Genomic DNA, 56,543 nt, shown 5'->3' on the forward strand with positions numbered 1-56,543 from the left:
GCTATGGCCGCATGAATGTGGGATACGCCGAGCCGGCTGGCGTCCTGAAATAAAGCATCTGGCCGGGAGGTATCCTCTATCTCCTGATGTCCCGGTCGTTCCGGGCGGGGTTCGTCCTGGGGGGCGCCGTCCGTCGAGCGTTTCGCCGGTGAGAGGCCCTTCCGGCCCGGGGTATCGCTGGTCTGAAGGCCCGGCCGGCGGGCACGTTCGGGACCGGCGAGCTTATCGTGGGAACGACTGGCTCTTCTTCGACTGGGAACTCTGAATGTCACAGCATGACGTGATCATTATCGGCAGCGGTGTCGGCGGCGGCACCGTCGCGCGACGCCTGGCCGAGCACGGAGTGCGGGTGCTGCTTCTCGAGCGCGGCAGTTTCGTCCCGCGCGAGGATCAGAATTGGAGCGTGCAGACAGTCTTCTTCGACAAGAAATACAAGGCGAAGGAGACGTGGCTGGACCGCAGAGGCGCCCCGTTCGACCCCGGGCTCTATTACAACGTCGGTGGGTCGACGAAATTCTACGGCGCCGCGATGTTCCGGCTCCGCGAGCGCGACTTCGAAGCCCTGGAGCATGCCGATGGCGTGTCGCCGGCGTGGCCGATCCGCTACACCGACCTCGAGCGGTACTACGACGAAGCCGAGGCCATCTTCGGCGTGCATGGTGACGACAGCGGGGATCGAACGGCTCCCGCGGGCCGCAAGCCGTATCCCTTTCCCGCGATCCGCTCCGAGCCGGTCGTCGCGGCGTTCGCCGATCGCCTGCGGGAGCAGGGAATTTCCGCATCGGCCTTGCCCCTGGCGGTCAATTCGGGACCGGACGGCAACTGCATCCTGTGCCAGACCTGCGACGGCTTCCCCTGCAAGCTCGGCGCCAAGAACGACGCCGAAACCCGCCTGGTCGAACCCGCCCTCACCACGGGGCGTGTCGAGCTGCTGACGGGAGCTGTCGCCCGGCGGCTTCTGCTGAGTCCCGACGGGCGCAGCGTCATCGGTGTCGAGGTCGACCACGCCGGCGAAAGGAAGGTCCTCGGCACCGGGCTGGTGGTCGTATCCTGCAATGCGGTGAACAGCGCGGCCCTGCTGCTGCGATCGGAGAGCACCGCAGCGCCGAACGGGGCGGCCAACAGCTCGGGCGTCGTCGGCCGGCATTACATGACCCACAATCAGTCGGCATTGATGGGTCTTTCCCACCACTACAACAGATCCGCCTTCCAGAAGACCCTGGCGATCAACGATTTCTATTTCGGCGACACCTCGTACCCCTATCCCATGGGCCAGGTGCAGATGCTCGGAAAGCTCCAGGGCGGCATGCTGTCGGCCGACATTCCTTACCTGCCGCGCTTCGTCGGATCGGAAATGGCCCGACACAGCATCGATTGGCTGGTCCTGTCGGAAGACCTGCCGGATCCCGAGAACCGCGTCACCCTCAGCGCCGGAACCATCAAGCTCGCGGTGACCCCGAACAATATGCAGGGGCACGATCGCCTGGTCGCGAAGATGAAGCGCGCCCTGCAGCGCGGCGGCTTCCCGATCGTGCTGACCAAGTCTCTTTCGGCTCACGCGACGGCCCATCAATGCGGGACCGTTCGCTTCGGCGACGATCCAGCAACCGCCGCTCTCGACCCCCACTGCCGCTCCTACGACCACCGCAATCTGTTTGTCGTCGATGCTTCGTTCTTTCCGTCTTCGGCCGCCGTCAACCCGGCCCTGACCATTGCGGCGCAGGCCTTGAGGACGGCGGACCACATGCTGGCCGAGGATTTCGGTCTGAAGCGAGCCAGTCCTCCTTCGGAGGCTTCAGGACAGACAATGCACGATGGAAGCGCATGAACACCTCGGCGACAGCTCGCGCCGCGGGCCGCGTCCTCGGAGCGGTGCACTACCTTGCGGCAGGGGTGCTAGGTTATAGGACGCCTGCAAGTTCGGCTTCGCGTCATGCGTCTGTCGTCCTTCCTGCAAAAAGGGGAACTGCCAATGGACAGGCGGGACGGCACGCCGGACAAGTCGGAACCGGATCAGCCCGGAACGCAACCCATGGCCCGGACCCCGCCGACGCAGCGTGATGTTGCAAAGCTGGCGAAGGTATCGCAGGCAGCCGTATCGCGCGTTCTGACCGGCGGCCATGCTTCTCGGGAGATCCGCGAGCAGGTGATGAAGGCCAGTGAGGAACTCGGCTATGTCGTGGACATGGGCGCGAGGACGCTCGTCAGCGGATCCTCGAACATGGTGGCCCTCGTTGTCGCCAACATCATGAATCCATTTTATCCCTATATTCTCGATCGACTGACGCTGAAGATCCAGGCGCTCGGTTACGAAGTCCTGCTCTTGAACGCATCGGGCGGGCGCGACATCGACGAACTGCTTCCCGCCGTTCTGCAATACAAGGTGCGTTCGGTGATCATGCTGACGGCATCGCTTTCGTCCAAGATGGCGAGACGTCTGGTCGAGCACAAAATTCCGACCGTCATGCTCAACCGATATTCGACGATCTATTCCGCGAATTCGGTCGCGTGCGACAACGTTGATGGTGGACGGGCGGTAGCCGAGGCTTTCCTGCGGGCAGGCTTCACGTCCCTGGCCTATATCGGCGGCGAGGCGAGCTCATCGACGAACCTCGATCGCCGCAACGGGTTTCTGCAACGGCTGGCGGAAGCGGGTCGCCAGCCCGTGGTCGCCCTGGACGGGGCCTACAACCACGACTGGGGCTACGACGCGGGCGGGATGCTGCTGCGGTTTCCGAAGGTCCAGGCGGTGTTCTGCGCGGACGACGTGATCGCCATGGGCGTCATGGACCGGGTCAAGGAAGCCGGCATGGCGGTGCCTGACGACGTGTCCATCGTGGGCTTCGACGACATCCCGAGCGCCGGGTGGGCCGCCTACTCACTCTCCACGATGCGGCAACCGGTCGACCAGATGATCGAGGCGACGTTCGAGCTTCTCGAGAGGAAGCCGGACGCGCCGATTTCCGAGGTTCGCATTCCGGGCACGTTGGTGCTCCGGAATTCGTTCCCCGGCAAGCCGACGGACGACGGGCCGGCTCGCCGATCCTGAAGGCGGACGGCCCGCCACGGACGAATCCGTGCCCTACATGCGGGCACAATCCGCATGCATCCGGGCACGCGCGGATCCGATACGAGCCGCAGGGCAGTTTCTGGTCAGGGGAGCGTGAGGTGGCAGACTATATCGTTGTGGGGGGCGGGTCGGCCGGCTGCGTCGTCGCCTCGCGGTTGAGCGAAGATCCAGACGTGACCGTGACGCTGCTCGAGGAAGGCCCGAGCGACATCAGCCCGTACATTCACATGCCGGTCGCGTTCTACAAGACCGCCCAGGGCAACCTGCTCGAGCGCTACCCCTGGGAGCCGCTGCCAGGCCATACGGGAGCGGCGAACCCGACCATGGTGCAGCCCCGGGTCCTGGGCGGCGGCAGCTCGGTCAACGCCATGGTGTATGTGCGCGGTCAAAGGGCCGACTTCGACAGCTGGGAAGCCTCCGGCGGCGCGGGATGGGGCTATGACGCGGTGATGCGCCATTTTCGCAAATGCGAAAGCAATGATCGGTTCTGCAACCAGTTCCATGGCGTGGAAGGCCCTCTGGCGGTATCGGACCAGCGCTTCACGCATCCTCTTTCCAAGGTCTGGCTGCAGGCCTGCCAGCAGGCCGGCCTGCCCTGGAACCCGGACTTCAACGCCGGAGACCAGTTCGGCTGCGGGCTCTATCAGATCACGGCCCGGAGGGGCCGCCGCTCGAGCGCAGCGGTCGCCTACCTCAAACCGGCCCGGAAACGGCAAAACCTGCAGGTCAGGACGCGCTGCCGCGTTCTTCGCATCCTGTTCGAGGGCCGCCGTGCGGTCGGCGTCGAGTATCTGGATCGCCGCAGGCTCCGGTCGCTGCGGGCGGATCGCGAGGTTGTCGTATCAGCCGGTGCCATCAACAGCCCCAAGCTTCTGATGCTGTCCGGGATCGGACCTGCCGAAGACCTGCGCTCTCATGGCATTGCGGTCCTCCATGATCTGCCGGGCGTGGGCCGGAACCTGCAGGACCATGTCGAAGTATCGATGCTGAGCGAGCTCAACTCCGCCTTCAGCTACGACAGATACAAGAACTGGCACAGGCAACTTGCCGCCGGCCTGCAATACATCCTGTTCGGCAGCGGGCCCGTGACCGCCAATATCGTCGAGGGCGGCGCATTCTGGAAGACGCCGCTGTCCGAGGGGAGGCCGGACGTGCAGTATTGCTTCATGCCGGGAGCGGGCATTGACGAGGGCGTCGACGGCGTTCCCGGGGGCAACGGCTGCACCGTCAACGTCTGCCAGACACGTCCCAAGTCGGTCGGCCACCTGAAGCTGAGGAGCGGCGATCCAAGAGATTTTCCGGTCATCCGGCCCAACTACATGCAGGAACAGTCTGATGTCGACACCATGGCGGAAGCCATACGCTTCGGCCGCGAGATCATGCACCAGCCGGTGATCGCCAGGCACATCAGGCGTGAGTACGTGCCGGCCGCCCCCTTGAACAGCCTCGACGAATACCGCGCCTTCGTGAGGAAGGAAGCGCATGCCGCCCTCCATCCTGTCGGCACCTGCAGGATCGGCACGGACGAGATCTCGGTCGTCGACGCCAAACTCAGGGTTCGCGGCGTCGATGGCCTTCGCGTTGCCGACAATTCGGTCGCTCCGAACCTGATCTCCGGCAACACGAACTCCATCGCCATCATGATCGGCGAAAAGGCGGCCGACCTCATTCGCGGCGAAGGTTGATTTTCCCTGCCAGCGAAGCCCCGGTTTCGGGACCGGCTGCGCCGACGCGGATGTCCGGTCCGGAGGAGTCCGCGACGCGGATCAGCAGCCGATTCCACCGGTTGCTGCGCTACTTGGCGTCTTTTGCGACCGAGCCGCGGATTTCCGGCAGTTTCCTGATTTGCGTGGCATCGAACTGTTGCGTTTCGATGGACCGGGCCGTGCGGCGGTAGTGGGCGGCGAGCAGTTCCTGGGCGTTCGCGGTATCACGGGCGAGTGCGGCCTCCATCAACTGGCGATGCTCTAGCGCCACGTCACGGAAGGCATCTGGTAGCCTACCCACCAGGGCCGGTAACCGATAGCGCTGCGTCTCGACGTACAGTTGATCAGCCAGACCCAGCAAGCGTCTCGACGCGCAGGAGTTGATCAGGCTGCGATGAAACTCCTGATGGCGGATTTCAAGGGCCGAGAGATCATCGGCCTCATGCCCCCCGGCAGTCGTCGCAAGGCGGCGCACCTGCAGATCGAGCGCGTGGAAGGCCGCGACGATCGCTGCTTCCCAATCGTCGTCGCCATCGCGGATCGAACGCGTCAGGGCCTCGCATTCGATCAGGATTCGCGTTTCGGTCACATCCCACATCTCCTCAACGGAAACGGGCGCGACGGAGAAGCCGCGCAGAGCGACCGTGACGACGAGGCGCTCCGTCTGGAGACGGTTGAGAGCCTCCCGGAGCGGCGAAAAGCTCAATCCATAGCGCTGCTTAAGATGTTCAAGGCGTAGGGGTTGCGAGGGCTCGAACACGCCGGAAACGATGTCAGCCCGCAGCTGGCGATATGCGACGTTGGCCAGTGTCTCTCCTGCCTCCGGAAGTTCCTGTGACTGATGGGCCGCCTGTGACCCGTTTCGCTTTGTCCGCACGCACTTTCCCCTTCGCATTTCTGATCGATTTTACACGAAACAGTGAAACATGTGCAAAAAGACTTTCTTTCGAAAATTATGCGTGTTATCTAAAATCATCCTGGCAAAGGAACTGGCCATCATGTCCGGATCGAGACAGAATCACCGTGAGAATGTCGCTGGGCGCGCGAACGTCGAGGACACGCCCGAGCTGTTGGCCTATTACGACGAGCTTGCGGAGCTTGAGGCGGGAGCGCTCTGGACGGTCGCCAACAAAATTGAGCCCTGGCAGCCGAAATCGTCGTCGGTCCCAGTCCTGTGGCGGTATGGCGATCTGCGGGAGCATGTGCTGCGCTCAGTCGAGCTGGTCACACCCGAGAAGGCCGGCCGCCGGGTGATCTATCTGAATAACCCCGGCCGTAGGGACGTGTCGGCCGCCGTCGGCTGGCTCTATTCCGGCCTGCAAGTCATGCATCCGGGCGAGGTGGCCTCAGCCCATGCCCATTCGGCCTCGGCCCTGCGCTTCATCATGGAAGGCTCCGGCGCCTACACCGTGGTTGACGGCCACAAAATGACCTTGGGCGCCAACGACTTCGTGCTGACGCCGAACGGCACTTGGCACGAGCATGGCGTCTCGGAAGACGGCAGCCCCTGCATTTGGCAGGACGGCCTGGATATCCCACTGGTCAATGCCCTCGAGGCGAACTTCTATACAGTGCATCCGGATTTGCGGCAGGTGGTCGGCCATCCGGTCGACGATATGACTGGAGCCTGGGGCAATCCCGGCCTGCGCCCGGCAGGGCATGACTGGGGGCACGCATACTCGCCGCTCCTGAAATATGAGTGGGATCAGACCTACGAGGCGCTGACGCGCTTCGCGAAGGTGACAGACGGCTCGGCCTTCGACGGCGTGCTGATGAACTACGTCAACCCTGTCACCGGCGGGCCGGTTATGCAGACGATCGGTGCGTCGATGCAGATGCTGCGTCCCGGAGAGAAGACCAGCGCGCATCGCCATACCGGCAGCTTCATCTATCAGGTGGCCAAGGGCAGCGGCTATTCCGTCATCGACGGCAAGCGTTTCGACTGGCGCGAACGCGACATCTTCTGCGTGCCGTCATGGGCCTGGCACGAGCATGCCAATGCGTCGGACCGCGAAGACGCCTGCCTGTTCTCCTTCAGCGACCTGCCGGTCATGCACTCGCTCGGCCTCTATCGCGAGGAAGCCTTCGTCGACAACGGCGGCAGCCAGCCGCTCGCGGATTAAGGATCGTCACACCATGAGGTTCGTTACCTATCGCGCGTCGATCGACGCAGCGGCGCGTCTCGGCGTCGTCGAGGACGATCTCGTCGTCGATGTCGCGATGATCGGCGGCAAGGCCGGATCCGACCTGCCATCTGCCATTCTGGACTTCATTGATCTCGGCCCGCCGGCGCTGGCGGCCCTCAAATCCGCTCTCGAGGTGCATCGCGATCGCTGGCCAGTCGGCTCCGCGGTCCCGCTTGTCAACGTCAAGCTGCTCGCACCGATCCCGCGTCCCCGCAAGAACATCTTCGGCATCGGCCTGAACTACGTCGAGCATGTCGCGGAATCGGCCCGCACACTCGATACGTCGAAGGACTTGCCGAAGCAGCCGGTGATCTTCTCGAAGCCTCCGACGACGGTCATTGGGCCGGGCGAGGCGATCGAGCACAATTCCCGTATCACGCAGCAGCTCGACTGGGAGGTCGAGCTTGCCGTCGTCATGGGCAGGACCGCGCGACGCGTGATGGAGGCCGACGCGCTGGGATTCGTCTTCGGCTACAGCGTCATGATCGATATCAGCGCCCGCGACAATCGCCGCGCCGGCCAGTGGATCTATTCCAAGGGGCAGGACACCTACGCACCGTTCGGGCCATGCATCGTCACGGCAGACGAGATCGCCGATCCCCACGACCTCGACCTCTGGCTGACCGTGAACGGCGAAACCAAGCAGCGCTCCAACACGCGCCACATGTTGTTCAAGGTCCCAGCGCTGATCGCCGATATCAGTGCGGCTATCACCCTGGAGCCTGGCGACATCATCGCGACCGGCACTCCCGATGGCGTGGGTGCCGGCCGGGCTCCGCAGGAGTGGCTCTGGCCGGGTGATGTCGTCGAGGCCGGCGTCGATAGCATCGGAACGCTTCGTCACCCCGTCGTCGCGGCTTGAGTTCCGGGCTTTGGTGAAAGACCGACCGTGACGGCCGGCCTGCAGAAAAAAAGCGGAGACTCTTCGATGAAACAGGGATCCAAACTGAAGCACCTATTGGCTGCCGCCGTGCTCACATCCGTGGCGAGCGGCCCCGCCGCGGCGCAGGCAAGCGCCCCGGTTCCAATCGGGTTCATCACCACGCTGTCCACGCCGGCCGGCTATATCGGCGAAGACATTCGTGCCGGCTTCGAACTCGCCATGACGGACGGCAAGCTCGGCGGCGTACCCGTCGAACTGCTCGTCGAGGATGATGCGCTGAAGCCGGCCAATGCCAAGCAGGCGGCGGACCGGATGGTCCAATCCGGCGTCAAGCTATTCACCGGCGTCAATTTCTCGAACGTGCTGGCCGCCGTGGTCCCCAGCGTTCTGGAATCCGGCGGCTTCTACGTCAGCGTCAATGCCGGTCCTTCGACCTTCGCGGGCGAGAAGTGCAACCCCAATTACTTCGTCGCCTCGTTCCAGAACGATGCCTTCCATGAGGCGGCCGGCATTTCGGCCAACGAACTCGGCTACAAGCGCATGGTTCTGCTCGCGCCGAACTATCAAGCCGGCCGCGACGCTCTCGAGGGCTTCAAGCGCACTTACAAGGGCGAGGTGCTCGGTGAGATCTACACCAAGCTCGATCAGACTGATTTCTCGGTCGAGCTGGCCCGCATCCGCGCACTCGCGCCCGACGCGATCTATCAGTTCCACCCCGGTGGGGCCGGCATCAACTTCGCCAAACAATATGCCGGCTCGGGACTCAGCAGATCAATCCCGATGCTGATTCCGAGCTTTTCCATGGATGCGCGAATGGTCGCCGCGACTGGAGACGCCGCCGAGGGCATCTACGCTTCGGCGATCTGGACCCCGGAATTCGACACTCCGGCCTCGAAGGAATTCGTGGAGGCTTTCCGCAAAGCCTATTCCAGGACACCGACCATGTACGCGCAACAGGCCTACGATACGGCCAATCTGATCGGCAGCGCGCTCAAGGCTGTCAACGGGGACATCGGCAGGCAAGACGAGTTCCGTGCGGCACTACGCGAGGCAAAATTCACCGCGGTCCGCGGCAGTTTCGCCTTCGGCAACAACCAGCATCCGATCCAAGACTACTACTTGACCAAGTTCGAGAAGAGCCCTTCGGGCAAGATGGTACAAACCGTCGTTCGAAAGGTCGCAAGTGGCTACCGCGACGCATACGCGGCCAGCTGCAAGATGAACTGACGTCTTAAGGGTAGCCGCGAGACGAGATCGGACATGATTCTCTTCATTGAGCAGACACTCAACAGCTTGCAGTACGGAGCCATGCTTTTTCTACTGGCCTCCGGACTGACGCTGATCTTCGGCATCATGGGGGTAATCAACCTCGCCCATGGCGTGTTCTACATGGTCGGCGCCTATTGCGCGGCCTTCGCGCTGTTGTCGACCGGCTCCTTCCTGATCGCGGTCGCCGCAGCCCTGCTGGGAGCCGGGCTTTATGCTGTGCTCGTTGAAATCGCGGTCGTGCAATGGCTCTATCGGCGGGACCATCTTTATCAGGTCCTGGCGACGTTTGGCCTGATCCTGTTCACCAACGAGGCGGTCAGCCTGATCTTCGGCCGTCGCCCGCCGTTGGTAGATGTTCCGTCCTTCCTCCAGGGTGCCGTGCCCCTCCTGCCGGGCCTCGACTATTCGCTGATGCGGCTTGCCATCATTGCCGTCGCCGCGCTGGTGGCGATCGGGCTCTGGGTCCTCGTCAACCACACCCGTGTTGGCATGCTGATCCGGGCCGGGGCCGACGACCGAGAGATGGTCGATGCGCTCGGGATCAACATCCGGCGCCTCTATACGCTGGTCTTCGGCCTCGGCGGCACGCTCTGCGGGCTCGCCGGCGTCATGGCGGCGCCGCTGCTCGCTGTCGAGATCGGGATGGGCGAGCGTGTGCTGATCACGACCTTCGTCGTAATCGTCATCGGCGGCGTCGGCTCGGTGCGCGGCGCGTTTGTCGGAGCCTTGCTCGTTGGCATGGTCGACGGACTTGGGCGAGCCTACATCCCGCAGATCCTGCAGCTCTCGCTGCCCGCCGCGACCGCCGATACAGTCGGGGCCGGCCTCGTGTCCGCGAGCATCTATCTCCTCATGGCGGTCGTTCTGCTGCTGAAGCCGAACGGCCTGCTGCCGGCACGAGGGTGAACGGATGACACATCCGCGGATCCGCCAGACCATTCTCGTCGCCGGGCTTGCTGCGTTGCTGGTCGCACCATTCATCGGAGACGTCACCGGATCGGCAGGCCTTCTCGGCCTGGCAAATCGGGTCGCGATCTATGCCATCGCGGCGGTGAGCCTGGACCTCATTCTCGGCTACGGCGCGTTGGTCAGCTTCGGCCATGCCATGTTCTTCGGGCTGGGCGGCTACGCCGTCGGCATCATCGCTTTCCACACCAATGGCGGCGAACCACTCTTCGGCTGGGCGGGCTCGAATGCGGCACTCGTCGTCTGGCCGCTGGCGCTCATCGCCTGCGCCGTGCTCGCTGCGGTGGTCGGGGCGCTTTCCCTCAAGACGAGCGGCGTGCAGTTTATCATGATCACTCTGGCTTTCGCCCAACTGATCTTCTTCTTGCTGGTTTCGCTTCAGAATTACGGCGGCGACGACGGCCTGCTGCTCGACCGTCGCAACGACTTGCCTTTCGTCGATCTCACACAGCCGAAGACCTTCTACTTTGTCTGCGTCGCACTGCTCGTATGCTGGACGGCATTTTGCTCGACGATCGTGAACTCCCGCTTTGGAATGATCCTGCAGGCCCTGCGGCAAAGCGAGCGGCGGTCGGTCAATCTCGGGGTCAATCCGTTTCCGGTCCGCCTGGCCGCCTTTGTCATTTCCGCCATCGGCGCGGGGCTGGCTGGCGTTCTCTGGGCGAACTACGCCCGCTTCGTCTCGCCGGATATGGCCGCCTGGAGCAAGTCAGGGGAGTTCATCGCCATCGTGGTGCTGGGCGGTCTCGGCACGTTGTTCGGACCGATCGCCGGCACAGCCGTATACATCGCGCTGGAGCAGCTTCTCTCGATCTGGACCGAGCACTGGATGATCGTGATGGGCCCGATTGTTACACTGATTGCACTGTGCGGCCGACGCGGCGTCGCCGGTCGCCTCTTCGGTGAGCGCCATGACTAAGGCGGCCATCGGCGAAGCGATTTGTGGTGGCGCGGCGCCTACCCTCGCGATCGACAACCTGCGCAAGGCATTCGGCGCTCTGGTCGCGACCGACAGCGTGACGCTGGAGATCCGGCCCGGAGAACTTCACGCGCTGATCGGGCCGAACGGCGCCGGCAAGTCAACGCTGATCTCTCAGATCTGCGGTGAGGTGCGACCGGATAGTGGCAGCATCCGTTTCAACGGGCGAGATATGACGCGACTAAAGCCGCATCTGCGCGCTCGCCTTGGCCTCGGACGAACCTTCCAGATCACGCAGCTCTGCCAGGACTTCACCACGCTGGAGAATGTCCTGCTTTCGATCGAGACCGGCGCGGGCAGATCCTCCGGCATGCTGTCCAATCCGCGCCGTAATGTTGGTCTCGTGGCGCAGGCGCGGGAGCGGCTCACGGAGGTCGGCCTCGGCGAACAGGCTGGGCGGCGCGTCGCGACGCTGGGTCATGGCGAACGCCGGCTGCTCGAGATAGCCGTGGCGCTTGCGCGCCGGCCGAAGCTGTTGCTGCTCGACGAACCGATGGCAGGGCTGGGGCCAGAGGAGTCGGCCGCCATGACCCGTTTGCTGGCGGCGCTCAAGGGGCAATACGCGATCCTGCTCGTCGAGCATGATATGGGCGCGGTGTTCGCACTCGCCGACCGCATCAGTGTGCTGGTCTACGGGCGCCGCATCTTCACTGGCACGGTCGAAGAGATCCGCACCCATCCGGAGGTTCGGGCCGCCTACCTCGGAGCGGAGCCGACATGCTGAGCGTCCGCGATATCAATGCCGGCTACGGCCAGGCTCGGGTCCTCTTCGGGCTATCCTTCGAAGCGCGCACCGGCGAGGTCGTCTCGCTGATCGGTCGCAACGGTATGGGCAAGACGACAACGGTCCGCGCGATCATGGGCCTCAACCGGCCGAGTGAAGGGGAGATCGCCTTCGGCGGCAAGCCACTCGCGGGCCTCGCCCCGAATGCAATCGCTCGGCTCGGCATCGGGCTCGTTCCCGAGGGGAGACGCATATTTCCTTCCCTGACTGTGGAGGAGAATCTCATCGCCACGGCACGCAGCGGCTCGAACGCCCGCTGGACTTTGCCGCGCGTCGTGACGTTGTTCCCGCGGCTCGGCGAGCGGCGGCGCCAGTCGGCCCGGACCCTGTCGGGTGGCGAACAGCAGATGCTTGCGATCGGGCGAGCGCTCATGACCAACCCGCATATGCTGATCCTTGACGAGGCAACCGAGGGATTGGCGCCATTGATCCGCGCCGAGATCTGGCGATGTCTGCACGCGCTCAAAGAGGCCGGCCAGACCATCGTGGTGATCGACAAGAACTTGGCGGAGATGGCCTCGCTGGTCGATCGGCATCACGTCATCGAGAAGGGGCGCGTTGTCTGGACCGGTACGCCGGCTGAACTCGAAGGCGATCCGGATCTCGCCCACCGCTATCTCGGTCTTTGAAGGAGGCCGGCACAATGAACACGCAGAGCCAGCCGGTTCGGCGCGACATCGCGAATCTCGAACTCGACCGGGAATACAACGCGCGTGCCAGCGTCGTTTCCTTCGAGGCTGAGCATGCGAAGTATGTCGCCGTCAGCGTGCAGGCTCAGCGGAATCATCGACGCTTCGCCGACATCGTCTACGACGACGCGAGCAGAGAAACGCTTGATCTCTATCCTGCCGGGGCGAAGGCTCCGCTCTTCCTCTGGATCCACGGCGGCTATTGGCGCGCGAGTTCCAAGGACGACAACGCTTTCGTGGTCGCGGGCCTGATAGCGCGAGGCTTCGCCGTCGCCGTCATGAACTATACTCTGGCGCCCGAGGTGACGCTTGACGAGATCGTGCGCCAGACCCGCGCAGCCCTCGCCTTCCTGCACCGCCGCCGGACGGCGTTCGGCTTGGCGCAGCGCGGCTTCGCAGTCGGCGGATCCTCTGCCGGCGGCCATTTGGTCGGCATGTTGCTCGCCGAGGGCTGGCACGCCGATTTCGGCGTCCCGGACGATGCGATCACGATCGCACTCGCTCTCTCAGGGCTGCATGATATCGCACCGCTCCGCCACACGCACGTCAATGCCTGGCTCGATCTCGACGATGCGTCGATTGCCCGCAACAGTCCGATCCTCCACATTCCGGTGCGCTCTACCGCGCTGCTTCTCACCTCGGTCGGCGGGCGGGAGACCTCGGAGTTTCGCCGGCAGACCGTGGACTATACAGCGCGCTGGATCGACGCCGGCCATCGTGGCGAGCTTATTCCCATGCCCGATTACAACCATTTCGACATCGCGCTCAGCCTGAGCGAGCCGGATGGTGTCCTGACGTCCGCCATCGCGGCCGCTGCCGCGTCGCTTTCTCCTAGCCAGTAGACGGTAGTCCCCATGCCCAAGGATTCCTTACTGCCATACAAGGCTGCCGTCGCCCAGACAGGTTCGATCCCTGGCAACTCGCTCGCATCGGCCCGCAAGGCGGCTGCTCTGATCGACGAGGCGGCGATGGCGAAGGCGAAACTCATCCTCTTCCCCGAGGCTTTTCTCGGCGGCTACCCAAAGGGCAATTCCTTCGGCGCCCCGGTCGGCATGCGCAAGCCGGAGGGGCGCGAGGCTTTCGAGGTCTATTGGGAGCAGGCAATCGACCTCGACGGCGAGGAAGTAGCAGTGGTCTCGGAATCGGCCGCTCGTACTGGCCTTTTCGTCGTGATGGGCTGCATCGAGCGCGAGCTCGGCACACTCTATTGCACCGTGCTGTTCTTCGATGGAGAGCGCGGCCTGATCGGCAAGCACCGGAAGCTGATGCCAACGGCCGGCGAGCGGCTGATCTGGGGGTTCGGCGACGGTTCGACCATGCCCGTCTTCGAGACGCCTCTCGGGCGCATCGGCGCGGTGATCTGCTGGGAAAACTACATGCCGATGCTGCGTATGCACATGTTCGCCCAAGGGATCAGCATCTATTGCGCGCCGACCGCGGATGACCGCGATACCTGGCTTCCTTCGATGCGCCATATCGCATTGGAAGGACGCTGCTTCGTGTTGACGGCCTGCCAGCACATCACGCGTGCTGCTTATCCAGCGACCTATGAGTGCGCGCTCGGCGACGACCCCTCCACCATTCTCATGCGAGGGGGCAGCGCCATCGTTGATCCGCTGGGGAGAGTCCTTGCCGGCCCCGATTTCGACGGGGAGACCATTCTCTATGCCGAGATTGATCCACAGGCTGTCATTCGCGGCAAATTCGATTTCGATGTGGTCGGACACTATGCCCGACCTGATGTCTTCCAACTTTCCGTCGACAATCGGGCTCGGCAAGCCGTCTTGACGGCCAGCCATTCGGTGGCCCTCTGCCAGAACAGGGACATCGCATGATCTTCGACATGGAAACGCTGCCGTCGCAGGATCGCTACAAGATCATGACGGCGACGATCGTGCCACGGCCGATTGCTTGGATCACCACGCAATCGCGCAAGGGTGTGATCAATGCGGCGCCCTTCAGCTTCTTCAACATGATGGGCAACGACCCGCCGACCGTCGCGATTGGTATCATGCCGAAGGCTGGCGTTCTCAAGGACACCACCGCCAACATCCTGGAGACCGGCGAGTTCGTTGTGAACCTGGTGTCGGAGGACAATGCCGCGGCAATGAACGTGACCTGCATCGACGCGCCGCCGGAGGTCGACGAACTCGTCCTTGCTGGGTTGGATGCCGTTGGCTCCGATCAGGTGCAGCCACCGCGGATCAAGGCTTCAGAGGTCTCGTTCGAATGCAGGACGCTGACCTTACTCGTCACCGGGCCGCTGCAGACGGTCGTCATCGGCCGCATCCTGCGCGCGCATATCGCTGATCGCTTCGTGCTGGACCGGGAACGCTGCCACATCGACACCGAGTCCCTGAAGTTTGTCGCACGCATGCACGGCGCCGGCGTCTATGCGCGGACAACGGATCGTTTCCACCTCGACAGGCCGATCTGGCCAAAATAGCGACGATACCTCCACCGCTATTCAGCCGCGAATCATGCTGGTACCACCAGGCCCGGCCGCGGGATCCGAGACAGCAAAACGCTGTGAAGCCTTCGTGGTCTCACGGAAAACGACGCCCAGCGCGCACCGGCGCTGCGTCAGGTCAGGACGAGCCGCTCCATCAGGGACTTCAGCTCCCTGGCGATGTCGAAGCTGTTGTCCTGGTGCTGCCGGTTGCAGAACAGTTCGCAACTCCACCAGCCGGCGTAGCCGGTCGCCTTCACGGCGTCCACCCAGGCCTTGAGGTCGAGCACGCCCTTCCCGGTGGGGACGTCGCGCAGCATGGCCTCGTTCGGTATTCCGCCGGTGTGGGGGAGGGAGTCACAAAGGTGGACCCCGTAGATGATCTCCTTGTCGAGGCTCGCAAGCCGCTCGGGCGTGTCGCCGGAGGTGTAGGCGTGCCAGAAGTCGATGACGATCTTCACGTTCTCGCGCCCGCACCGCTCGAGCACCCGCAGCTGCGCGTCAATCGTGTTCAATGGCGTCCAGGACAGGGCCTCCAGGTAGACGATCAGCCCGTGGTCGGCGGCGATGTCCGCCACGTCACGAAGGTTCTCGGCGGTCAGCGCGGTCTGCGCGTCCTCTGGCAGATCGACGAGGCCCCGGTAGAGGCGCGGGTGAAGCCGGTCGGACCCGCTGTCGAAGACCCTTATGTCCAGCGGGCCCGTGATGGCTTCGATCGCCTTCGCGCCGGCCGCGGACGCAAGCCGGCAGAGCTCGGCGGCCTCTCGCAGCATGTCCGCGCGGCCCCCGCCCTGCCGCTCGAGGTCTGTCAGGAACCCGATGCCGGGCAGGAGGAGTCCGTCCAGCCGGCTTCTCAACTCCGGCGCGGTGAAGCCGGCGTCGAGGAAGGCGGCGATCTTGGGGCCGGACGTCTCCAGGCCGTCGAAGCCGACGGCGCGGGCGATCTCTATGTCGATCGACAGCGTGTTGAACTTGGAAGCCATCGAGTGAAAGATCAGCCTGTCGTTTCGCTTTGACATTTCCTTGTCCCTTGTTGCGCCACGCTGCCTCAGGCGACGCCGACATGGCGTCGCGCTCTCGCGGCGGCCACCGCCTCCGCAGCGCGCAGCGCGACGACATTGTCTTCGCCAACGCACATCCAGCTGGGATGCCGTCGGACCAGCGCCATGAAGCCCTCGACCGTCGTGACGTGCTGGTCTCGCTCCCGCACGGGGATCAGCTCGTTTTTGCCGTTTACGCGCCGAACCAGCGTGCCAGACGGCTTGCCATTCAGTGTGCCGTGCGCAATCAGGGCCCCGTGGTCGCCCGCGAGCATGACCATGCTCTCGATCTCGGCGGCGCTGAAGCTCTCGTATGCCTGGAAGAGGGCTCCGCCGGACAAGCCTATGGAATAGGAGAGCTGGTCGGCGGGTGCGCCGCGCGGCACCGCCGACAGCGCCGAGACCTCGACAGGATCCTGGCCGGTCAGGAAGCGGGCGAGGTCGATGTTGTCGATGGACATGTCGAGGAGAACGTCGCCGTGAGGCTTGCCCTCCTCGATGCGGCGATGGGGCGGCGGCAGGAACGGCGCGCCGCGGACGATCACGATGGACTGAAGCGTTCCAATCTCGCCCTCGCTCAGCAGCCTTCGCATCGTCTGGTGCAGCGTCGAAGCCCGAAAAGGCTGGTTGAGGGCGAGGAGCACGCCTGCCTGCCTGCACCGGTCCACGAGGGTTCGCGCAGCGCGGCTGGTGCCGGAGATCGGGCCGTCGCACAGCACGTGCTTGCCTGCGGCCGCCGCCGCCGAGATGTAGTGGCGCCGCCGGCCGCGGGCTGCGCTGACATAGGCGAAGTCGACGCGGGGGTCGCGGAGGGCCCGAGGCGCTGCCACGGCCGTCTGCGCGATCTTCACGTCCTCGGAGAAGGACTTTGCGTCGTCAATGTTCCGGCTGACCACCCAGAGGGGCTCGTGACCGACGGACCGAATCGCCGCGACCATCTGCTCGGTCGCGATCGTGCCGGTCCCCATCACCGACCACCCGCCTTCCTTGTCGGATTTCACCGTTCAGTCCTTTCGATTCGATTGCTCGGGGATCGACGCCGACGGCAGCCAGCAGCAACGTCGCAGCCGATTGGAGTTATTGGCAAGACGAAGTAGAGTTGCGTCGAGATGCTTCACATCAGGGCCCAGAAATGGAACAACCACACCGGGAGGGTGCCGCCGCGTTGGGGGCCAACCTGAGGACACTCTGCGACCGACAAGGCTCTGTCGCTGCCGTCTGCCGCAAGATCAACGTCAACAGGCAGCAGTTCAACAAATATCTGTCGGGGGCCCACATCCCGTCGGCCGCGAACCTGAGGATGATCGCCAATTTCTTTGGCCTGAATGTCCCTATTCTCTTCGCCGACCCGGATGAGTTCCGCACGCTCGTGGACGGCAACTTCTTCCACGCGATGGAGACGGCCCGGCAACTGCCGGAGTTCTCCCGCTTCGTCTCCAACATGATTGTCGAGAATAACGCCGACCACAACGACATGGTCGGCGTCTACGATCGCTACCAGTACTCGTCCATCTACAAGGGCTTCGTCCTCAGGTCCGCGTTTTGCATCTACCGGAACGAGGAATTCCTGCAGCACTACTACGTCGAGCGGTTTCCCAGCTTCGACGACCCTCGGAAGACCGAGTACGTGTTCAAGTACTACGGTTTCTGCTTCTCCGTGGCCGACCGCCTGTTCACAGCCGACTTCGAGGGGATCCAGTCGAACGAGCTGACGTTCGGCGTCTACGCGCAAGTCAAGCGCAACTCCAAGAAGTTCATGTTCGGCATAGCGAGCGGCATCGCTGCCACCGTCTTTCGCCAGCCCTACTCGACCAAGGTCGCGCTGCACTACCGCGGGCCCGGCTTGCTGCGTCGCGAGCACCTCAAGGATCTGACGGTGATGGACCGCAACGACCCGACCATCCCCCGCGAGGCCCTGCAGTATCTCGGCGACGGCTCGGACATGATCCAGATGAGCTAAGGCGTCGCCCTCCGAGGCGGCCACGGCGCGAGGGTCAGGGATGGAGCTCGACGGCGAGCCAGACGCTGTCGGTGTCCGAGTAGTAGCGGTGCCACGGGTAGGTCCACTGGTTCGGGCCCGTGACTCGGCAAAATGGGTCGTGCGAGTGGCCGACGGGCATCACCACATCCTCGTAAAGTGCCTCGGGCTCGCGCCGCGCGAACTTCTGCATGCGGCCCTGGCCGTGAATCTGCGCGTGCGTCTCCAGGAAAGCGTGCTCGTTGTGGATGAAGCAGTCAGTGTCCCCGGGCGCCCACCAGAGATTGAGCTTGAGCGTGAAGGGCTGCACCGCTTCGGCCTGCGCCCGCTCGTTGGTGAAGACCATCGGGTCGACCGAGACTGTCCCGACCTCGTCCTGCGCCGAGATGAAGAGCGGCGTGTCGCGCGGGAAGCTGCGGATGCGGTTGCCGAGCCAGTCCCAGCCGCGGAACATGCAGCCGCCGAGCTTGGTGGCGTTGGTTACCTTGATCACCGCGGCCCGCTCGGCGGAGCGGATCACCCCGCCTTTCAGCCAGGTGGACTTCCAGGCCGGCACGACCGCCGGGTGCTCGTGCCCCGTCGTCATCGCCGACGGGCTGACATTGACGACGACCGCGTCCGCGACCTCGAAGTCCGTGACGTTCTCCACCAGCTTCGCCGAGATGAACTGGTCGGCGAAGGCCAAGTCCCTGAGTTGGTTCCGCACGTCGGCGCTCCCGCAGCCTGAGATTGTACCCAGCCCACCAGACCACGGCCCGACACCGCAAAAAACTGCGCGCACCGATTATTTTATTCGCAAAGTGACGCAGGCAAAGCGACGTCGTGCGAAGGGAGCCGCCGGCTTGGCCAAGGTCGCGGCGGCGCCGCGGGCGGCCACCTTGGTTCGCGCGGCGCGACAAGGCCGGCGGGCCCTCTGAGTGGGTTCCCGAGTCTGAAGCACACCGAAACCAACCCCGCGTCAGGCTGCGTCGGTGAATCGGGGCTTGCGAAATTGCAGACCCGCCTCGTCCGCCGAACAATGACACGGTCGCCAGAAGGCTCGGGCACGTCGCTTCCCGCCGACTGAAACCACAACGAGCTCCAGAGGGTCGATCAAATGATGCTGACAGGTGGCCAAGTCGTCGCGAGAGCGCTCAAGGAGTACGGCATAGAGTACGTGGCTGGCGTCCCCGGTCACGGCATCTGGTCGCTGTTCGACGCGTTCCTCGAGGACGGCTCCCAGCTTCCGTTCATTCAGGTCATGCACGAGCAGAGCGCGGTGCACTTGGCGGACGGCTATTACCGTGCTTCCGGCAAGCCGATGGCGTGCTCGACCTCGGTAGGCCCTGGCGCGGCCAACACGATCATCGGCCTGGCGACCGCCTACTGCGACTCCACCTCTCTCTTCTACGTCTCCGGCTCGCCGCAGACCTACATGCATGGACACGGCACCATGCAGGAGCTCGAGCGCCAGCAGGACAACGCTTTCCCGCGCATCACCGAGCAGGTGACCAAACGCGCATGGCAGGCCAATTCGGTCCAGGTGCTGCCGACCATCATGCACCGCGCGTTCAGCGAAATGCTCACGGGCCGCCCCGGCCCGGTTCACGTCGAAGTCCCCATGGACGTGCAGGTCGAGGCGGCCGACGTCAGGATCCACCCGCTCCAGAGGCGCCTGCCGACCGGCGTCGCCTACCCGGACCCGAAGGCAATCGAGGCTGCGGTCAAGGTGCTGCTCAGCGCCGAGCGTCCCGTCATCGTCGCGGGCGGCGGCGCCATCGCCGCGAACGCGTCCGCTGAGCTGACCCGCCTCGCCGAAAAGCTGGGTGCCGCGGTTTCCATCACCTGGAACGGCAAGGGCGCCATCTCCGAGGATCACGCGCTTTTCATCGGCGCCGTGGGCCAGACGGGCACGACCTGCGGCAACAGGATCACGGCGTCCGCCGACGTCGTCGTCTCGGTCGGCTGCCGTTTCACCGACTGGTCGGCCTCGTCCTACGCCAAGGGCGTCTCGTTCTCGATCCCCTCGGCGAAGCTCATCCACATCGACCTTGATCCGCGGGAGATCGGCAAGAACTACGAGACCGAAGTCGGCATCGTCGCCGACGCGAGGGTGACCCTGGAGGCGATCCTGTCGCTGATCTCGGAGGCGGACTCGCGCAAGATGCTCTCTCGCCGCGACGCCTTCGTCGCAGACGTGCAGAAGGCCAAGGCCGACTGGCGCGCCCAGGCCGGGCCGCGCGAGACCAGCCGCGAGACGCCCTTCACCTCGCAGCGGCCGCTGATGGCGCTCCGCCAGGTGCTGGACCGCAGCGGCATCATCGTCGTCGGCTCGGGCAACACGCAGGGCTCGGTGAAGCAGAGCTTCCCGGTATACGAGCCGCGCACGCACCTGACCTCGGGATCGTACTCGCCCATGGGCTGGGCCGTCCCGGCGGCCCTCGGAGCCAAGCTCGCGCGTCCGGACCGACAGGTCGTCGCGATCGTGGGCGACGGCGACTTCATGATGTCGCTGCCTGAGATGGGCACGGCGGTCATGAACGGCATCAACGTCGTCTTCCTCGTGCTGAACAACCAGGGCTACATGTCGATCCGGGGCGGCCAGCGCAAATTCATGGGCCGGCACGTCGCCTCGGAGTTCAACAACCACGCGGGCAACGGCGCGCCGTACTCGGCCGACATCGCGGGGGCGGCGCGCGCCTTCGGCCTGGAGGCGTGGAAGGTGGACAGGGACGAGGATCTGGAGCGCAGCCTCAGGGCAGCGCTCGAGTGCGGCGGCCCGGCCCTCGTCGAGGTGACCGTGTCCCGCGACGCGGCCGGCCCGTTCGCGACCGGCTGGTGGGACTTCCCATCCCCCGCCTACTACGAGAAGGAGCAGGCTGCGTACGCGGAAATGCGCGCACGCGAGCAGCACCTCTGAGACGCCTGCGAGGGGCGAAGACCCCTCGCTTTCGACCACCCAGCACATCCCCTGCGCGGCGCCCCCGGCGGCCGTGAACGGAGAGCCCGTCATGATCCGGCACATCAAGAAGGCCCAGCCAACCACCGGGCAAGGCGGGACCGACAGCGCGGTGACAAAAGCGGTCGAGGCGCTCCTCGCCAAAGTCGAAAGGGGCGGCGACAGGGCGGTCCGCGAGCTGTCCGTGCAGTTCGACAAGTTCGACCGCGAAACCTACCGCCTCTCCAAGGGCGAGATCGCGGACTGCGTCAACTCGCTCACGAGACGGGAGCGCGAGGATCTCGACTTCGCGCAGGACCAAGTCCGCAGATTCGCCGAGGCCCAGAAGGAGGCGCTCAGGGACCTCGAGGTAGAAACGTTGCCCGGCGTCGTCCTCGGTCACAGGAACATTCCCGTCCAGAACGTCGGGTGCTATGTCCCAGGCGGCAAGTACCCGCTCCTGGCATCGGCGCACATGACGGTCCTGACGGCCCGCGTCGCCGGCTGCGAGCGCGTCATAACCTGCGCCCCTCCCTTCGGCGGCCGGGTGGCGGAGAAGATCGTCGCGGCGCAGTCTCTCGCAGGCGCCGACGAGATATACTGCCTGGGCGGGGTGCAGGCGATTGCCGCAATGGCCTTCGGCACGGAGTCGATCCAACCGGTCGACATGCTCGCCGGGCCGGGCAACGCCTATGTTGCGGAGGCGAAACGCCTCCTGTTCGGCAAGGTCGGGATCGACCTCTTCGCGGGCCCGACGGAAACGCTCGTCATCGCGGATGACAGCGTGGACGGCGAGCTGGTCGCGACCGACCTCCTTGGCCAGGCCGAGCACGGCGTGGACTCGCCGGTCGTGCTCATAACGAACTCAGAGAAGCTTGCGCAGGACACCCTGGAGGAGGTCGGCCGCCTGCTCGGCATCCTGCCGACGGCCGCCGTGGCCGGGAAGGCCTGGGAGGACTACGGCGAGATCATCCTGTGCGACACGCTCGAGGAGATGGCGGCCGAGGGCGACCGCCTGGCGTCGGAGCACGTGCAGGTCATGACCCGGGACCCGGACTACTTCCTGGAGACCATGAGGAACTACGGGGCTCTCTTCCTCGGCGTCCGCACGAACGTCGCCTTCGGCGACAAGGTGATCGGCACCAACCACACTCTGCCGACGAACAAGGCCGCCCGTTACACCGGCGGCCTCTGGGTCGGGAAGTTCCTGAAGACCTGCACCTACCAGAAAATCCTCACCGACGAGGCGTCCGCTTTGATCGGCGCCTACGGCTCGCGCCTCTGTCTCATGGAGGGCTTCGCCGGCCATGCGGAGCAGGCCAACATCCGCGTCCGCCGCCACGGGGGGCGCAACGTGCCCTATGCGACGGCGGTGGAGCCGGCCGGCGCGTGACCCGACCGGCAGGCGCGGCAAATCCGAAGGCCGCGCCTGCCCACTGCAAAATCCAACACAGCAAACACAGGGAGCTGGACATGAAACGGATTGCGCTTCTCATCGCCTCGATCTCACTGCTGCCCGCGGTGGCGATGGCCCAAAGCAAAGGGACGGTCGAAGGCATCCACCACTGGGTCTCCGAGAGCGAGGTGAACGCGCTCAAGGTCATCACGGACAAGCTCGCCTCCAAGGGGTACACGTGGCAGGACAGCGCCGTCGGCGGCCTGTCCGGCGCCAACGCCATCCAGGCGCTGAGGACGCGGCTCGCGGCCGGCAACCCACCCGCGACGATGCAGTTCCTCGGATATGAGGGCATCGATTGGGCCAAGGAGGGCGAGCTGCGCTCGCTCAACGACCTGTACGCCAAGAACGGCTGGGACAAGACACTCGCGCCCCAGCTCCTGGCGTTCGTCAAGAACGGCGACGATTTCATCTCGCTGCCGATCAACATGCACCGCCAGAACTGGGTCTGGGCGAACAAGGCGGTCTTCGACAAGGCCGGCATCACGGAGCCCAAGAGCTGGGACGAGCTGATCGCCGAGGGCGACAAGCTCAGGAAGGCCGGAGTCATCCCGCTCGCCATCGGCGACGAGCCGTGGCAGATCCTTGAGGTCTTCGAGGCCATCCTCGTCGATGTGAACGGCGCCGAGTTCTACAGGAAGGTCGTCGTCGACCTCGACGAGAACGCGCTTGCGAGCGACCAGATGGTCGCGACCTTCGACAAGCTCCGCAAGGTCCGCGGGCTGGTGGACGACGGCTTCACCGGCCGCGATTGGGCGGTCGCGACCGGCATGGTCGCCAGCGGCAAGGCGGCGATGCAGGTCATGGGCGACTGGGCCAAGGGTGAGTTCCTCGCCAAGGGCATGAAGCCGGGCCAAGACTTCCTCTGCTTCCCGACCCCGGCCGCGACCCCGAACTACAAGTTCGTCATCGACGCGTTCGGCCTGTTCAAGATCGACGACCCGGCGGTCACCGCCGGCCAGGACGCTTGGGCGGAGTCCATCATGGATCCGGACGTGCAGAAGAACTTCAACAAGATAAAGGGGTCGATCCCCGCGCGCTCGGATGTTCCGGTCGACGACTTCGATGATTGCGCCAAGCGCAGCTTCACCGACCGCAAGGCAGCGGTCGAGAGCGGCATGATGCTCGGCGGCCTCACGGATGGCTTCGCCGCGCAACCCCAGTTCGCGGGCGTCTTCAGCGACGTCGTCAGCAAGTTCTTCGTGACAGACATGTCTTCCAAGGACGCCGTCCAGGCGCTCGTTGACGGGATCGACAACGCGCGCTGAGCCGCTCCGGTCCGCCAGCCGGGGCTGCGGCCTGGCTGGCGGACCGGCCGATGCCTTCGCGAACACGGTAGGAATCCTGTCATGCACGGCAAACATTCGCCCGGGGGCCGTTTCGAGCGCTGGCTGCCCAGGTTGGTCCTCTCCCCCAGCCTTTTCGCGATCTTCATCGGGGTCTACGTCTTCATCGCCTGGACCGGGTGGATCTCCCTGTCTTCGTCGAAAATGGTCCCCCAATACGACTTCGTGGGCCTGGAGCAGTACCTGCGCCTATGGGCGACGCCGCGCTGGGAGACCGCCGTCGTCAACCTGTTCGTTTTCACCGCGCTGTTCCTGGCGGTGACCATCGCGCTCGGGCTCCTCATCGCGATCCTGCTCGACCAGCAGATTCGGGGCGAGGGCTTCCTGCGCGCGGTCTACCTCTACCCGATGGCGCTGTCGTTCATTGTCTCCGGGACGGCCTGGAAGTGGGTGCTGAACCCGGACCTCGGCGTCCAGAAGGTGGTGAATGACCTCGGCTGGAGCGGATTCGTCTTCGACTGGATCACCCGTCCCGAATACGCAATCTACTGCGTCGTGATCGCCGCCGTGTGGCAGTCGACCGGGTTTGCCATGGCGATTTTCCTCGCCGGCCTCCGCGGGATCGACACCTCGATCATAAAGGCGGCGCAGATCGAGGGCGCCAGCCTACCGCGCATCTACGCGAGCATCATCGTGCCCATGCTGCGCCCGGCCTTCCTCAGCGTCGTCGTCCTGCTCAGCTACATTTCGATCAAGAGCTTCGACCTCGTCCTCGCCCTGACCGGGGCCGGTCCTGGCGACGCGACGGAGATGCCCTCGACCTTCATGTTCTCGGCGACCTTCCGGCGCAACCAGATGGGCGTGGGCGCGGCCAGCGCGATGATGATGCTGATGACCGTCGCGGCAATCATCATCCCCTACCTGTACTCGGAGCTGAGGGAAGTCCGACATGAGCATTGAAGCGAGGTCAGCGCCGGGCGCCGGGGTGCGGGCGTCGGCGAACGCTGACGCGCGGTCGGCGCGGCGCTCCCGCCGGCTGGGCCGCCTGCTCATCTACGGCTCTCTCGTCGCTCTGGCAGCGTTCTACCTGATGCCGCTGTGGGTCATGGTCGTCACCTCCCTGAAGTCGCTCGACGAGATCTACTCGGGGTCGTTCATCGGCGTCCCGCAGGCCGTCACCTTCGAGGCGTGGCGCAAGGCCTGGGGGGAAGCGTGCATCGGGACGGCCTGCAACGGCCTGCAGCCATACTTCGTCAACTCGCTCCTGATGGTCGTCCCCGCGGTCGCCTTGTCCACCGGCATCGGGGCGATCAACGGCTATATCCTGACAAAGTGGCGCTTCCCCGGCTCCAACCTCGTGTTCGGCTTGATGCTGTTCGGCTGCTTCCTCCCGTTCCAGGCGGTCATCCTGCCGATGGCCCAACTCCTCGGCAGCCTGCGCCTCTCGGGGACGATACCGGGCCTCGTCCTCGTCCACACGGTCTACGGGATCAGCTTCACGACGCTTTTCTTCCGCAACTACTTCGTCTCGATACCGAACGAGCTGACGCGAGCGGCCCAGATCGATGGCGCCGGCTTCTTCCGGATCTTCTTCTCGGTGATGCTGCCGACCGCCATTCCGATCATCGTGGTGTCGTGCATCTGGCAGTTCACGCAGATCTGGAACGACTTCCTGTTCGGCGTGTCGTTCACCGCCGGCCAGTCGTCCCCGATCACCGTCGCGCTCAACAACATCGTGAACGTCACCATGGGGCGCAAGCAATACAACGTCGACATGGCCGCCGCCATGATCGCCGGCATCCCAACCCTGGTCGTCTACATCGTCGCGGGGCGCTACTTCGTCCGGGGACTGACGGCCGGCGCCGTGAAAGGCTGAGATATGTCCACTCTTGAGATCGACCGCGTGCGCAAGGCCTACGGAAGCCTCGAGGTGTTGAAGGAGGTGTCGATCTCCATCGGCACCGGCGAGTTCCTTGTCCTGCTCGGCCCGTCCGGCTGCGGCAAGTCCACCCTCCTCAACATGATCGCGGGCCTCGAGACCATATCGGGAGGCGACATCCGCATCGCCGGCAGGGTCGTGAACGACCTGTCGCCGAAGGACCGGGACATCGCGATGGTGTTCCAGTCCTACGCGCTCTATCCGACGATGACGGTCCGCCGGAACATCGAGTTCGGCATGAGGATCCGCGGCGTCCCGCAGGGGGAGCGGGACAGGGCGGTGGGGACCGCGGCAGAGTTGCTGCAGATAAGCCACCTGCTCGACCGGAAGCCGTCGCAGCTCTCGGGCGGCCAGCGCCAGCGAGTGGCCATGGGGCGGGCCATCGTTCGCCAGCCCAAGCTGTTCCTGTTCGACGAGCCGCTCTCCAACCTCGACGCGAAACTGCGCGTGGACATGCGCACCGAGATCAAGCGGCTCCACGCCCGCCTGGGCACGACCATCGTCTACGTCACCCACGACCAGATAGAGGCCATGACGCTGGCGACCCGCGTGGCGGTCATGAAGGACGGCGTGGTGCAGCAGCTCGACGAGCCTCAGGCCGTGTACGACCGCCCGGCGAACGTCTACGTCGCGCGGTTTGTCGGTTCGCCGGCCATGAACATCGTGCCGGCCATCCTGGAGGCGCAGGCCTTGACCGCGACCGCCGTGGTCGACGTCGCCGGGAGGCCCGCGGCCCGCATCGACGGCATCCCGGTCTCTGGCGTGTCGGCGAGCCGCTACTCCGGGAAGAAGGTGCTGTTGGGCGTCCGCCCCGAGAATTTCTCGGTCACCGTCGGCGACGCACGCCCGACGGTGACCGTCGACGTCGACGTGGTCGAGCCGACGGGACCCGACACGCTGGTGGTGTTCCAACTCGGGGGCGTCGAGGCGGCGGCCCGGCTTCCGCCCAAGCAGGCGAGCGCCGGAAGCGAGGCCACCTTGGCGGTGGACCCGTCGAAGGTCGTCCTCTTCGACATCGATTCCGAAACCCGCATCGACTGACACCCACATGACGCAAAGCGTAGACGTCGTCATCATCGGCTCGGGCGTCGGCGGCGCCTCCCTTGCATACAGCCTGGCGCCCTCCGGGCTGCGGGTCGTCATACTCGAGCGAGGGGACCACCTGAGGGACAGCCCGCAGGCGCGCGACGACATCGCGATCTTCCAGAAAGGCTTCTATAGGTCGACCGAGGAATGGCTCGGCACGGACGGCGAAAGCTTCCTGCCCGGGAACTACTACTACGTCGGCGGCAATTCCAAGTTCTTCGGGGCGGTCATGTACCGGTACCGGCGGGAGGACTTCGCGCCGCGTCCCCACATGGGCGGCGCGTCCCCGGGGTGGCCGATGTCATACGACGACCTGTCTCCCTGGTACGACGAGGCCGAGACGGTGTTCAAGGTTCGCGGGTCGGCCGAGGGCGACCCGACGGAGCCTGACGGCAGGAAGGACTACCCGTACCGGCCCGTGCCGGACGAGCCGGCGATCGCGGCGGTGCGCCGGCGGCTCGAACGAGCGGGCGTTCACCCCGCGTCGCTTCCGCTGGCAGTCGACCTCGACGCGTGGTTGCGGAGAGCGCGCACGGGCTGGGACGCCTTCCCCAACACCGGTGCCGGCAAGATCGACGCGGAGGTCGGCCCGCTGGCGACCGCCCTCGGGCACCCGAATGTGAGCATCGTAACGGGCGCCAACGTCCAGCTCCTCGAGACGGATGAAAGCGGGCGGCGGGTCGTCGCGGCGGTCTACATGAAGGACGGGGTCAGGCAGCGCATCACGGCGGGATGCTTCGCGGTCGCCGCTGGGGCGGTCCAGTCCGCGGCTCTCCTGCTGCGGTCGGCCAACAAGACCCACCCGGCCGGGCTGGCCAACAGCTCCGACCAGCTGGGCCGCAATTTCATGAACCACAACACGTCTGCGATGCTGACGGTCGACCCGCTCGCGCGCAACACGTCAGTCTACCAGAAGACCATCGCCTTCAACGACTTCTACAACCAAGGCAACGAATACGGCTTTCCGCTCGGAAACGTGCAATTGCTCGGGCGCATCACCGGGAACATCCTGCAGGCCAACTTCCCGGCGCCGGCGCCCGCCTGGTTCACGAGACTGCTCGCCCGCTACGCGTATGGCTGGTTCCTCATGAGCGAGGACCTGCCCAGCCCGGAGAGCCGGGTCATGCTCCGCGACAACCGGATCGTCGTGAACTGGGTCAGGACGAACGTGCGTGCGCACGAGGCCCTGATCGCCAAGACCCGTGCGGTGATGCGCAGGGCCGGGTTCCCCATCGTCCTGACTCACACCTTCGGGCGCAAGACGACTTCGCACCAATGCGGCACGGCGCGCCTGGGGAGCGACCCCAAGACCTCGGTGGTGGACACCGACTGCCGCAGCCACGACGTCGAGAACCTCTACGTCACGGACGCCTCGGTGCTGCCGACCTCCGGCGCCGTCAACCCGGCGCTGACGGTCGCCGCGCTGGCGATCAAGGCGGGCGCAGCCATCTCGAGGGGGCACTGATGCCGCTCTTTGATTTCGCATCGGCGCGCTTCGGGATTCGCCCCCCTCAGCCAGAAGCGGTCAACACCTTCGACTACATTGTCGTCGGCGGCGGCTCGACCGGATGCGTGGTGGCCTCGCGCCTCTCGGAGGACCCGGACGCCAGGGTGCTGCTGGTCGAGGAGGGGCCGCGCGACCTCAACCCCTACATCCACATTCCCGGCGCCTATTACAAGACCGCGCAAGGCCGGCTGCTGAAGCGCATCCCCTGGGAGGCCTCGGCGGAGCAGGGACGCGGCGAGACGCCCACCATGGTCCAGGCGAGGGTGCTCGGCGGCGGCAGCTCCGTCAACGCGATGATCTACATCCGCGGTGTGCCGACCGACTACGATCAGTGGGCCAGCTTGGGGGCGGAGGGCTGGGGCTACGCCGACGTGCTGCCGTTCTTCAAGAGGGCAGAGGACAACAACCGCTTCTGCAACGACGCCCACGGCGTAGGCGGTCCGCTCGGCGTCTCCGACATCGACTGCATACACTCGCTGACCCGGGCCTGGCTGCAGGCCTGCCAGCAGGCCGGACTGCCGTACAACCCCGACTTCAACTCGGGCCACCAGGAGGGCTGCGGGCTCTACCAGATAACGGCCCGGAACGGCCGCCGAAGCTCCGCTGCGGTGGCGTATCTGAAGCCAGCCCGCGGGCGGAGCAACCTGCGTGTCGAAACCGGGACTACGGTCACGCGAGTGCTCATCGAGGCGGGGCGCGCGGTCGGCGTCGAATGCGTGAGGGGCAAGCGCAGGGTCGTGTACAGGGCTGAGCGCGAGGTCGTCCTTTCGGCTGGCGCGATCGCCACGCCCAAGCTGCTGATGCTCTCGGGCGTCGGGCCGGCGGACCAGATTGCGCGCCACGGCATCGGCGTCCACTCGGACCTGCCGGGCGTCGGGCAGAACCTGCAGGACCACGTCGAGATCTCGCTCATCTACCAACTCACTGGCCCCCACAGCTACGACAAATACAAGAAGCCCCATTGGAAGGCGGCGGCCGCGTTGAACTACGCGCTCTTCCGAAACGGGCCGGCGTCGTCGAACCTGATCGAAGGCGGGGCCTTCTGGTGGGGCAACAAGCATGAGCCGGTGCCGGACATCCAATACTTCATGGTCGTTGGCGCGGGCATCGAGGAGGGGGTCGACGCGGTCCCCGGGGGCAACGGCTGCACCGTGAACCTCGGCCAGATCAGGCCGCGTTCGAGGGGTGAGGTGACGCTCTCCAGCGCTGACCCGGCGGCGCCCCCCCGCGTCGCCCCGCGCTATTTCTCCGATCCGTACGACCTCGATGCGATCGCCGACGGGGCGATGGCCGCGCTCGACATCATGGCGCAGCCGGCGATCGCGAAATTCGTGGCGGCACGGCACACGCCCGAGCCGGGAATTCGGACGCGCGAGGAGATCAAAGAGTTCTGCCGAAGGAGCGCCCATGCCGCCCTGCACCCGGCCGGGACATGCCGCATGGGCCGCGACGAGATGGCCGTGGTGGACCCGCAGCTCCGCGTGCGTGGGATCGAGGGCCTGCGGGTCGCCGACGCATCGGTCATGCCGACGCTCATCTCCGGCAATCCGAATGCAGTGTGCATCATGATCGGCGAGCGGGCAGCCGACTTCCTGCACTCAGGGCAGGCGGAGCGCCGGCGCGCGAGCCCGCGCGCGCCTCGGACGGGAATGGGCAGCGCCATGTGAGCCCGGGAGGCGGAGGTGCGGGCCTCTGCGCGGCCGGAAGCGGCCGAAAACGCGAAGAAACCCGCATCAAGTGATTGCGTGTTCGTGCATAATCAGGCATTATCGGCGCCGCTTCATGCAGGAAAGTGCGCAGATGAGCCCCAGATTCGTGGTGTTCGATATCGGCGGAGTCCTGATCGACTGGAACCCCGCCTATCTCTACCGGCAACTGCTGCCGGACGATGCGAGCGTGTCGGCGTTCCTCAGCGAGGTCTGCACGCCCGAGTGGAACGGGCAGTTCGACGCCGGCGCCCGCTTCGCCGACGGAATCGCGGATCTCGCAGGGCGGCACCCGGACAAGGCCGACCTTATCGAGGCCTACTGGCTGCGCTGGCACGAGATGTTGGGCGGGGAGGTGCCGGGGACAGCCGGCGTCCTCAGCCGGCTGAAGGAGGCGGGCGTCGCCGTTCACGCGATCTCCAACTGGTCCGCGGAGACCTTCCCGAGGGCGCGGGAGCTGTACCCCTTCCTCGATGCGTTCGACACGCTGGTGGTCTCCGGGCGGGAGCGGCTGGTGAAGCCCGACGTCGCCATCTTCAGGCGCTTCCTCGACCTGACGGGCGTCCGTGCCGAGGAATGCCTCTTCGTCGACGACAACGCGGCCAACGTCACGGCGGCGGCATCGCTCGGGTTCCACACGGAGCACTTCCGCTCGGCCGAGGCCCTCGAGCGCCGGCTGGTCGCGTTCGGCCTCCTTCCGCTGGGCGAGGGAGGTGCCCAATGAGCGCTGGGACGGATGAGCCGGCGGCGCTCTCCCCGGAGGAGCGGCAAGCCAGCATCCTGGCGCGGGTGAACGCTGCCGGGCGCGTGCTCGCGGCGTCGCTGGCCCAGGAGTACGGGGTGTCCGAGGACTCGATCCGCCGAGACCTGCGCGACCTGGCGGACGCCGGCCTCGTCCAGCGCTTCCACGGGGGCGCCGCGCGGGCCGTCACGCCGGCGCTCGACTTCCACCGTCGTGAGTCGATCGGAGCGGCCGAGAAGCAGAGGATCGGCCGGGCCGCCGCGGCAGCGATTCCCGAGGGCGCGACCCTGCTGGTGGACTCGAGCACGACCGTCGTCCATTTCGTGCGGAGCCTCTCGCCGGCGCTCCCGGTGCGCATCATCACGACGGCCGTGGACGTCGCGGCGGCGGCGCTCGACCACGCGGCTGCCGAGGTGATCCTGCTGGGCGGCAGGCTCGGCAAGCTGACCCGCAGCGCGACGGGCGCCGGCGCGGTCGAGGCGGTGCGCGCACTGAGGGCCGACTACTGCGTCCTGGGAACGTGCGGCGTCGACAACAACTTGATGCTGCGGGCCGACGACTTCGACGACGCCTACCTCAAATCGACCATGATAAAGGCGTCGAACAAGACGTTGCTTCTCGCCACGGCGGAGAGGCTGGGCCAGGTCGCGACCTACGAGGTGGCGCCCGTCTCCGTCGTCTCGACCCTTTTCACCAGCAGTCCGGAAAGCGCCATCCTGAAACGGATCCGAGAGCTCGGCGTGGACGTCGAGACGGCCTGACGGCCAAGTCACGCACCCAGGAGAAGACAATGACCTTTACACTGGACCAGGACGCCAGGGCGGTGCTCCTGCCCGCGTTCGACAATCTGGATTTCGCGGGCGTGATGGAGCCGTTCCTCGACAGGGGCGGGGTCTCCGTCCTGATCGGGGAGACGCGCGCGGAATACGTGGCGCGGGACATGTCGAGGGAGAGGCTCGCCAGCGAGACGCCGGAGCTCTTCCGCGCGTCGGTCGAGAGGCTGAAGGCCCGGTGCCCGGAGCTCATCGTTGCCGTCGACCAGGAACTGGGCGGAATCCAGCGGCTGAAGGGGCTCGCGCCGCCCCTCCCGGCACTGGAGGAGACCCGCACCCTGTCGGACGACGAGGTCGCCGAGCGCTGCCGAGTGTCGGCGGAGGGCGCTCGGAAGCTCGGCGTCACGATGTTCCTGGCGCCGGTCGCGGACGTCGTGGACGGACAGAACCCTTGGCTGCGCGGCCGTACGATGGGCGCCGACGCCCGGACGGTGGCAAGGTTGGCGTCGGCGTTCGTGACCGGCGTCCAGAGAGCGGGCGTCACTGCGGTGACGAAGCACTTCCCCGGCTTCAATCATCTCGAGGCCGATCCCGCGCTCGTCGACGTGTCCCTGCACACGGTGCTCGACAGGATCATGGCCAACGCCCTGCCGTTCAGGGCCGCGGTCGAAGCGGGAACGCGAGCGGTGATGACCGGCCCGGCGCCCGTCGCCGCGCTCGACGAACGGAACGCGGCAAGCGCCTCGGCGGCCGTGATCGCACTGCTCCGCGGGGAGTTCGGCTTCGAGGGGCTCATCGTCAGCGACGATCTCGACGCGCCCGCGACGATGCGCGGCGCTTCGCTCCTGGACACGGCGATCGCCTCGCTTGGCGCAGGGGCTGACCTCCTTCTCGTCGGAGGGGGCGCGCATCTGGAGGCGTTGTCTGACGGCATCGCCGCCGCGACGCGGGAGGGGCGCCTGCCGGCGGGCCGGCTTGCGGATGCTGCCCGGAGGGTGAGGGAGAACGCGGCGCGCTGCTGAACGGCGGCCCGGCTTGCTTGCTGCTCGCCCGCCGGTCTCGCCCGGCGGGCCCATGAGGCGCAGCCCCGGCGCATAACCTCAGCGTGCCACGCGGTCGATCGCGGCCGATGCCGCCTCCAGCCGCTCCAAGGGCAGCCGCCCCCCGGCGACCGCCCCCTCGATCGACAGCGCCAGGGCCCCGAGGTGGGGAACCGCCGCGGGCGAGACCAGCAGGAGGTCGGCGCCGGCCCGGAGGGCGTCGACGACGACATCGTCGAGGGACCTGCCGCCAATCGTCGACCGGTGGTCCAGATCGCAGGTGATCACCAGCCCGGTGAAGGCGAGTTCGCCACGTAGCAGCGCGATGAGGTCGCTCGACAGCGAGCCGGGCTGCGGCGGGGTCACCGCGTCGAAGATCGCCGGGCTCAGGAACACGGCCTCGGCGCCGGCGTCGATGCCCGCCTTGAACGGAGCGAGGTAGGGCCTGAGCGCCTCCATGGTCAGGGGCACGTGAGCCTCCTCCAGGGCCGGAAGGCCGGTGACGACGGGGTTCCCCGGGAAGTGCTTCAGGGTGCTGGCGACGCCGGCGCCTCTCACGCCGCGGACATACGCCGAGACCAGCCGAGAGACCTCGGATATGTCGTCGGCGAGCGTGCGCCCGGCAAGCCACGGGTTCCCGCCGGCGACGACGTCGGCGGTCGGCGAGAGAAGGAGGTTCACCCCGAGCCGCCGCGCATCGCGGGCCATGGCCTGTACCCTCTCGACAAACTCATGCTCGTCCATCACCCGGCTCTCGTCGCGGGTGGGCAGGGGCGCGGTGAGCCTGTGCAGGCGGTGGACCGCGGAGATGTCGGCGTCGAGCGCGATGACCGCCGGGCCCGCCAGCTGCCGGACGCGCTCGGTGACCGTGTGCCACGCCGCGGGGCTTTCGCTGCTCACTCGGTCGGGGCGCATGACGCCGGTTGCATACTCGGCGCCGTCTTCGCCGAACAGGATCGCTCGGCCGCCGCGCGCCAGGAAGTCGACGAGCTCCTCGGATAGGGCCAGCTCGGTGGTGACTGGAAAGAGGGTGCTGAAGGCCAGGCGCAGGACTTCGGACATTTCATGTACCTCCTTTTCACTGAGGTCTATTCATGCACAAACAGGTGCATGAAGACGCACATTCGCGCAAGTGAAATGGCGTATCCGACGTGTGAATCAGCATGGAAGCAGGCCCCTCAATAGGGTTGATCGTCTTCCAACCGGAAACCCACAGAGAGGGGCCACAGTGATCACCATGGGTGATGCCACGCTCGGCGAACAGGTCCTCGACATCGCGGTAGCTCAGGGTGAAGCGCAGATACATCCAGACGGCGCGCTGAATCACGTCGGATGGAAAGCGGTAACCGGCATAGTCGTGCGGAGTCATGGCTACCGCTACGCGGCCCGCGGGCTGCGGCCGCTCTCGACCGCGCCCTTGGCCGACTTGGAAATCCTGTTCCGGCGGGCGCTGTTTGCATGGCTCATCGCCGATGGCGACATGCACCTCAAGAACTTGGCACTCCTCAAGATAGCCGAGCCTGGATCGCGTCGGTTCTCGTCCGTGCGGTTCGCACCACTCTACGATGCAGTCACGACGCGCTTGTTCCCGGGTCTCGCCGGCGATCGGATGGCGTTGAAGCTCAACGGCAAGGACGACCGCCTGACACCACAAGACTTTCTCGCCCTCGCTCGGACGATCGACCTCCCCATCAGCCGGGCGGAGGCTGCAATGTCGCACATGACGACGAGCCTCGGTCGCGCCGCTCCCGATCTCCGGCTGCCGGTGTCCTCAGGCATCGACCCAGCGCGGGACATGGAAAACGCGTTGCAGGGCGTCGTGATGCAGCGACTCCAGGCTGTTCGATAGCTGAAATCGTCGGGCTTGCACGAGAAGCCAGACGCCGGACGGCGAGGCGCCGATAGCCGGCCGATTCTCCATTAAGAACAAATATCGAACCTATGTGGGTACGTATTGGGGGTGGCAATCCGGGAAATCGGATTGAAAGGAACGGATGCGAACGGAAAAGGCGGAGAACCGGGAACGGTTCATCCGCCTTCCAAGCCCTTGTCCCGTCGCGGAATTCCGCAGGGACGCTCGGGAAATTCGATGGTAGCTGGGGAGAGCTACCGCCGTTCCGCCCACTGGGATCACCTACGCTTTCGCTTCCGATGGTGCGCTCAAAGGGCGGCGATGGTCACGCTGTCACTCGTTAGGGTTTGAGGATCCGGTCGAGGGGCGGTCCTCCGCTGTTCGCATGTCCGGACCGTCCCCTTTGCTGACGTTCGGAGGCCGCTCAAACCGCTCCGGACCGGACATTCCCGTTGACCCAGCCAGCAGGCGCGTAATGTCGATCTTGTCCGTCAGTTGTGGGAGCGCGGCGAGGAACGGCTCGCCGACCGCGTCGGGTGATGCGGGCGCTCTCGCAGCGCTCCGCGTTCAAGTCCCTCGGCGATCTCGACGCAGAAGTCGATGAACGCACGGACCTTGGCCGGCGGGTGTTTGCGCGAGGGGTGGAAGGCAAACAGCGGGAAGCGCTCGCCATGCCAGTCCGGGAACAGGTCGACCAGCGAACCTCGCGCCAGCGCAGGGCCCACGCCCCACCCTATCACCTGGGCGATTCCCGTCCCGGCCAGACACTCGTCGAGCATCGTCTTCGGATCGGTAAAGGTCAGCGGGCCACTGGTCGGCACCTCGATCGATTCGGCACCCCGGATGAACTCCCATTCGAACGGGCGTCCGGTATAGGGATCGAGGAACTGCAAACAGCGGTGCGCGGTGAGATCGGAGGGGTGCGCCGGCTTACCATGCCGTTCGAGATAGCGCGGCGAGGCCAGCGTCAGGATCGGCGCTTCGATCAGTTTGCGCGAGACGAGCGTCGAGAAACGTGGCTGGCCGAAGCGGATGGCGAGATCGATGCCGTCGGAGACCAGATCGCCGACATGCTCGCTCGTCACGAACTCGATTGCCAGCTGAGGGTAGCGCTCGCAGAGGGCGCCTAGGCGGCCCGCGAGGACCAGCGGCAGGAAGAAGGGATCGATGTCGACCTTGAGCCGGCCGCGCACTGCCGAGACCGCGCCGGAGGCGACCACCGCCGCATCCTCGATGGCGTTGAGATGCGGCTTAACCTCCTCGTAGAAGCGCCGCCCTTCGTCGGTCAGCGTCACCGAGCGCGTGGTGCGGTCGAGCAGGCGCACGCCGAGCCGCGTCTCAAGCCGGCTGATGGCCCGGCTGACCCCGGAATCGGTGATCCCGATCAGCTCTGCGGCTTTGACGAAGCTGCCACCCTCGACGACTGCCGCCAGCACGCTGACCCCGGACAGGATTCTTCCATCGAACGGCATGACACCAATCTCTGACTTTCCGTCAGGAAGCATCTGACACAAGCGCGCTTAGTTCAAGGAGCCCGCGGAGCAACAATGACGCTGCCGGTGCCGGATCATGGTCTGCCAGAGCAGGTGCCAAGGAGATACATCATGTCACGCATTTTCATTTCCGGTTCTTCCATCGGTCTCGGCCTGATGGCAGCCGACCTGCTCATCAGCCAGGGTCATCAGGTCGTCCTTCATGCCCGTAACGTCGGTCGCGCAGAAGACGTCCGGCGGGAACTGCCTGAGGCAAAGGCGGTTGTGGTCGGCGACGCCGAGACCGTGGCCGGCGCCAAGGACGTCGCGGCTGAGGTCAATGCCCTCGGCCGATTTGACGCCGTGATCCACAATGCGGCGGTCGGCTATCGCGAGGATCACCGCGTCACGTCCAACGGCTTGCCGCATGTCTTCGCGATCAACACGTTGTCGGCCTATATCCTGACAGCACTGATCGAGCGGCCGAAACGGCTCGTCTATCTGAGCTCCGCCATGCATCACCATGCCGATGCCAATCTCGACGACATTCTTTGGAAGAGGCGCCACTGGAACGGCTCGCAGGCGTATGCCGAGAGCAAACTCCACGACGCGATGCTGGCCTTCGCGATCGCGCGGCGCTGGCCGGATGTTCTGTCCAACTCGCTGGAGCCCGGCTGGGTGCCGACCAAGATGGGCGGCCCCGGTGCGCCCGACGACATGGATCAGGCGCACCTCACCCAGGCTTGGCTTGCCGCCGGCGACGATCCGAGGGCAAACATCACCGGCCAGTATTTCTATCACCTGGAACATATGAGGCCGAACCCACAGTCGCAGGATCCGGCGCTGCAGGACCGGCTCATTGCGATCTGCGCCGAGATCTCGGGCGTCGCGCTGCCGGCCTGAGCCGGTGCGCCGAGACTCCGCGGCCTATACCTGACTTTTGATCAAGAAGTAGATGACATAATCGCACTTAATTCAAACCGCTCTCCGGGCGATATGCTCTGAGCCATCGGTTTCAGCGATCCTTGGGGCCGGCCAGCAGCAAGCCTGGATCGCTGCCAAGTAGGGCCCCATCACGACGGAGAGCACGATGTCTGAACGGGAAACAGGACTATCCCGGCGCGATCTCTTGCGCGGCGGTGCCGCAGCCGCCGCAAGCGCCCCCCTGGCGTATGCCACGGGCGCGGACGCGGCCACCCGGGACGATGAGCGGTTCGATGCCCTCGTTCGCGTGCATGTGGAGATCAACGGAATCGAGCACCAGATCGAGCTCGAACCGCGCGTCACGCTCCTCGACATGCTGCGCGAGCGCCTGGAACTCACCGGCACCAAGAAGGGCTGCAACCGCGGCGAATGCGGCGCCTGCACCGTGCACATGGACGGCCGGCGCGTGAACGCTTGCCTCGTCCTCGCCGCGGCTGCCGATGGACGCAGGATCACCACGATCGAGGGGCTGGCCGAAGGCTCGCGCCTTCATCCGGTGCAGCAGGCGTTCATTGACCACGACGCCTTCCAGTGCGGCTTCTGTACCTGCGGCCAGATCATGTCCGCGGTCGGCTGCATCGCCGAGGGCCATACCGGCTCGAACGCCGAGATCCGCGAATGGATGAGCGGCAACATCTGTCGCTGCTCGGCCTATCCGCAAATCGCTGCTGCGGTTGCGGCGGCCGCCGAGGAGATGCCGTGATGCGCGACTTCAGCTTCGTCCAGGCGAGATCCCGTGCCGATGCCGTCGCCCTCGCGCATCTTCCTGACACCATGGTCGTGGCCGGTGGGACCGAGATCCTCAACTGGATGCGGATCGGCATCGTCGCCCCGGATCGGGTCATCGACATCACGCGTATTCAGGGGATGGAAGGCGTCGAACCCCTTCCAAACGGCGGGGTTCGGATCGGCGCGCTCACCAAGCTAAACGACGCGGCACAGCATCCCCTTATCCGCGACGGCTACCCCGTCTTCTCCGAAGCGATCCTCAAATCCGCGTCCGCACAGATCCGTAATCTCGCGACGATTGGAGGCAACCCCCTTCAGCGGGTTCGCTGCCCGTATTTCCGGGCGGACGAGCCGACGCCTTGCAACAAGCGCACGCCCGGGTCCGGGTGCGCAGCGCTGCATGGCAGCAACGAAAAGCACGCGATTTTCGGCTGGACGAACGACTGCGTCGCCGTCCATCCGGCCGATCCGCCAGTGGCCCTCGCGGCGCTCGACGCCGTCTACGTCACCGATGATGGCGGGGCCGGCAGGCGCATCCCGGCAGGCAGTTTCAACGTGCTGCCGGGCCAGGACCCGTCCGCGCACAGCGTTCTGCGGCGCGGCGAGATCATCACCGCCATCGAGATCGGCCCGCACGCTCCCAAATCCGCTTACCTCAAGATCCGGGAGCGGGAGAGCTACGAATATGCGACCGTCTCGGCCGCGGTCGCCCTGGATCTCGAAGGCGACGTGATCCGCCGCGCCCGCATCGCGCTCGGCTCGGTCGCGATGCGCCCATGGCGCCTGGCAGAGACGGAACGGCGCATCGCGGGCCACGCGCTGGGCTCGGCGGCGATCGCGGCCGCGGTCGACGCCGGCTTCGCCGAAGCCCGTCCGCTCTCGTCCAATGCCTACAAGATCAAGCTGGCGCGCAACGCCGTGCTTCGGACCATCGAACTGGCAGCGAGGGCCTGATGAGCACTCTCGGACAACCCATCAAACGCGTCGACGGCCCGATCAAGGTGACCGGCATCGCACGCTATGCCGGCGACCAGAACCAGCCCGCTCAGCTCCATGCCGTGTTCGTGGCGTCTGTCGTCCCCGCGGGACGCGTCGCCGGAATCGATCCGGGCGCGGCCCTCGCCATGCCCGGTGTGGTGCGCGTGCTTGTCGCCGGCGACATGCCGCGCGTCCATGCCGATCTCGCCAAGATCACGGTGCCGCCGCTGGCGACGCGTTTCATGCCGATGCAGACCGATGAGATCGTGCATGAAGGCCAGCCTGTGGCCATGGTGCTCGGCGAGACCTTGGAAGCCGCAGAGGCAGGGGCGGCGGCCGTCAAGGTGGCCTATGAGCGGGCCGTCTTCGTCGTGCCGGAACAGGCCCCGGCGGAACAGGCCGATCCGCACAAGGGCTCCTATTCGATGTCGAGCGCGCTCGAATTCAGCAAGGGCGATGCGCCTGCGGCCATCGGGGCCGCGCCGGTGCAGGCGGGTGCGGTCTACACCCAACCCTCCCGGCATGCCAATCCGATGGAGCCTTCCGCGATCCTCGCGGTCTGGAGCGGGGACCAGCTCACGGTCTATGACGCCGTTCAACACCTGCCCGCCGTTCAGAACGCGCAGGCGGCCGCCTTTGGCATCGCACCGGCGAATGTCCGGGTGGTGGCGCCCCATACCGGCGGCGGCTTCGGCGCGAAGGCCTTCATCTGGCCGCACGAGATTCTGGCGGCAATGGCAGCCAAGGTCGTGCGCAGGCCGGTGAAGCTCGTGCTCACCCGCCAGCACCTCTACGGCATGGTGGGGCCGCAGCCGCAAATGACCCACGAGGTGCATCTCGGCGCGAGCGCCGACGGCAAGCTCCTCGGGATCAGCCATGCCACCGCCAACGTCACCGGGAGCGTCGACGACTATGTCGAGTTTGGCGCGATCCCGGGGCGCTCCTTCTACGCCTGCGACAACATCACGACCAGGCATCGGGTGCGCCGGGGCAACATGACGTTGCCGACCTTCATGCGCTCACCCTGGGACGGTCCCGGATCCTGGGCCCTCGGCTCCGCGATGGATGAGCTCGCGCGGAGCTTGAAGATCGATCCGCTCGAGCTGCGCCTGATCAACTATGCCGAGACCGACCCGGAAAGCGGCAAGCCGTGGTCGTCGAAGAAGCTGAGGGAAGCCTACGAGGAAGGTGCCCGCCGCTTCGGCTGGCGCACGCGCCCCAAGGGCGGCACGCACGACGGATATTGGCGGATCGGCTGCGGCATGGCCGATTGCAGCCAGGGCCAGGCGCGGTTCCACTCGACTGCCCGCGTGCGCCTGAGGGCCGACGGGACGGCGCAGCTCGAATCGAGCTTCTGCGACATCGGAACCGGTCCGGCCACGATCTTCCCGCAGGTCGCCGCCGAGATCCTCGGCCTCGAGCCCGGGCAGGTCCTCGCGGTTTCGGGCGATACCCGTCTGCCGTACTCAGGCCCGACCTATGGCTCAGGGACCACCATCAGCACCGGCGCGGCTGTTCAGCAAGCCGCACAGCGCGTGCGGGCCAAGCTCGCGCGGCTGGCGGGCTGGCCGGCGGACAGCGTCGCGATGCGGGATGGCCGCATCATCCATGGCGACGACTCCCGCACGATCCAGGAGGTGCTGGACGAGGCCGGCGTCTCGGAGCTGGCTTCCGATGGAGCGTTTGACCTGCCTGGCGGCGCGTCCGTCGACATGGGCACGCCGGAGTTTCCGGCCCGCACCTTCGGGGCGATCTTCGTGGAGGTCGGCGTCGACCAGGATCTCGGGCTGCTGCGCCTGCGCAAAGCAACGGGCGTCTACAGCGCCGGCCGCATCATCAATCCGAGGACGGCAAGGTCGCAAATGATCGGCGGCATCGTCTGGGGCTGGGGCATGGCGGCCATGGAGGCAAGCCACTTCGAGCCTTCGCTCGGCCGCTGGCTTTCCAAGGATCTCGCCGGCGTCCCGCTCCCGGTCAACGCCGATATCCCGCCGGAGATCGACGTCGGCTTCGTCGACGAGTTCGACGCCAAAGCCGGCCCCCTCGGCGCCAAGGGTATCGGCGAACTGGGGGCGACCGGCGTCGCGGCTGCGGTTGCCAACGCGGTCTATGACGCCATCGGCATTCGCATTCGCGATCTGCCGATCACGCCGGACAAGATCCTGGCAGCCTAGACCCTCGCTCCGGTCAGCGCTCTTGGGATGCCGGCCGCAACTCCCGAGAGCGCGCCTTGTCCCCCACCCGCCGGCAGTCGAGCCGTGCAAGGGAGAGAAAGTGATGGACCATATTGCCGAAACACTGCGCAGCGAGACGCGCGATGGCATGCGCATCGACTGGGATATGCCGATTGCGATGGATGACGGGTTGGTGTTGCGCGCCGACGTCTACCGCCCCATCGCCGAGGGTCGCTATCCCGTCCTCATGAGCCATGGCCCCTACGCCAAGCTCCTGCATTTCGAGGGCGGCTACGTCACCGCCTGGCACAAGATGGTGGACGAGTTCCCGGATGTCCTTGCCAACAGCAGCAACCGCTACCAGGCCTGGGAGGTGGTCGACCCCGAGAAATGGGTGCCGCATGGCTATGTGGTCGTGCGCGTCGACAGCCGCGGCGCCGGGCGCTCACCCGGCGTGATGAATCCCCGCAACGCACGCGAGACCAGGGATTTCGCGGCGTGCATCGAATGGGGCGGCGTGCAGTCCTGGTCGAATGGCAAGGTCGGCCTGAACGGCATCTCCTACTACGCCATCAACCAATGGCAGGTCGCCGGCCTCCAACCGAAGCATCTGGCGGCGATCTGCCTCTGGGAGGGAATGACCGACCACTACCGCGACTACATCTTTCACGGCGGCATCTACTGCACCTTCGCCCAGAACTGGTACGACATGCAGTTGAAGGTGGTGCAGCATGGGCTGGGCACGCGCGGCCATAAGAGCCGGCTCAACGGCGAACTGGTCTCGGGGCCACCGACCCTGACGGACGAGGAACTCGGCGCCAATCGCATCGATATGTGGCGCGAGCTGTTCGATCATCCGCTGGACGATGCGTACCATCGTGAGCGCTCAGCCGACCTGTCCAAGGTCGAGGTGCCGCTGCTCTCGGCCGGCAACTGGGGCGGCCAGGGGCTGCACCCGCGCGGCAACTTTGAAGGCTTCGCGAATGCCGCGTCCGAGCAGAAATGGCTCGAAGTGCATGGCATCGAGCACTGGACCCACTTCTACACCGACTATGGCGTCCGGCTTCAGCGTCGCTTTTTCGACCACTTCCTGAAGGGCGAGGATAATGGCTGGGACCGCCAGCCAAAGGTGCAACTGCAGGTGCGCCATCCCGGCGAGACATTTGTCCAGCGCTTCGAAGACGCCTGGCCGATCCCGCGCACGCGATGGACGAAGTTCCACCTCCAGTCCGCCGGATATGGCCTCGACGCCAGGACACCGACCGCGCCGGCCGAAATCGCGTTCCGTGCCCTCGGCGACGGCGCGACTTTTCTCACCGAGCCGATGGCCCGGGAGACCGAGATCACCGGACCGATCGCAGCGCGCCTCCGGGTCTCTTCGAGCACCAGGGATGCGGACCTGTTCGTCGTCGTGCGGCTGTTCACGCCAGACATGAAGGAGGTCACCTTCCGCGGCGCGCTCGATCCCCACACCCCGGTCGCGCAAGGCTGGCTGCGGGCCTCCCACCGCAAGCTCGATCCGGACAGGACCCTGCCGCATCGGCCGTACCACACCCATGACGAGGTGCGGCCGCTGGAACCCGGCAAGCCCTATACGCTCGACATCGAGATCTGGCCGACCTGCATCGTGGTGCCGGCGGGCTATCGGATCGGGTTCAGCATCCGAGGGCGAGACTACGTCTTCACCGGAGACAGCGGCGGCCGGCTCTCCAACATGAAGAACGAATTCACCGGCTGCGGGCCCTTCCTGCATGACGATCCGCGTGATCGCACGATGGATCGCTTCGACGGCGAGACCCGCATCCATCTCGGCGCCGACCAGGAGAACTACCTGCTGCTGCCGATCATCCCCGCCAAGTGAATTCGCCCGCCGGAGAAAAGCCATGGCTCATCACCTGAAGCGCGGCCGCGATGCCGCATTGCGAGCAGAGGACCAGGCCCAGGTCCGCACCACGGTCGAGGGTATCCTTGCCGATATCCAGAACCGGGGCGATGCGGCGGTCCGCGAGCTCTCCGTGAAGTTCGACAAATGGGACCGGGCGGACTATCGGCTGACCGACGGCGAAATCCGCGCTTGCCTTGCCGAAATGTCGCAGCGCGATCTGGATGACATCCGGTTCGCGCAGGAGCAGGTGCGAAACTTCGCCCGGATCCAACGCGACAGCATCAAGGACGTCGAAGTCGAGACGCTGCCCGGAATCGTGCTCGGGCACAGGAATATCCCGGTCAACGCGGTCGGCTGCTACGTTCCGGGAGGGAAGTATCCGCTCCTGGCCTCGGCGCACATGTCGGTGGTCACGGCCAAGGTTGCCGGCGTCAGCCGCATCGTGACCTGCGCGCCGCCCTTCCACGGCAGACCGGCACCGGCCGTCGTCGCAGCCCAGCATCTGGCCGGCGCCGACGAGATCTATTGCCTGGGCGGCATCCAGGCCGTCGGCGCCATGGCGATCGGCACCGAAAGGATCGCTTCGGTCGACATGCTGGTGGGGCCGGGCAACGCCTTCGTGGCCGAGGCGAAGCGCCAGCTCTTCGGCCGGGTCGGTATCGATCTGTTCGCCGGACCGACCGAGACGCTGGTGATCGCCGATGACAGCGTCGACGGCGAGCTCTGCGCCACCGACCTGCTCGGACAGGCCGAGCATGGTCCCAGTTCCCCGGCGATCCTGCTCACCAACTCCGAGGCTCTGGCCCGCGACACCATGGCGGAGGTGGAGCGACTGCTGCAAATCCTCCCCACTGGCGAGATCGCCCGCAAGGCCTGGGAGGATTATGGCGAGGTGATCGTCGCCGATGGTTACGAAGAGATGGTGAAGATCGCCGACGACATCGCTTCCGAGCATGTCCAGGTCATGACGCGAGATCCCGACTACTTTCTCGACAAGATGACCAATGACGGTGCGCTGTTCCTCGGGCCGCGGACCAATGTCGCCTTCGGCGACAAGGTGATCGGAACCAATCATACGCTGCCGACCATGAAGGCGGCGCGCTACACCGGCGGGCTCTGGGTCGGCAAGTTCCTCAAGACCTGCACCTTCCAGCGCATCGACAGCGACGCCGCCTCGGCGATGATCGGAGAGTACTGCAGCCGCTTGTGCGCTCTCGAAGGCTTCGTGGGGCACGGCGAACAGGCGAACATCCGGGTGCGCCGGTTCGGGGGTCGGAACGTGCCCTACGGGCAGCCCGTCGCGCCGCGAGACGCTTCCTGATCTTTGCAACGGGCGGAGCCAGCGCTCGGCCCAGCCATCCCTGAAAACAAAGAACATCGCCGTCGACGAACCCGATGGCGCGATGGGAGGACTGCCATGAGCGCGACCACAATGCTGTCTTTCTACGATCAGCGCAGGCCATCGACGCGATACTGGGGAAGCTTTGCCACGCTGTGTGCAGGGTGGTGCCTCGACTTCTTTGATTTCTACATCGTCGGTTTCCTGGTCGCCTCGCTCGGCCCGGGCTGGCATCTGACCTACCTTCAATCCTCGATCATGCTGCTCGGCGGTGGCCTCGGCTCTATCGTCGGTGCCCTCCTCTTCGGCGCGCTGGGCGACAAGTTCGGGCGAAAGCCGATGCTCATCGCCGCGACCGTGACATGCGCACTCGGCGCGGGCGCGCTCGCGCTGGTGCCGGAAGGAAACTGGCCTGTCTTCTCGCTGCTGCGCATTCTTGTCGGCGCGGGCCTCGGCGGCATCGGCACGCTGCAGCTCGTCATGATCGTCGAGATGACGCCCACACCCATGCGGGTGAAGCTGCTGGGCTGGCCCATCATGCTGCCCTCGGTCGGCACGCTCCTCGCCGCTTTGACAAGCGCCGGCCTGATGGAAGTGCTTGGCTGGCGGGGGGTTGCCGCCTTCGGCCTGCTGCCGCTCCTGCTTGTGGTGCCGTTCGCGCTGGTGATGCCGGAATCGCCCCGGTGGCTGCTCGCGCGCGGCCGAACGGACGAGGCGCGTCGCTCGATCGCCGCACTGGCGGGCTGCAGCGTCGCTGAGGTCCCGCCCGAACCAGACGCCATCGCCCGCGCCCCGTCGGCCTCGCTGGCCGAGCTCTATCGCCGCCCGGGCCGGTTCTGGCTCACGGTCCTGATCTGGCTGACGATGAGTACGGCGGGCTATGGCGTCTATCTGTGGGGCCCGACCATCACCTCCATGCTCCTCAGCATCGAGGTTGCCGCCGCGGCCAGGTACTTCGTCTGGATCTCGCTCGCGGGTCTCGCCGGTCGCGCGCTGTTCTCCTATCTGCCCGCAAGGATCGGACGAGTGTGGTCCGGACGCCTCCTTGGGTTTGGCATCGCTGTCTTCCTCGGCCTGGCGGCACTGTTTCACGATAGCTTCGCGTTCGGCCTGCCCGTCTTCGTCTTGGCACTCGCGGCAGGTGCCGTCTTTTACGACGGTGGCTACTGTACGCTCAGCCCCTACATGGCGGAGATCTTCCCGACGCGTCTGGCGGCGCGCGGCTCCGGGCTGGCGCAAAGCGCGAATGGTCTCGGGAAGATTCTCGGCCCGCTCTGCCTCGCGTTGATCGCCGGCTCCGACAACCTCGTCTCGGCCAAAGCAACGGAAGCGGCCGTGCTGCCAGCATTCCTCTTCCTCGCCTCCTGCGGCCTGCTTTTGGCGATCTGCTTCTTCTTCGCTCCTGAGACCAAGGATGCCACGCTGTCGCTCGACGAAGATGGCGACGCACTCGGCGAAACCGCCGCCGGCCGGGCCGGGTCAAGCAAGGCTATCGCGTCGTGAGCCGTGTTGTCCTGCCCGCGCCACCGGGCTTTCGGCTCGAAGGACGCAGGGCCATCGTGACCGGGGCGGGGCGCGGGATCGGCCTCGCCGCCGCGGCGGCCCTGGCGAGTGCGGGCGCGCATGTCCTCCTGTGCGCGCGTACGACGAGCGAGATCGAAGGCGCGGCCGCCGCAATCCGCGACGTGGGGGGCAGCGCGGAAGCGGTGACCCTGGATGTGACTGATCTCAACGCCGTCGCCAAATTCCTGGTCGATCGGGTACCGGCGGACATCCTCATCAACAATGCCGGGACCAACCGCCCCAATGACTTCACGGATGTAACGGTCGCTGACTTCGACACGGTCATGACCCTCAACGTCCGCTCGACCTTCTTCCTGGCGCAGGGGTTCGCGCGACGTCTCATCGAGACCGGACGCCCCGGCTCGATCATCAACGTCTCGTCTCAGATGGGCCATGTCGGCGGTGCGCGCCGCTCGCTCTACTGCGCCAGCAAATGGGCCATGGAAGGCTTCACCAAGGCCCTGGCGATCGATCTCGCGCCCCACCGCATCCGGGTGAACACGCTGTGTCCCACCTACATCGAAACGCCGATGACCCAGCCGTTCTTCCGCGACGCGGCGTTCCGGCAATCCGTGCTCGAGAAAATCAAGCTGGGGCGCCTCGGCCGGGTCGAGGACCTCATGGGCGCCATCGTCTTCCTCGCCAGCGACGCCTCGGCCCTCATGACGGGCAGCGCTCTCGTGATCGACGGCGGCTGGACCGCAGAATGACACCTCAAAAGGAAAGCAACATGACCAAGACGCTGACCCGCCAGGACATCTACGACGCGGCCAAAAGGGTTTCCAACTGGGGCCGGTGGGGCGATGACGATCAGATCGGCACGCTCAACAACGTCGCCCCGGAAGATGTCGTCAGCGCCGCGGGCCTGGTGCGCAAGGGGAAGGTCTTCTCGCTCGGCCTCTCGCTGAAGGAGCCGATCCAGTCCGGCCTGTTCGGCGGGCGGTGGAATCCCATTCACACGATGCTCGCGACCGGGACGGATGCGGCTGCGGGCAATCAGGACGAGCCCTATCCCTATCTCCGCTACGCGGATGATGCGCTCAACATGCCCTGCCAGGCGTCGACCCAGTGGGATGCGCTCTGCCACATCTTCCTCGATGACAAGATGTACAACGGCTACGACGCGCGGCTGGTGGACGTGAAGGGCGCGAAGAAGCTGGGCATCGAGCATGTCCGTGACAAGATGGTCGGGCGCGGCGTGCTGCTCGACATCGCGCGCTTCAAGGGCGTCGACTCTCTCGACGACGGGTATGCGATCACCCGCGCCGATCTGGACGCCTGCGCCGCCGCGCAAGGCGTCGACATCCGCAAGGGCGACTTTGTCATCGTGCGGACCGGACACCAGGAGCGGTGCCTCGCGGCGGGCGATTGGAGCGGCTATGCCGGCGGCGCCGCGCCCGGCTTCGCGTTCGAGACCTGCTTCTGGCTGAAAGAGAAGGATGTCGCGGCGATCTGCTCGGACACCTGGGGTTGCGAGGTCAGGCCCAACGAGACCAGCGAGGCGAACCAGCCCTGGCATTGGGTCGTGATTCCCGCGATCGGCATATCGATGGGCGAGATCTTCTACTTGAAGGAACTCGCCGCCGATTGCGCCGCGGACCGGATCTACGAGTTCTTTTTCACAGCTCCGCCGCTGCATCTTCCTGGCGGTGCCGGCTCTCCGATCAACCCGCAGGCGGTCAAGTAATCGCAGGAGCCGAAGTTCGTAGGCGGATGAACGTCAGACCGGCGTCAGACGGCAGCGGAGGATCAGCGACCGTGCTTTTCCGTGTCATTGCCTATCTGCGGCTGAGCATCCTCCTGCGGGCGCAGGGCGAAGTCGTCTTCGTCCTCGACGGCGCCGGTTGGTTCTCCTGAACGCGGACCATGAGTAGAGTGCCCCCGTGTGGCCAGAGGTTGCGGATCTGATGCAGTGAAGTGATCAAGCCGTCTCCACAAAGGGTTGGCCGTGGTCATGTCCGCTACGGGGGCCATGGTAATGTCCGGATCTGGCGCCCTTCAGCCGGGCCGGGCATACCGATCGCCTTTGGGCTCTGTAGTGGCCATTGCTGCGGGGATCTCGTCGTCGCGATGCGGCGCCTTCTTCTTGAGCTGGTCGAGGCGCGACAGGAACAGTCTCACTATGGGTGAGGCGTTGGTCTTGTTGTAGCCGACGACGAGATCGATCGTTAGCGGTTCGCCCGCGAGCGGGCGGCTGGTCACGGCCCGTGGAAGGAAGTTCTTCGCATATTCGGGCAGGAGCGCCACGCCCCTGGTCGAGGCGATGAGCGACATCGCCATCGCCAGGTTGTCGACCCGGTGCGCCTGCCGGAGATCGAGCCCGGAACTCCCCAGATGGTCGTCGATGATGGCCCGGAGCGTCGGTGCGGTGTTCGACATGCCGATGAACGTCTCGCCCGCAAGGTCCTGAAGCGCGATCGCATCTTGCGACGCCAGGCGATGGTCGCTCGGCAGGCCAACCATCAGCGGTTCTTTGACGATGACCCTGTAGTCCAGGTCCGGCATCTGCGCCTCCGGGCGCATGAAAGCCAGGTCGAGCTTGCCGCGCAGCAGGTTCTGGGCGAGGTCGGGGGAATACTGGCTGCAGACGGTCACCTCGATGCTGGGCAGCTCGTCCCGCAGGATGCGCATCGCCTCCGGCAGCCAGTCGATCTCCTGCCCGGTCAGAAAGCCGAGGACCAGCGTCGCCTTGGCCGGTTGAGCCGCCCGCCGCGCCGCTTCGACGGCGGCCTCGGCCTGGGCCAGCGCCAGCCGCGCGTGATCCAGGAAGGCCTGGCCGGCCGGGGTCAGTTCGACGCCACGCGCGCTGCGGAGCAGGAGCGGCGTGCCGACCTCATATTCGAGATCCCGCATCTGGCGGCTCAGCGATGGCTGGGCGGTGTGCAGCCGCCGCTCGGCCGCGACCGTGAGGCTGCCCTCTTCGGCGACGGCGACGAAATACCGAAGGTGGCGCAGCTCCATGTCCTACTCATGCCTGCCAAGCATGGTGGGAAGCCTACAAAGTCTTTCTCCGCCGGGCAATGAGTCACCAAGTCTCTGCTCGACAGGCCGATGCGACGCCACTCGGACGACCCCGCTGGCCGGCGTCTAGGCTCGGCGGTCATGAAGTTCAGTATATCAAGGAGATTGACGTGAGCACGCCCGTTGTCCTGATCACAGGGGCGCTGACCGGCATCGGCCGGGCCGCAGCTGTCGCTTTCGCCAAGTCCGGCCATCGCGTGGTCGTGTCCGGCCGCCGGCAGGATGCCGGTGAAGCATTGGCCGATGAGCTCCGCTCGTTCGGCGCCGAGGTCGAATTCGTCCGGGCGGATGTGAGGACGGAGGACGATGTCCGCCACCTCGTCGACCGGACGGTCGCACGCTTCGGTCGCCTCGACGCCGCGGTCAACAACGCCGGGACCGAGGGCAGGCCCGGGCCGGTCATCGAGCAGACGGCCGAGAGCTACGCCGCCACGTTCGACACCAACGTGCTCGGCACGCTGCTCAGCATGAAGCACGAACTGCGGGTGATGGCCGCCCAGGGATCCGGCAGCATCGTCAACATCTCCTCTACCTATGGCCATGAGGGCGCGAAGAACGCGTCCGTCTATGCCGCCAGCAAGCACGCCGTCGAAGGCATGACCAAGTCGGCGGCGCTCGAAGCGGCCGGGTCGGGCGTTCGCGTCAACGCCGTGGCGCCCGGCCCGATCGAGACCGGCATGCTCGACCGCTTCACTGGCACGGCCGAGCGCAAGACGGCCCTGACAGCGGCCGTGCCGCTCGGGCGGATCGGTCGGCCCGACGAGATCGCCCAGGCGATCATCTTCCTCGCCTCCGAGGCCGCATCGTTCGTGACCGGCCAGATCGTCACGGCCGATGGCGGCAAGACCGCGGCCTAGCGCGACGATCCGCCCTCACCGCCAGAGCTCAGGCACACCGCCATGACCACGCACACGCACCAGACCGCCCCGACCCTGTTCGTCGAGGCCGGGGGCATCCGCTTCGCCTATCGCCGCTTCGGCAGGCCCCGGGGCGTCCCGATCGTGCTCAACCAGCACTTCAGGGGCACGATGGACTACTGGGATCCGGCCGTGACCGATGGCCTGGCCGAGGGCCGCGAGGTCATCCTCTTCGACAATGCCGGCATCGCCGGCAGCTCCGGCGAGGTGCCCACGACCATTCCCGAGATGGGCGCGAACGCGATCGCCTTCGTCAAGGCGCTCGGCCTGGCCGCGGTCGACGTGCTCGGTTTCTCGATCGGCGGCATGGTTTCCCAGGAAATCGCGCTGCAGGCGCCGGGGCTCGTTCGCAAGCTGGTCCTGGTCGGCACCGGGCCGCGGGGCGCGGACATGACCGCCAGCAGGTCGGCCGAGATCTTCGCCGGAACCTATGATCCGCCGGAGCACCTGTGGCTCGCGGTTCACTTCTCGCCATCCGCGGCCGGCCGCGCCGCCGGGCTCGCCTTCCTGGACCGCAAGCTTCACCGGCGGGATCGGGACCCGGAGGTGACCGGCGCTGCCGCCGCCCGCCAGCGCGAGGCGATCGGCCACTACATCGCAGGCAGCGAGAGCGCCCGGGACCATCTGCAGGACATCCGGCAGCCGACGCTGATCGTGCAGGGCAGCAACGACGTCATCATCCCGACAATGAACTCCTACGCTCTGCAGCAGAAGCTGCCGGACGCGCAGCTCATTCTCTATCCGGACGCCAATCACGGCTCCTTCTTCCAATACCCCGACCTGTTCGTGAAGCACGCCTCGCTCTTCCTCGACGCGTGACCCCGGCCGGAAGGGAAGGCCCGGCACCGTCGATCCCCAAGCCGGAAGCAACGCGCAACCCGATTCCGCGAACCGCGCCGCACATCGACCGACACGAAAGGAACCCGATCATGGCGACACTTGCAGGAAAAGTCGCTCTCGTCACCGGCGCCTCGCGCGGCATCGGCGCCGCGATCGCCCGGCGGCTGGCGGCCGAAGGCGCCAGCGTGGCGATCACCTATGCCAGGGACGCGGACGCGGCCTCCCAGGTGGTGAGGGACATCGAAAGCGCCGGCGGAAAGGCGATCGCGATCCGGGCGGACGCGGCCGACGCGGCGGCCGTCACCGCGGCGGTCGAACGGGCCGTCTCCGCCTTCGGCAAGCTCGACGTGCTGGTGAACAATGCCGGCACCGCCATTCCCAAGCCGTTCGAGGAGGCCACGCTGGAGGAGATGGATCGGATGATCGACATCAACCTGCGCGGCGTGCTGGTCGCCACCCACACCGCTCTCAGGCAGATGCGGGACGGCGGCCGCATCATCACGATCGGCTCCTCCGTGGGCGAGCGGATGATGACGCCGGGCCTGGCCGCCTATGCCGCGACCAAGGGCGCGGTGAAGATGTTCACGCAGGGGCTGGCCAGGGAGGTTGCCGCCCGCGGCATCACGGTCAACAACGTCCAGCCGGGGCCGATCGACACCGATCTCAACCCCGTCGCCGGCGACTGGGCGACGCCGCAGATCGCGAACACGGCCCTGAAGCGGTACGGCCATGTGAACGATATCGCCGCGATGGTGGCCTTCGTCGCCGGGCCGGAGGCCGGCTTCATCACCGGCGCAAGCCTCACCGTCGACGGCGGCACCAACGCGTGAAGAGCAGGGCTGAAAATCGATGAAGCTGTATCATGCCAGCGGCTCGCCCAATTCCCGCCGCGTGCGAATCCTCATTGCCGAGAAAGGCCTGAACATCGAACTGCTGCCCGTGGATCTGGGCGCGAAGGAGCAGTTCTCGGATGGCTATCGCGCCATCAATCCCCGCGCGGTCGTGCCGACGCTGGTGCTCGACGACGGCACGGCGATCGGGGAAGTGCCGGCCATCATGCGCTATCTCGACGAGGCCTACCCCGAGCGGCCGCTGCTCGGCACGACTCCGAAGGAGAAGGCGATCATCTCCATGTGGGAGCGTCGCGCCGAGCTCGAAGGCTTCGCAGCCGCGATGGAAGGTGTGAGGAACGCGGCCGCCGGCCTCAAAGGGCGCGCCGTCTCCGGCCCGCACGCTTACGAGCAGATCCCGGCGCTTGTCGAGCGCAGCCGGCAGCGGGTCGCGAACTTCTACAGCGATTTTGACACCAGGCTGGAGGACGCCGCGTTCGTCGCCGGCGACAGTTTCTCCGCCGCGGACATCACGACCCTGGTGACCGTCGATTTCGCCACCCGCGCCTTTCAGGCACCGCTGCCGGCCGGGTGTGGCGCCTTCAAGCGCTGGTACGATGCGGTCTCGGCCCGACCGAGCGCCTCAGCGTAGAGAGTGTGCCACGAGCAAGGCCACATCGGAGCGGAACACCGCGCTCCAGGATGCAGGCTCGCAAGGGCGTCGGGTGGCGCCTGCCGGTGCGCAGGTGGATGAAACCACCGCTGGAAATGTCCGCTATCGGAACGTCGGCGCTACGTCGGCTTTTGGGTCCCTGCAGGCGGGTCAAGCCGGTACGGAGGAGCCGATTTCGGTCAGCTTGGCCGACGTCCGGTTTGGACAGACCGTGGGAATGACCGGAAATGGCGCGGGCCGGCCGGGACCGATAAGATCGGCTCCCGGCCGGTGAGACGCCGCGGGCGATATACGTGCCCTTGCAAGTCCCTCAGAGGTCAAGCTGCTCGGAGATGCTGAGCGCGTCGTCCACCTCAATGCCGAGGTATCGGACGGTGCTTTCCAACTTTCTATGGCCCAGAAGAAGTTGGACTGCTCTCAGATTGCCGGTCTTGCGGTAGATCTGGGCCGCCTTGTTACGTCGCATCGAGTGCGTTCCGTAGGCCGGGCTGTCGAGGCCGGCATCTGTTACCCAGCCATGAACGAGGCGGGCGTACTGACGCGTAGAGAGATGAGATTGGCCCCGACTACGGCTGGGGAATAGGAAGCCTGCGCCTGAGCCGCGATGCAATAACAAGATCTGTATGGCCTTCCGAGTTCCATCGGTCAGCTCGAACTGAACTGGGCGGGCAGTTTTCTGCTGGATAATGGTCGCACGCTCGCGGACACGTCCGCCGATCTGAACGTCTTCAATTCGCAGGCTGACCAGGTCACTGGCCCGGAGCTTGCTGTCGATCGCAAGGTTGAAAAGTGCCAGATCCCGCTCACGGCCTTCGATTTCGAGCCGCGCGCGTATGGACCAAACATCCTTCGGCTTCAGTGGTCGCTTCTGACCGACCAACTGTCCCTTGTTCCAAGGGGTTTGCCGACTTGTTGAGGAATTTGAATCATCGGTGGTGGGCATGGCCTATCACTCCTAGCCACCCTCCCGCCGCGACGCTCATCGATGTGAGCCGGCGAATAATATCATGGGCCAGGACCGTGACCAATTCGGAGGCGCCGCGGCCATGGTGGGGAATCGCGTGGTCCTACCGTCGTGGACGGCGAAGGATGATGGACTGCCTGGTCCCCATAGCCGACGTTCAGAGGCCCTTCTGGTTCCCCCGGACCGGACATCCGCGTCAGCCGAGCCGGTCCCGAAACCGGTCCTTCGGCGGAAGGGCAGGTCGGCCCCCTTCTGCGACCCTTCGGCAGACCTCTAGCCTTTCCCGGACCGGACATTCACCTCGACCAGGCTAGCTTCCGAAACCGGTCCTCCGCTTAGGGGTAGGCCCTTCCTGAGGCAACTTTCGCATCAATGCCACGCCGCGCTGGGCAACACGGGGCTCCCTGTTCCCCGCAGCGTGTCAAAAATATTCTGCATCTGATGCTTGATCTGTGATCGATCCGTGAACGGAACAGGCCCGGTCATCCCTTACGCTCCTGCATCGCCCGGTTCGATTCTTCCGCCGGGGGCGGGCAAGGATGCAACCTGGCTGTTCATCCAGACCGCCGAGAAGCGGCAGTTCGACGGGACGATCCTAACGCCGAGTGGCGTCAGAGGAGAGATGCCATGACGCAACCGTGGAGCTTATAAGATGGTCGATTCGAAATTCACGGTTTCAACGACCGCCGCGGCAGCGTCCGTAGCCCTGAAACCAAGTGGTGTGATGATGGGAAAGGCAGTTACGCGGGCGATCCGATCATTCATGCTTTTAGCCTTGCTTGGAGGGTGTTCAAGCTACGGCCCACTCGTTCTTGATCGGGATCGTGTCGACTATGGCCAAGCCCTATCCGAATCGACAAAGCAGCAAACTCTACTGAACATTGTTCGAATCCGGTATGGGGACATTCCAACTTTTGTGAACGTCGATCAGATCGTTTCGAGCTATCAGCTGCAAGGCAGCGGCGGTGTCTCGGTTGGCCCCAATCCCGTCACGGGATTCCCCGTTCCCTCGGAGACGGGCGGCGTCAGTTTCACGGATCGGCCGACGATGACGTTTTCGCCGGTCACCGGGGCGCTGCTCGAAGGTTCTTTCGTTCGTCCCCTCAGCCCACGCGAAGTGCTCATACTGGCGGAGAATGGGATGTGGATAGATGTTCTATTCCGTCTCACTGTCCAGTCCGTTGCAGGCCTCGTCAACGCCGGGCGCCTCCAGACCAGCTTTACGTCACAAGACGGGTTGCAAGTCGGTTCGCCTGAGTTTTTCGAGCTGTGCGCCGACTTGCGGACGTTGCAGGAGGGCGGGGCTTTGAGCTTCCGCTTTACCAACGGCAAGGATGGGTCGCATGTGTTCCTCTCGATTTTGAACAGTCGAGACGGCGCAGTGGCGGCCGTGGCCGCGCGGGTGCGCACCCTGCTTGGGATCGGATCGGGCGAGGTCGAAGTCGTTTACGGGCGGGATGCACATGGCCCGCATCAAGTCGCGATGTTGACGCGCTCGTTCATCGGGATGATGACATCCGTCAGTGCCTTTATCGACGTCCCGGACGCCGATGTCGCGGAGCATCGCGCACTTCCGTCACCCCGCAATGCGACGGTCGGGGAAAGGCCTGTGGTGATCGTGCGGACGTCGGCGAGCCAACCACAATCTGGTCATGCCGCTGCTGCGGTTCAGTACAGAGACCGCTGGTTCTGGATCGACGATACCGACTTCGAGTCGAAGGATGCCTTCAGGACGCTGCTGCTCCTCATGCAACTTGGGGAAGGCGGAGCGGACCGCACGAAGGCGGCCGTGCTGACGATTCCAGCGTCTGTTCAATAGCACAGGCCGTAGATCGTCATGCCGCGTCCAAGGCTCATAGTGGGCATCAGCGGCGCAACCGGAATCATCTATGGCATCAGGATGTTGCAGGTGGCGCGCGTCCTTGAGATCGAGACTCATCTGGTCGTCACAAAGGCCGGCGAGCGGACTCTCGCTCACGAGACCGATTTGACCATTCAAGAACTCCGAAGCATGGCGGACCACGTCTATCCCGACGCCGATATCGGAGCAGCCATCGCGTCCGGAAGCTTTACCGCCATCGGGATGGTGGTCGCGCCCTGCTCCGTGAATAGCCTCTCTGAAATAGCCCATTCGACCACCGATGGCCTTCTGACCAGGGCCGCGGATGTCTGTCTTAAGGAGCGCCGCCGCCTCGTGTTGATGTTCCGCGAGACGCCGCTGCATGCGGGTCACATTCGCAGCATGGCCGCAGCAACAGAGAATGGCGCGATCATCTTCCCGCCTGTGCCGGCCTTCTACACGCGCCCGAATACCGTGGCCGAAATCGTTGAGCATACGGTGGGGCGAGTGTTCGATCTGTTCGGGCTCGATGTAGGCCTGGTCCAACGCTGGACCGGGCAGCAAAAAAACGGACAGCGCTGACAATCCAAATCCTCCCGGTTGCCAAGGCCGTCCTGGTGTCTCGCCGGTTGAACAGGAAAGGTGCAGCCACTATGCCGTTCCAAGATTTCCGGGAATTTCTCGAGGCCTTGCGAAACGCCGGTGAGCTTCTCGAACTGGATCGCGCCGTCTCGCCGGAGCTGGAGGTGGCGAAGGCGATGCGCAAGAGTGCGTCGGTGTCCGGTCCGGCGCTCCTGTTCAAGAATAACGGGACCGAGTTCCCGTTGGTTGGCGGTGTCTACAACACCCGTGCCAAAGCACTTATTGCACTGCAAACGACTGAGAAGGACGTCTTTGACAGGATCTTGAGCGGAATGACGAGCCGAATTCCGCCGACTGTCGTGGCGGATGCGCCGGTCCACGAAAATGTCATTGCGGGCGATGCGGTTGATGTTTCTCGGCTACCGGTGGCTAGGTATAGCCCGGATGACGGTGGCCGTTACATCACCGCGGGGATCGTCGTGAGCAAAGATCCTGAAACGGGCATTCCGGACATCGGGCACTATCGCTTCGAGGTCATCGACAAGCAGACCATGAGCTTTCTGGCACTGCCGAACCATCGCTTTGGCCGGCATCTCGCGAAGGCGCGCCGTCTGGGGCACACGACTTTTCACGCAGCTTTGGTGGTCGGCGTGGATCCGGTGATGGCCTATACCTGCCCGATCCAGGTGCCCGACGGAACCAACGACTTTGAAGTCGTGGGGGGCATGCGAGGCGCCGCTGTGGAGCTTGTCCGTTGCAAGACCATCGATGTCGAGGTCCCCGCGCGTGCCGAGCTGGTGTTCGAGCTGGAGATAGATTTTACCAAGGAAGTCTTCGAAGGGCCGCTCGGAGAATTCACCGGATACTACACGCCAGGTTCAGACAAGCCGATCGCGCGCGTCAAGGCGATCACGCATCGCAACAATGCTTATTTCCAAGCCCTCCTCACCGGGGTGCCGCCGACCGAAAATCATATCCTGAAGCAGTTGCCCTACGAGGCATCATACTTCGCCACGCTGAAAGCCCAGCATCCAACAGTCACCAGCATCGCAATTCCACCGTCAGGCGGGACCGCATTCTATATCGTCATATCGATGAAACAACGCTATGCGGGAGAAGCGCGCCACGTCATCCTAACCACGATTGCGAGCAGTCAGCGCCCCAAGATCGTTGTCGTGGTCGATCCCGATATCGATGTTCACAACCCGGACCAGGTTGAATGGGCGATTGCATTCCGCAGCCAACCGGCCCGCGACGTCATCATCGTTGACGGTCTACCGGGAGGCACCCTGGATCCATCCATCGACGGGTCCCTCCCGCTCAACAAGCGGGTGGGATCCACCATGGGCATCGATGCGACTTTTCCGTTCGGAGCGGACGAACAGAAGGCCGCCGACGTCCCTGCCGGCGAGGCATGCGGCCCGGCAGTGGCCGAGCACGGCCACGAGT

51 protein-coding genes and 1 pseudogene (2 of these 52 cut by a window edge) are annotated in these 56,543 nt (G+C 65.5%); 43 read left to right on the forward strand and 9 right to left on the reverse strand.

Annotated features, from left to right (window positions below; genetic code table 11):
• From hisD (ACTOWL_RS05480) to ACTOWL_RS05495, 4 genes are all read left to right on the forward strand, one after another.
• On the forward strand, nt 1-53 hold the 3' portion of the coding sequence (hisD, locus tag ACTOWL_RS05480; RefSeq protein ID WP_441320185.1) for a histidinol dehydrogenase. Its footprint begins 1,261 nt before the window's first position; 53 of the gene's 1,314 nt are visible here — the last part of the coding sequence; its start codon lies beyond the left edge, outside the window; its stop codon occupies nt 51-53.
• A gap of 212 nt (nt 54-265) precedes the next feature.
• Nucleotides 266-1,828 (forward strand): GMC oxidoreductase, encoded by a 1,563-nt coding sequence (locus ACTOWL_RS05485; RefSeq protein WP_441320186.1) that lies wholly within the window; start codon nt 266-268, stop codon nt 1,826-1,828.
• Nucleotides 1,829-1,933: 105 nt separating this feature from the next.
• Complete coding sequence (locus ACTOWL_RS05490; protein ID WP_441320187.1) at nt 1,934-3,049, forward strand: LacI family DNA-binding transcriptional regulator; 1,116 nt, start codon at nt 1,934-1,936, stop codon at nt 3,047-3,049.
• A gap of 119 nt (nt 3,050-3,168) precedes the next feature.
• Nucleotides 3,169-4,755, forward strand: coding sequence for a GMC family oxidoreductase (locus ACTOWL_RS05495; RefSeq protein WP_441320188.1), 1,587 nt, complete (start codon nt 3,169-3,171; stop codon nt 4,753-4,755).
• A gap of 109 nt (nt 4,756-4,864) precedes the next feature.
• Here the strand turns inward: ACTOWL_RS05495 and ACTOWL_RS05500 are convergent, their stop codons facing one another.
• Nucleotides 4,865-5,653, reverse strand: a complete 789-nt coding sequence (locus ACTOWL_RS05500) for a GntR family transcriptional regulator (protein ID WP_441320189.1) — start codon at nt 5,651-5,653, stop codon at nt 4,865-4,867.
• Nucleotides 5,654-5,702: 49 nt separating this feature from the next.
• On the opposite strand from ACTOWL_RS05500, the gene ACTOWL_RS05505 reads away from it, so the two are divergent.
• From ACTOWL_RS05505 to ACTOWL_RS05550, 10 genes are all read left to right on the forward strand, one after another.
• Nucleotides 5,703-6,899 (forward strand): cupin domain-containing protein, encoded by a 1,197-nt coding sequence (locus ACTOWL_RS05505; RefSeq protein ID WP_441320190.1) that lies wholly within the window; start codon nt 5,703-5,705, stop codon nt 6,897-6,899.
• A gap of 13 nt (nt 6,900-6,912) precedes the next feature.
• Entirely contained in the window at nt 6,913-7,824 is a 912-nt protein-coding gene (locus ACTOWL_RS05510; protein WP_441320191.1) for a fumarylacetoacetate hydrolase family protein, read from the forward strand.
• Between the two features lie 66 nt (nt 7,825-7,890).
• Nucleotides 7,891-9,072: an ABC transporter substrate-binding protein gene (locus tag ACTOWL_RS05515; RefSeq protein WP_441320192.1), complete on the forward strand. Its 1,182-nt coding sequence runs from the start codon at nt 7,891-7,893 to the stop codon at nt 9,070-9,072.
• Between the two features lie 33 nt (nt 9,073-9,105).
• Nucleotides 9,106-10,020, forward strand: coding sequence for a branched-chain amino acid ABC transporter permease (locus tag ACTOWL_RS05520; protein WP_441320193.1), 915 nt, complete (start codon nt 9,106-9,108; stop codon nt 10,018-10,020).
• 4 nt (nt 10,021-10,024) lie between these two features.
• Nucleotides 10,025-10,999, forward strand: a complete 975-nt coding sequence (locus ACTOWL_RS05525; protein WP_441320194.1) for a branched-chain amino acid ABC transporter permease — start codon at nt 10,025-10,027, stop codon at nt 10,997-10,999.
• Entirely contained in the window at nt 10,992-11,783 is a 792-nt protein-coding gene (locus ACTOWL_RS05530; protein ID WP_441320195.1) for an ABC transporter ATP-binding protein, read from the forward strand. The genes ACTOWL_RS05525 and ACTOWL_RS05530 overlap by 8 nt, the downstream gene beginning before the upstream one ends.
• A complete protein-coding gene (locus tag ACTOWL_RS05535) occupies nt 11,777-12,472 on the forward strand; it encodes an ABC transporter ATP-binding protein (protein WP_441320196.1) in 696 nt (231 codons plus the stop codon). Before ACTOWL_RS05530 ends, ACTOWL_RS05535 begins: the two co-directional genes overlap by 7 nt.
• Nucleotides 12,473-12,486: 14 nt before the next feature.
• Nucleotides 12,487-13,374, forward strand: a complete 888-nt coding sequence (locus ACTOWL_RS05540; RefSeq protein WP_441320197.1) for an alpha/beta hydrolase — start codon at nt 12,487-12,489, stop codon at nt 13,372-13,374.
• Nucleotides 13,375-13,386: 12 nt separating this feature from the next.
• Complete coding sequence (locus ACTOWL_RS05545; RefSeq protein WP_441320198.1) at nt 13,387-14,367, forward strand: carbon-nitrogen hydrolase family protein; 981 nt, start codon at nt 13,387-13,389, stop codon at nt 14,365-14,367.
• Nucleotides 14,364-14,978 carry a flavin reductase family protein gene (locus ACTOWL_RS05550; protein ID WP_441320199.1) on the forward strand — a complete coding sequence of 205 codons (615 nt, stop codon included), beginning with the start codon at nt 14,364-14,366 and terminating at the stop codon, nt 14,976-14,978. Before ACTOWL_RS05545 ends, ACTOWL_RS05550 begins: the two co-directional genes overlap by 4 nt.
• Before the next feature lie 137 nt (nt 14,979-15,115).
• Here ACTOWL_RS05550 and ACTOWL_RS05555 read toward each other — a convergent pair whose 3' ends face one another.
• Both ACTOWL_RS05555 and ACTOWL_RS05560 read right to left on the reverse strand, forming a co-directional pair.
• A complete protein-coding gene (locus ACTOWL_RS05555; RefSeq protein ID WP_441320200.1) occupies nt 15,116-16,000 on the reverse strand; it encodes a sugar phosphate isomerase/epimerase family protein in 885 nt (294 codons plus the stop codon).
• Nucleotides 16,001-16,029: 29 nt separating this feature from the next.
• On the reverse strand, nt 16,030-17,022 hold the full coding sequence (locus ACTOWL_RS05560; RefSeq protein WP_441320201.1) for a Gfo/Idh/MocA family protein: 993 nt from the start codon (nt 17,020-17,022) through the stop codon (nt 16,030-16,032).
• 131 nt (nt 17,023-17,153) lie between these two features.
• On the opposite strand from ACTOWL_RS05560, the gene ACTOWL_RS05565 reads away from it, so the two are divergent.
• Nucleotides 17,154-17,981 carry a helix-turn-helix domain-containing protein gene (locus ACTOWL_RS05565; RefSeq protein WP_441320202.1) on the forward strand — a complete coding sequence of 276 codons (828 nt, stop codon included), beginning with the start codon at nt 17,154-17,156 and terminating at the stop codon, nt 17,979-17,981.
• A gap of 34 nt (nt 17,982-18,015) precedes the next feature.
• Here the strand turns inward: ACTOWL_RS05565 and ACTOWL_RS05570 are convergent, their stop codons facing one another.
• Nucleotides 18,016-18,705 (reverse strand): hypothetical protein, encoded by a 690-nt coding sequence (locus ACTOWL_RS05570; protein WP_441320203.1) that lies wholly within the window; start codon nt 18,703-18,705, stop codon nt 18,016-18,018.
• A gap of 390 nt (nt 18,706-19,095) precedes the next feature.
• On the opposite strand from ACTOWL_RS05570, the gene ACTOWL_RS05575 reads away from it, so the two are divergent.
• From ACTOWL_RS05575 to ACTOWL_RS05625, 11 genes are all read left to right on the forward strand, one after another.
• Nucleotides 19,096-20,898: a thiamine pyrophosphate-binding protein gene (locus ACTOWL_RS05575; RefSeq protein WP_441320204.1), complete on the forward strand. Its 1,803-nt coding sequence runs from the start codon at nt 19,096-19,098 to the stop codon at nt 20,896-20,898.
• Nucleotides 20,899-20,989: 91 nt separating this feature from the next.
• Nucleotides 20,990-22,309, forward strand: coding sequence for a histidinol dehydrogenase (hisD, locus tag ACTOWL_RS05580; protein ID WP_441320205.1), 1,320 nt, complete (start codon nt 20,990-20,992; stop codon nt 22,307-22,309).
• 80 nt (nt 22,310-22,389) lie between these two features.
• Nucleotides 22,390-23,640 (forward strand): ABC transporter substrate-binding protein, encoded by a 1,251-nt coding sequence (locus ACTOWL_RS05585; protein WP_441320206.1) that lies wholly within the window; start codon nt 22,390-22,392, stop codon nt 23,638-23,640.
• Between the two features lie 81 nt (nt 23,641-23,721).
• Nucleotides 23,722-24,618 carry a carbohydrate ABC transporter permease gene (locus ACTOWL_RS05590; RefSeq protein ID WP_441320207.1) on the forward strand — a complete coding sequence of 299 codons (897 nt, stop codon included), beginning with the start codon at nt 23,722-23,724 and terminating at the stop codon, nt 24,616-24,618.
• On the forward strand, nt 24,608-25,534 hold the full coding sequence (locus ACTOWL_RS05595; protein ID WP_441320208.1) for a carbohydrate ABC transporter permease: 927 nt from the start codon (nt 24,608-24,610) through the stop codon (nt 25,532-25,534). The genes ACTOWL_RS05590 and ACTOWL_RS05595 overlap by 11 nt, the downstream gene beginning before the upstream one ends.
• 3 nt (nt 25,535-25,537) lie before the next feature.
• Nucleotides 25,538-26,638 carry an ABC transporter ATP-binding protein gene (locus tag ACTOWL_RS05600; RefSeq protein ID WP_441320209.1) on the forward strand — a complete coding sequence of 367 codons (1,101 nt, stop codon included), beginning with the start codon at nt 25,538-25,540 and terminating at the stop codon, nt 26,636-26,638.
• Between the two features lie 7 nt (nt 26,639-26,645).
• The gene (locus ACTOWL_RS05605; RefSeq protein WP_441320210.1) at nt 26,646-28,148 is read left to right on the forward strand and encodes a GMC oxidoreductase; all 1,503 of its coding nucleotides are present in this window, start codon (nt 26,646-26,648) and stop codon (nt 28,146-28,148) included.
• Nucleotides 28,148-29,857, forward strand: a complete 1,710-nt coding sequence (locus ACTOWL_RS05610) for a GMC family oxidoreductase (RefSeq protein WP_441320211.1) — start codon at nt 28,148-28,150, stop codon at nt 29,855-29,857. The genes ACTOWL_RS05605 and ACTOWL_RS05610 overlap by 1 nt, the downstream gene beginning before the upstream one ends.
• Nucleotides 29,858-29,990: 133 nt before the next feature.
• Entirely contained in the window at nt 29,991-30,620 is a 630-nt protein-coding gene (locus tag ACTOWL_RS05615; RefSeq protein WP_441320212.1) for an HAD family hydrolase, read from the forward strand.
• Nucleotides 30,617-31,399, forward strand: a complete 783-nt coding sequence (locus ACTOWL_RS05620; RefSeq protein WP_441320213.1) for a DeoR/GlpR family DNA-binding transcription regulator — start codon at nt 30,617-30,619, stop codon at nt 31,397-31,399. The genes ACTOWL_RS05615 and ACTOWL_RS05620 overlap by 4 nt, the downstream gene beginning before the upstream one ends.
• Before the next feature lie 29 nt (nt 31,400-31,428).
• Entirely contained in the window at nt 31,429-32,433 is a 1,005-nt protein-coding gene (locus ACTOWL_RS05625; protein WP_441320214.1) for a glycoside hydrolase family 3 N-terminal domain-containing protein, read from the forward strand.
• Between the two features lie 78 nt (nt 32,434-32,511).
• On the opposite strand, the gene ACTOWL_RS05630 is transcribed toward ACTOWL_RS05625, so the two are convergent.
• Entirely contained in the window at nt 32,512-33,513 is a 1,002-nt protein-coding gene (locus ACTOWL_RS05630; RefSeq protein ID WP_441320215.1) for a glycoside hydrolase family 3 N-terminal domain-containing protein, read from the reverse strand.
• A 181-nt stretch (nt 33,514-33,694) separates the two neighbouring features.
• Nucleotides 33,695-33,820, reverse strand: a pseudogene (locus tag ACTOWL_RS05635) (IS6 family transposase); the annotation flags it as partial.
• On the opposite strand from ACTOWL_RS05635, the gene ACTOWL_RS05640 reads away from it, so the two are divergent.
• Complete coding sequence (locus ACTOWL_RS05640) at nt 33,809-34,300, forward strand: HipA domain-containing protein (protein WP_441320216.1); 492 nt, start codon at nt 33,809-33,811, stop codon at nt 34,298-34,300. The pseudogene ACTOWL_RS05635 and the gene ACTOWL_RS05640 sit on opposite strands and share 12 nt — an antisense overlap.
• 494 nt (nt 34,301-34,794) lie before the next feature.
• Here the strand turns inward: ACTOWL_RS05640 and ACTOWL_RS05645 are convergent, their stop codons facing one another.
• Complete coding sequence (locus tag ACTOWL_RS05645) at nt 34,795-35,775, reverse strand: LysR substrate-binding domain-containing protein (RefSeq protein ID WP_441320217.1); 981 nt, start codon at nt 35,773-35,775, stop codon at nt 34,795-34,797.
• A 75-nt stretch (nt 35,776-35,850) separates the two neighbouring features.
• Between ACTOWL_RS05645 and ACTOWL_RS05650 the strand changes: the two genes are divergently transcribed.
• The 9 genes from ACTOWL_RS05650 (at nt 35,851) to ACTOWL_RS05690 (ending at nt 47,114) form a co-directional block, all read left to right on the forward strand.
• Nucleotides 35,851-36,678, forward strand: coding sequence for an SDR family NAD(P)-dependent oxidoreductase (locus ACTOWL_RS05650; protein WP_441320218.1), 828 nt, complete (start codon nt 35,851-35,853; stop codon nt 36,676-36,678).
• A gap of 187 nt (nt 36,679-36,865) precedes the next feature.
• A complete protein-coding gene (locus tag ACTOWL_RS05655; RefSeq protein WP_441320219.1) occupies nt 36,866-37,462 on the forward strand; it encodes a (2Fe-2S)-binding protein in 597 nt (198 codons plus the stop codon).
• Entirely contained in the window at nt 37,462-38,442 is a 981-nt protein-coding gene (locus ACTOWL_RS05660) for an FAD binding domain-containing protein (protein ID WP_441320220.1), read from the forward strand. The genes ACTOWL_RS05655 and ACTOWL_RS05660 overlap by 1 nt, the downstream gene beginning before the upstream one ends.
• A complete protein-coding gene (locus ACTOWL_RS05665; protein WP_441320221.1) occupies nt 38,442-40,640 on the forward strand; it encodes a xanthine dehydrogenase family protein molybdopterin-binding subunit in 2,199 nt (732 codons plus the stop codon). Before ACTOWL_RS05660 ends, ACTOWL_RS05665 begins: the two co-directional genes overlap by 1 nt.
• Nucleotides 40,641-40,743: 103 nt before the next feature.
• Nucleotides 40,744-42,501: a CocE/NonD family hydrolase gene (locus ACTOWL_RS05670; RefSeq protein WP_441320222.1), complete on the forward strand. Its 1,758-nt coding sequence runs from the start codon at nt 40,744-40,746 to the stop codon at nt 42,499-42,501.
• A 22-nt stretch (nt 42,502-42,523) separates the two neighbouring features.
• Nucleotides 42,524-43,846: a histidinol dehydrogenase gene (gene hisD, locus ACTOWL_RS05675; RefSeq protein ID WP_441320223.1), complete on the forward strand. Its 1,323-nt coding sequence runs from the start codon at nt 42,524-42,526 to the stop codon at nt 43,844-43,846.
• A 96-nt stretch (nt 43,847-43,942) separates the two neighbouring features.
• Nucleotides 43,943-45,367, forward strand: coding sequence for an MFS transporter (locus ACTOWL_RS05680; RefSeq protein ID WP_441320224.1), 1,425 nt, complete (start codon nt 43,943-43,945; stop codon nt 45,365-45,367).
• On the forward strand, nt 45,364-46,137 hold the full coding sequence (locus tag ACTOWL_RS05685; RefSeq protein WP_441320225.1) for an SDR family NAD(P)-dependent oxidoreductase: 774 nt from the start codon (nt 45,364-45,366) through the stop codon (nt 46,135-46,137). Before ACTOWL_RS05680 ends, ACTOWL_RS05685 begins: the two co-directional genes overlap by 4 nt.
• A 20-nt stretch (nt 46,138-46,157) precedes the next feature.
• Complete coding sequence (locus ACTOWL_RS05690) at nt 46,158-47,114, forward strand: cyclase family protein (RefSeq protein WP_441320226.1); 957 nt, start codon at nt 46,158-46,160, stop codon at nt 47,112-47,114.
• A 311-nt stretch (nt 47,115-47,425) separates the two neighbouring features.
• Here ACTOWL_RS05690 and ACTOWL_RS05695 read toward each other — a convergent pair whose 3' ends face one another.
• Nucleotides 47,426-48,388 carry a LysR family transcriptional regulator gene (locus ACTOWL_RS05695; protein WP_441320227.1) on the reverse strand — a complete coding sequence of 321 codons (963 nt, stop codon included), beginning with the start codon at nt 48,386-48,388 and terminating at the stop codon, nt 47,426-47,428.
• A 170-nt stretch (nt 48,389-48,558) separates the two neighbouring features.
• Here ACTOWL_RS05695 and ACTOWL_RS05700 point away from each other — a divergent pair, with 170 nt between their 5' ends.
• The 4 genes from ACTOWL_RS05700 to ACTOWL_RS05715 all read left to right on the forward strand — a co-directional run bounded on the left by ACTOWL_RS05700 (nt 48,559) and on the right by ACTOWL_RS05715 (nt 51,687).
• A complete protein-coding gene (locus tag ACTOWL_RS05700; protein ID WP_441320228.1) occupies nt 48,559-49,305 on the forward strand; it encodes an SDR family NAD(P)-dependent oxidoreductase in 747 nt (248 codons plus the stop codon).
• Between the two features lie 42 nt (nt 49,306-49,347).
• Nucleotides 49,348-50,184 (forward strand): alpha/beta fold hydrolase, encoded by an 837-nt coding sequence (locus ACTOWL_RS05705; protein WP_441320229.1) that lies wholly within the window; start codon nt 49,348-49,350, stop codon nt 50,182-50,184.
• Nucleotides 50,185-50,294: 110 nt separating this feature from the next.
• The gene (locus tag ACTOWL_RS05710; RefSeq protein ID WP_441320230.1) at nt 50,295-51,035 is read left to right on the forward strand and encodes an SDR family oxidoreductase; all 741 of its coding nucleotides are present in this window, start codon (nt 50,295-50,297) and stop codon (nt 51,033-51,035) included.
• A 19-nt stretch (nt 51,036-51,054) separates the two neighbouring features.
• Nucleotides 51,055-51,687 (forward strand): glutathione S-transferase family protein, encoded by a 633-nt coding sequence (locus ACTOWL_RS05715; RefSeq protein WP_441320231.1) that lies wholly within the window; start codon nt 51,055-51,057, stop codon nt 51,685-51,687.
• A gap of 331 nt (nt 51,688-52,018) precedes the next feature.
• Here the strand turns inward: ACTOWL_RS05715 and ACTOWL_RS05720 are convergent, their stop codons facing one another.
• Nucleotides 52,019-52,651, reverse strand: coding sequence for a tyrosine-type recombinase/integrase (locus ACTOWL_RS05720; protein WP_441320232.1), 633 nt, complete (start codon nt 52,649-52,651; stop codon nt 52,019-52,021).
• A gap of 673 nt (nt 52,652-53,324) precedes the next feature.
• On the opposite strand from ACTOWL_RS05720, the gene ACTOWL_RS05725 reads away from it, so the two are divergent.
• From ACTOWL_RS05725 to ACTOWL_RS05735, 3 genes are all read left to right on the forward strand, one after another.
• On the forward strand, nt 53,325-54,491 hold the full coding sequence (locus tag ACTOWL_RS05725) for a hypothetical protein (RefSeq protein WP_441320233.1): 1,167 nt from the start codon (nt 53,325-53,327) through the stop codon (nt 54,489-54,491).
• A gap of 18 nt (nt 54,492-54,509) precedes the next feature.
• Entirely contained in the window at nt 54,510-55,094 is a 585-nt protein-coding gene (locus tag ACTOWL_RS05730; protein WP_441320234.1) for a UbiX family flavin prenyltransferase, read from the forward strand.
• Nucleotides 55,095-55,165: 71 nt separating this feature from the next.
• On the forward strand, nt 55,166-56,543 hold the 5' portion of the coding sequence (locus tag ACTOWL_RS05735) for a UbiD family decarboxylase (RefSeq protein WP_441320235.1). The gene runs 65 nt beyond the window's last position; only the first 1,378 of its 1,443 coding nucleotides appear in the window; it begins with the start codon at nt 55,166-55,168; its stop codon lies off the right edge, out of view.

It is taken from the genome of Inquilinus sp. CA228, from assembly GCF_052078665.1.
Lineage (GTDB): Bacteria > Pseudomonadota > Alphaproteobacteria > DSM-16000 > Inquilinaceae > Inquilinus.

What these genes read in the sequence shown, in the direction of transcription:
- ACTOWL_RS05485 (WP_441320186.1), top strand. Translation starts at nt 266, where the DNA reads ATGTCACAGCATGACGTGATCATTATCGGCAGCGGTGTCGGCGGCGGC.
- ACTOWL_RS05490 (WP_441320187.1), top strand. Translation starts at nt 1,934, where the DNA reads ATGCGTCTGTCGTCCTTCCTGCAAAAAGGGGAACTGCCAATGGACAGG.
- ACTOWL_RS05505 (WP_441320190.1), top strand. Translation starts at nt 5,703, where the DNA reads ATGTGCAAAAAGACTTTCTTTCGAAAATTATGCGTGTTATCTAAAATC.
- ACTOWL_RS05510 (WP_441320191.1), top strand. Translation starts at nt 6,913, where the DNA reads ATGAGGTTCGTTACCTATCGCGCGTCGATCGACGCAGCGGCGCGTCTC.
- ACTOWL_RS05515 (WP_441320192.1), top strand. Translation starts at nt 7,891, where the DNA reads ATGAAACAGGGATCCAAACTGAAGCACCTATTGGCTGCCGCCGTGCTC.
- ACTOWL_RS05520 (WP_441320193.1), top strand. Translation starts at nt 9,106, where the DNA reads ATGATTCTCTTCATTGAGCAGACACTCAACAGCTTGCAGTACGGAGCC.
- ACTOWL_RS05525 (WP_441320194.1), top strand. Translation starts at nt 10,025, where the DNA reads ATGACACATCCGCGGATCCGCCAGACCATTCTCGTCGCCGGGCTTGCT.
- ACTOWL_RS05530 (WP_441320195.1), top strand. Translation starts at nt 10,992, where the DNA reads ATGACTAAGGCGGCCATCGGCGAAGCGATTTGTGGTGGCGCGGCGCCT.
- ACTOWL_RS05535 (WP_441320196.1), top strand. Translation starts at nt 11,777, where the DNA reads ATGCTGAGCGTCCGCGATATCAATGCCGGCTACGGCCAGGCTCGGGTC.
- ACTOWL_RS05540 (WP_441320197.1), top strand. Translation starts at nt 12,487, where the DNA reads ATGAACACGCAGAGCCAGCCGGTTCGGCGCGACATCGCGAATCTCGAA.
- ACTOWL_RS05545 (WP_441320198.1), top strand. Translation starts at nt 13,387, where the DNA reads ATGCCCAAGGATTCCTTACTGCCATACAAGGCTGCCGTCGCCCAGACA.
- ACTOWL_RS05550 (WP_441320199.1), top strand. Translation starts at nt 14,364, where the DNA reads ATGATCTTCGACATGGAAACGCTGCCGTCGCAGGATCGCTACAAGATC.
- ACTOWL_RS05555 (WP_441320200.1), bottom strand. Translation starts at nt 16,000, where the DNA reads ATGTCAAAGCGAAACGACAGGCTGATCTTTCACTCGATGGCTTCCAAG.
- ACTOWL_RS05565 (WP_441320202.1), top strand. Translation starts at nt 17,154, where the DNA reads ATGGAACAACCACACCGGGAGGGTGCCGCCGCGTTGGGGGCCAACCTG.
- ACTOWL_RS05575 (WP_441320204.1), top strand. Translation starts at nt 19,096, where the DNA reads ATGATGCTGACAGGTGGCCAAGTCGTCGCGAGAGCGCTCAAGGAGTAC.
- hisD (WP_441320205.1), top strand. Translation starts at nt 20,990, where the DNA reads ATGATCCGGCACATCAAGAAGGCCCAGCCAACCACCGGGCAAGGCGGG.
- ACTOWL_RS05585 (WP_441320206.1), top strand. Translation starts at nt 22,390, where the DNA reads ATGAAACGGATTGCGCTTCTCATCGCCTCGATCTCACTGCTGCCCGCG.
- ACTOWL_RS05590 (WP_441320207.1), top strand. Translation starts at nt 23,722, where the DNA reads ATGCACGGCAAACATTCGCCCGGGGGCCGTTTCGAGCGCTGGCTGCCC.
- ACTOWL_RS05595 (WP_441320208.1), top strand. Translation starts at nt 24,608, where the DNA reads ATGAGCATTGAAGCGAGGTCAGCGCCGGGCGCCGGGGTGCGGGCGTCG.
- ACTOWL_RS05600 (WP_441320209.1), top strand. Translation starts at nt 25,538, where the DNA reads ATGTCCACTCTTGAGATCGACCGCGTGCGCAAGGCCTACGGAAGCCTC.
- ACTOWL_RS05605 (WP_441320210.1), top strand. Translation starts at nt 26,646, where the DNA reads ATGACGCAAAGCGTAGACGTCGTCATCATCGGCTCGGGCGTCGGCGGC.
- ACTOWL_RS05610 (WP_441320211.1), top strand. Translation starts at nt 28,148, where the DNA reads ATGCCGCTCTTTGATTTCGCATCGGCGCGCTTCGGGATTCGCCCCCCT.
- ACTOWL_RS05615 (WP_441320212.1), top strand. Translation starts at nt 29,991, where the DNA reads ATGAGCCCCAGATTCGTGGTGTTCGATATCGGCGGAGTCCTGATCGAC.
- ACTOWL_RS05620 (WP_441320213.1), top strand. Translation starts at nt 30,617, where the DNA reads ATGAGCGCTGGGACGGATGAGCCGGCGGCGCTCTCCCCGGAGGAGCGG.
- ACTOWL_RS05625 (WP_441320214.1), top strand. Translation starts at nt 31,429, where the DNA reads ATGACCTTTACACTGGACCAGGACGCCAGGGCGGTGCTCCTGCCCGCG.
- ACTOWL_RS05630 (WP_441320215.1), bottom strand. Translation starts at nt 33,513, where the DNA reads ATGTCCGAAGTCCTGCGCCTGGCCTTCAGCACCCTCTTTCCAGTCACC.
- ACTOWL_RS05645 (WP_441320217.1), bottom strand. Translation starts at nt 35,775, where the DNA reads ATGCCGTTCGATGGAAGAATCCTGTCCGGGGTCAGCGTGCTGGCGGCA.
- ACTOWL_RS05650 (WP_441320218.1), top strand. Translation starts at nt 35,851, where the DNA reads ATGACGCTGCCGGTGCCGGATCATGGTCTGCCAGAGCAGGTGCCAAGG.
- ACTOWL_RS05655 (WP_441320219.1), top strand. Translation starts at nt 36,866, where the DNA reads ATGTCTGAACGGGAAACAGGACTATCCCGGCGCGATCTCTTGCGCGGC.
- ACTOWL_RS05660 (WP_441320220.1), top strand. Translation starts at nt 37,462, where the DNA reads ATGCGCGACTTCAGCTTCGTCCAGGCGAGATCCCGTGCCGATGCCGTC.
- ACTOWL_RS05665 (WP_441320221.1), top strand. Translation starts at nt 38,442, where the DNA reads ATGAGCACTCTCGGACAACCCATCAAACGCGTCGACGGCCCGATCAAG.
- ACTOWL_RS05670 (WP_441320222.1), top strand. Translation starts at nt 40,744, where the DNA reads ATGGACCATATTGCCGAAACACTGCGCAGCGAGACGCGCGATGGCATG.
- hisD (WP_441320223.1), top strand. Translation starts at nt 42,524, where the DNA reads ATGGCTCATCACCTGAAGCGCGGCCGCGATGCCGCATTGCGAGCAGAG.
- ACTOWL_RS05680 (WP_441320224.1), top strand. Translation starts at nt 43,943, where the DNA reads ATGAGCGCGACCACAATGCTGTCTTTCTACGATCAGCGCAGGCCATCG.
- ACTOWL_RS05690 (WP_441320226.1), top strand. Translation starts at nt 46,158, where the DNA reads ATGACCAAGACGCTGACCCGCCAGGACATCTACGACGCGGCCAAAAGG.
- ACTOWL_RS05695 (WP_441320227.1), bottom strand. Translation starts at nt 48,388, where the DNA reads ATGGAGCTGCGCCACCTTCGGTATTTCGTCGCCGTCGCCGAAGAGGGC.
- ACTOWL_RS05705 (WP_441320229.1), top strand. Translation starts at nt 49,348, where the DNA reads ATGACCACGCACACGCACCAGACCGCCCCGACCCTGTTCGTCGAGGCC.
- ACTOWL_RS05710 (WP_441320230.1), top strand. Translation starts at nt 50,295, where the DNA reads ATGGCGACACTTGCAGGAAAAGTCGCTCTCGTCACCGGCGCCTCGCGC.
- ACTOWL_RS05715 (WP_441320231.1), top strand. Translation starts at nt 51,055, where the DNA reads ATGAAGCTGTATCATGCCAGCGGCTCGCCCAATTCCCGCCGCGTGCGA.
- ACTOWL_RS05720 (WP_441320232.1), bottom strand. Translation starts at nt 52,651, where the DNA reads ATGCCCACCACCGATGATTCAAATTCCTCAACAAGTCGGCAAACCCCT.
- ACTOWL_RS05725 (WP_441320233.1), top strand. Translation starts at nt 53,325, where the DNA reads ATGGTCGATTCGAAATTCACGGTTTCAACGACCGCCGCGGCAGCGTCC.
- ACTOWL_RS05730 (WP_441320234.1), top strand. Translation starts at nt 54,510, where the DNA reads ATGCCGCGTCCAAGGCTCATAGTGGGCATCAGCGGCGCAACCGGAATC.